This window comes from Curvibacter gracilis ATCC BAA-807 (genome assembly GCF_000518645.1).
Lineage (GTDB): Bacteria > Pseudomonadota > Gammaproteobacteria > Burkholderiales > Burkholderiaceae_C > Curvibacter > Curvibacter gracilis.
In genome coordinates this window covers 1-44,402 of sequence record NZ_JADZ01000040.1, presented here as the reverse complement: position 1 = coordinate 44,402, position 44,402 = coordinate 1, and the positions used below count along the sequence as shown (strand labels likewise).

Sequence of the window (44,402 nt, the reverse complement as noted above, 5' to 3'; positions counted from 1 at the left end):
AGCTCGTGCGAGCCCTTGAGGTAGGTGGTGAAGGGCTGGCCCTTCTTGTAGTTGAGGTCGCCCTGGTCGCCCAGGCCCGACACGGCGCTCAGGCCACCACCGGGTGATCCGGTGTTGCCCGCTGCGATCAGGCTCGGGCTGGGATCTTTGACGCGGATGCCGGTGCCCACCGACACGGTCGAGTCCAGGCTGCCGCGCAGGCCGTCTTCGGTCTCGAAGGTGAAGGCCTGGGCCGCGCCATGGGCCAGCAGCACGGCCGAGAAAATGAGGGAAAAGCGATGTCCGGACATGGTGTCACCTTGTCTTCAGAAAGGGGGTCGGGTGAGGGCCCGGGGCCGGCGCAGCGCAACCGGCCCGGGCTGCCTGGCAGGGATCAGCGTTCGCTGATGGCGCGCAGGTTGTCGGAGGTGTAGAAGCCGGCCTTGAGCTTGGCGTTGTTGCCGGCCTCGGTCAGCCAGTGCACGTCGGTGCCGGTGCCCACGGCGTGTTCGTCAAACACATAGCGCCCTTCGAGCACGTTGTGCTGCACAAAGGCCGACACATCGCACGAGCCGGTCTCGTACACCGGGATCACAAAGCCTTCGCGAACCTTCCAGAGCTTGCCCTGGGCGTCGTAGTCGTCGGCCACCAGCGGGGCCCAGCTGTCTTCGTCGAGGTAGAAAGTGCGCTTGGGCGCCAGGTGACGGGTGCCGGGCTTGACCGTGGCCTCAACCACCCACACGCGGTGCATCTCGTAGCGGCGGTGGCCGGGCTCGATGAAGTCGCGCTGGGCCACGTCCTCGAACTTGGCCTTGAAGTCATAGGCACCGAACACGTTGTAGGGCACCAGCATCTCCTTCTTGCCCACCAGCCTCCAGTCGAAGCGGTCCATCAGGCCGTTGAAGACGTAGGGCTCGTCGAGGGTGTACTGGTTCTCGAAGCCGATCTGCGGGGCGTCGTAGGCATAGGTGGGCATGCGGCGCACGCGGCGCTGGCCGGGGAAGTAGTAGAAGGTTTCGGTGGCGGCCTCGCTGTAGTTGGTGATGGCCAGGGCCTGGCCCGCCAGCGCTGCCGGGCTGTTGTAGCCAAAGTAGGTGTAGTACTCGACCTGAGGCAGCTTGCTGAAGGCGACCGAACCCTTGGCCCCCCAGGGCACGAACACCACCTGCTCGGAGCCGGCCTTGATCCACTCCTCGCTGCCCTTGCGCGGCGAAGCGGCGGTGATCACCTTCTTGTAGTCCAGCGCCAGGCCGCGGTAGCGCATCTTGGCGTTCCACATGGCCTCGGCACCATTGCGCGGCATGGGGAAGGGGTAGCCCGGCAGCAGGGCCTCCTGCAGCGTCCAGCCGTTGTCCTTGAGCTTGCCGGCCTCGACGTTCTTGCGCGTGTTGTCGGCCACGAAATCGGGCACGCCACAGCTGCGGTGCGAGGGGTACACATCCATGCGGTAGCCCTTGGTCTGCTTGATCAGCTCGACCTGGCCTGGCGAGAGCTTGTCGGCGTATTTGTCGACGTTGCTGGCGTCGATGGAGTACAGCGGCTTTTCGCCCTTGTGCTTCCAGAATTCGCCGCGCAGCTTGCCCCAGGCCCAGCCAGCCTCGGGCGGCTCGGCGCCGGTGTAGGCCGGAATGCTGCCGTCCTTGCTGGCGGCTTGCTCACCGCCGGCGGGCGTCAGGTCTTTGCCCAGGCGGGCGGCATCGCGTGATTGCGCCAGGCTGCTGCCCACGGCGGCCATGGCCGCCAAGGCCAGCAGCAGATGGCGCCCGGTGTGTCTTGCATTCCCCATTTTTACGACTCCTGATTTGCGATCTGATAAGCACCACGAGGGTGGATGGGCTGGAGTTTGTGACGGGGTGCAACAACACCGTTATCGGTTTTGCGCAAGTCTCATCTAGGGTAACTACCAAGCAAAAATTTGGTGCAAGGTCACCAGGCTGGTGCGCTCTGGTTTCTACCGATGGCCGGCACGGCTGATGCTTAGCACACTCGGTCCCCACCCCACACGGGCGCAAAGACGCCCCGCACCGAGCCATGAGCCTTCAATCCGGCCACACGATGCCCCAATCCAGTGCCATGCCGCCACCCTCATGGCACGCCTGCGTGCGTTCCAGCGATGTGGACGTGCATGCCAGTGCCCAACCGCAGTGGAGCCTGAACTACGACCAGCTCTCGCCCGGCCGCTTCGATGGTCAGATCGAACTGGTGCAGCTGCCCGGCCTGCGCATGATTCGCGAAGGCGCCAACTGCAAGGTGCGCCAACGTGGCCAGATCGGCCGCGGCCACTACGGCCTGGCCATGGTGCTGGAGCAAGACAGCGAAGCCATCTTCAACGGCCAGCGGCTGAGCACCGAGTCGATCATGATCGGCCGCGGCGAAGAGCTGGACCTGCTGACCCCCGCCCACAGCGAGCTGATCGGCGTGGTGGTAGAGCACGAACTGCTGGCCGCGCTGTGGCAGAGCATGTACCAGAAGCCCTTGTCGGCCTGGATCGAAGAGCAGATCGTGGTGCAGGCCAGCACGGCCTCGGCGCGTCACCTCGACAAGATGCACCGCCGCATCCTCGGCCTGTTGAGCAGCTCGCCCGAGCTGCTCAACGACCCGGTGGCCCTGATCCAGCTGCGCGACGCCATCCTGATCGAATGGATCGAGGCCATCCCCTCGCAGGTGGACACCAGCGAGCTGCGCCGTGTGGAGGCGCGCAAGAAGGTGGTGGACCGCGCCTGCGAATGCATGCTGGCCCATTCCGACCAGCCCCTGTCCACCCTGGACGTGTGCCGCCGCATCGGCACCAGCCCGCGCAAGCTGGATTACTGCTTCAACGACGTGCTGGGCATCAGCCCCAAGCGCTACCTGCGCCTGGTGCGCCTGAACGGCGTGCGCCGCGACCTGAAAAGCCGAGCCCATGAAGCCCGTGTGAAGGTGCAGGACGTGGCGGCGCGCTGGGGCTTCTGGCACCTGAGCGAGTTCTCGCGCGACTACTCGGCCCAGTTCGGCGAGCTGCCTTCGCAGACGCTGCGCAACGCGCAGGGGTGAGGCCTGCGGGCCCGCAGCGCTGGAGCACGACCCGCCACCCGACTCAATTGGCCAGCCCCACGGCGGCCTGCCTCAGCACCTCGGCAAAGGCCTGTGCCGCAGGCTTTTGCTGGGTGCCACGGCGGAAGGCCAGGTACAGGTCGAGGTGAACCACGGGCTCGCGCAGCATGGTCACGCGCAGGCCTTGGCGCAGGCACTCCTGCAAGGCAAAGGCGGGCACGATGGCGCTGCCCCGGCCCGCCCGCACCATGCCGATCAAGGTGCCGATGAGGTTCACGCGGGGGCACTCCTGATGGGCCAGGCCCAGGCGCGCGAGCTGCTTTTCGATCACCACCTGGATGGGGTTGTCGATGGGCAGGCTGACCAGGGGCAGGCTCTTGAGCCGGCTCCAGGGCTGGCTTTCTGAGAGCTGGCCGCTGTCGGCCCCCTCGGGCGGGCTGATGCGCATGAGGCGGAACTTGCACAAGGGCTGACGCGACAGCCCCACGGCGGGCTTCACAAAAAAGCCAAAGCCGATGTCGGCATCACCGTCCAACACCTGCTGGCGCACCGTGCCGACTTCCACATCGCTGAGCTGCACCTGCACCTGGGGGTAGGCCAGGCCAAAACCGCGAATCACCTCGGGCATCAGGCTGGCCGAGATCATGGGCGTGGCCGCCACACGCAAACGCGAGCGCACAGCGGCCTCGCTGCCATCGAGCGCCGAGCCCAGCGCACGCAGCTCCACCACCAGGCGCTCGGCCACGGGTTGCAGGCGGCGGCCGGCGTCGGTCAGCGTGAGCGAACGGGTGGTGCGATCGAACAAGCGTGAGCCCACCTGCTCTTCCAGCTCCTTGACCAGCATGCTCATGCCCGAGGGCGACAGGTGCACCTGCTCGGCCGCCTTGGCAAAGCTCTGCAGGCGTGTGACCTCCAGAAAAGCGTGCAACTGCCGGGTGCTGACATTCATCAGCTTCGATGAAGAATTCATCAGAATTTTCCGTTTGATCGAAGTCAAGACTCTCGCTTTAATTGTCCCCCAACCCACACCTATAACGCCAGAGACAAGCCCCATGACCCCATCGCACGCGCTCGCACCGCCCCCTTGCCCCCACCGTCGAAGCCTGCTGCTGGGTACTTTGTCTGCCGCCGCCGCGCCCCTGGCCTGGGCGCAAAGTGCTGCTGATGCCCCGGTTCGGCTGGTGGTGCCCTTCACACCGGGCACGGGCATCGACCTGATTGCACGCCAGATTGCCCAGCCCCTGTCCGAGCGCCTGAAGCGGCCCTTTTTCGTCGACAACAAGGCCGGGGCGTCCGGGATCATCGGCACGCAGGAAGTGGTGCGCGCCACGCCCGACGGCACCACCTTGCTGGTGAGCGTCAACACGCTGGTGATGAACATGGCGCTTTACCCGAAGCAGGGCTTCAACCCGCTGACCGATCTGGCGCCCGTCGCCCAGACGAGCTGGGGCCAGCTACTGCTGGTGACCTCGGTGCCCTCGCGCATCGACACGCTCAAGGGCCTGATCGAGCGCGCCAAGGCCCGGCCCGGGGCGCTCAACTATGGCTCGCCCGGTGCCGGCACGCCGCACCACCTGGCCATGGAGCTGCTGAAGAACCGGGCCCGGATCTCACTCACCCACATCAGCTACCGCGGTACAGCCCCCGCCGTGACCGACCTGTTGGCCGGGCAGATCGACGCCATGTTCCTGCCCATCCACGTGGCCTTGCAGCATGTGAAGGCCGGCAAGCTGAAGGCCCTGGCCATCAGCTCGGACACCGCCCACCCGCTGCTGCCCGAGGTGCCGTCGCTCGGCAGCCTTCACCTGGGCAACCTGAATGTGGACATGTGGTACGGCGTGTTCGCCCCGGCTGGCACGCCCAGCGCATTCATTGAGCGGCTGAACACCGAGCTGCGTGAGGTGCTGGCTTCGCCGGCCGTGGCCCGGTCGTTTGAAACCCAGGGCATGACCCCGGCCCACAGCTCAGCCGACGCCTTCCAGAAACTGGTGGCCACAGACGCCAGGCGCTGGGCCGAGCTGATCAAGGCCCAAGGCATCACCGCGGAGTAAACATGACAACCAACACCCTGAAGCAGACGCAAGACAAGGCACCCGCACAAGACGCCGAAGTGCTCATCGTGGGCGGCGGCCCCGTGGGCATGGGGCTCGCCATCGAGCTGGGCCAGCGCGGCGTGAGCGTGATCGTGGTGGAGCGCTACCTGCAGCCCCAGCCCATCCCCAAGGGCCAGAACCTGACGCAACGGACGATGGAGCATTTCCACTTCTGGGGCGCCGAAAAACAGCTGCGCGCCGCACGCACCATTCCGGTGGAATACGGCATCGGCGGCCTGACGGCCCATGGCACCCTGCTGGGGCCCTACACCTATGACTGGTTGCAGCGCGATCTGGTCAAGCCCTACTACTTCACGGCCAACGAGCGCCTGCCCCAGTACGCCACCGAGGCCGTGCTGCGCCAGCGCGTGGCCGAGCTGCCTTCGGTGCAGACCCTGTATGGCTGGGACACCCAGTCCCTCGCCCAGGACGCGCAGGGCGTGTCGATCACGATCGCCCAGCGGGGCAGCACCGACACGCGCACGCTGCGTGGCGCCTATGCGGTGGGGGCCGACGGGGCCCGCTCGGTGGTGCGCGAGCAGGCGGGCATCACGCACACCCGCACGGACCACGACCGCATGATGGTGCTGCTGGTCTTCAAATCACACGGGCTGCACCAGTTGTTGGAGCGTTACCCCGGCAAGTCGTATTACAACGTGCTGCAGCCCGAGCTCAAGGGCTACTGGAAGTTTCTGGGTCGGGTCGACCTGGGCAGCACCTGGTTCTTTCATGCCCCGGTGCCGGCCGGCACGACCCAGGACAACTTCGATTTTGCGGCCTATCTGCATGAAGCCGTGGGGGCCGAGTTTGATGTGGCGTTTGAGCACATCGGCTTTTGGGACTTGCGCTTCATGCTGGCAGACCGCTACCGGCAGGGCCGGGTGTTCATCGCAGGCGATGCCGCCCACAGCCACCCACCCTATGGCGGCTATGGCGTGAACTCGGGGCTGGAAGATGCCCGCAACCTGGGCTGGAAGCTGGCGGCCACCTTGCAGGGCTGGGGCGGTGAAGGGCTGCTGGACTCGTATGACGCCGAGCGCCGCCCGGTGTTTGCCTCCACGATCAACGACTTCATCGCGCGCTCGATCGAGACCGACCGGGCCTTTCTGGAACAGCACGACCCGGCCCGCGACCAGGCCGCCTTTGAGGCCGCCTGGCAGGCACGGGCCCAGGGCGCCGTGGGCGAGGTGCATGCGTTCGAGCCACACTACGAAGGCTCGGGCATCGTCTGGGGCAGCGATGGCCGCAGCAGCGGGGCCAAGGGCTCGCACCGCTTCGAGGCCCGCCCCGGCCACCACCTGGCCCCCGCAGCGCTGCCCAGCGGCCGCAATGTGTTCGAGACCCTGGGCACGGGGTTCTCGCTGCTGGTGGTGCACAAGGCAGGTGAGGCAGGTGAGGCAGGCGCGGTGCAGGCTTTCCGTGACGAGGCCGCGAGCCTGGGGCTGCCGCTGACGGTGGTGGACTGCGGCCCGGGCGGCCAAGGCAGCGAACCCGAACGCTATGGCGCGGCGCTGATCCTGGTGCGGCCCGACCAGTTTGTGGCCTGGGTGGGCGCCGACGCCTCGGCATCGGGTGCCCGCCAAGCCCTTCAGCGCTCGGTGGGTGCACTCGCGGTCTCCCCCGCCCTGGCAGCAGGCTGAGGCCGGGCCCTGGCCTGAGCCCCGCCTGGGCCCGATGAAGAACCCTGTGCAACTTCACGCTGCGGTGCCTCCGACAGCCCTTCTCGGTGGGGTGGTCACCGAGCGGCTTGTGGTGAGGGGGAAGAGCGGTACGAAGACAACAATCCGCCACCTGCAAAGCCTCGCCCCACACCATTGACTCAGGCCGCCGGGGGATCGGCCGAAAGCCAGGCCAGCAGGGTTTCGTAGAGCAAGGGGGGATCCACGGGCTTGGCGATGAAGTCGTTCATGCCAGCGTCCAGGCAGCGGGCCTTGTCTTCGGCGAAGGCATTGGCGGTCATGGCAACGATGGGGATGTGCTGGTAGCCGGGAAGTTGCCGAATCTGGCGTGTGGCCTGCAGGCCGTCCAACACGGGCATCTGCATGTCCATCAGGATCAGGTCATAGACCTTGGCCTGGGCCATGCGCACGGCGACATCGCCGTTTTCGGCCTGGTCCGCCTGCAGCCCGACATCGCTGAGCAACATCTCGGCAATCTCGCGATTGATGGGCTCATCTTCGGCCAGCAGGACGCGCTTGCGGCCATGGTCGCGAAGGAGCGCGGCCTCCACCTCGTTGCTGGGCAAGGACAGGGATGGGGCCATCGCTTGCGCATCCTTGCGCAGGCGCGCCGTGAACCAGAAGGTGCTGCCCTGGCCGGGCACGCTGCTGACGCCGGCCGAGCCCCCCATCAGTTCAGCGATCTTCTTGCTGATGGCCAGCCCCAAGCCCGTGCCACCGTACTTGCGCGACATGGAGCTGTCGGCTTGCTCGAAGGCGCCGAACAGCTTGGGAATGACCTCAGGCGCGACGCCGATGCCCGAGTCCTCCACCTCGAAGCGCAGCAGCACGGTGGACGCATCCTCTTCCAATGAACGGACACGAAAGGTCACCTGGCCGTGCTCGGTGAATTTGATGGCGTTAGATGCGTAGTTGAGCAGGGCCTGCTGCAGCCGGGTGGCGTCACCGCGCAGCCGTTGCGACAGCCAGGTGTTGTCGATGCGCAGGTCCAGGCCCTTTTCCTTCGCTTTTTGCCCCAGCATCGAGGCCACATTGCTCAGCAGGCTCTGCACATGAACCGGGGCGTCTTCCAGGGTGAGCTTGCCGGCTTCGATCTTGGACAGGTCCAGCACATCGTTGATGACGTCCAGCAGGTGTTTGCTTGAGGCGTCAATGACCGCCAGTTTGGCATCCTGCTCGGCGCTCACGCCCATGCGACGCAACAGGTAGACCATGCCGCAAATGGCATTCATCGGGGTGCGGATCTCATGACTCATGTTGGCCAGGAAGGCACTCTTGGCCACGTTGGCCGTCTCAGCCGCGTCCTTGGCCAGCACCAGATCGGCGGTCTGCTGATCGACCAGCTTTTGCAGATGGCTGCGGTGCAGCTCCAGCTCGTTCTCGACCCGACGGCGGGCCGTGATGTCATGCCCAATGCCCAATACACCGATCAATCGACCACTGCCGTCGCGCATGGGGACCTTGGTGGTTTCCAACAGCTCTCGGTGGCCGTCCGAGGCAAACGTGACCTCCTCTTCATTGACTGAGGCGCTGTTCTTCTCCATCGCGTTCCTGTCGTGGGCGCGGAAGAATTCAGCCAACTCGGCAGACACGAAATCAAAGTCGGTCTTGCCCAGGATCGCCTCTTCGGTGGCCCCGAAAAAAGCCTCGAAACGGCGATTGCAGCGCAGGTAGACGCCAGCGACGTCCTTCAGCCAGATCATGTCGGGCAGGGTGTCGATCAAGGTGCGGTACATGGCCCGTTCACGCCCCAAGGCCGCCTCGATGCGCTTGCGTTGAGTGATGTCGCGGGCAATCTTGGAAATGCCGATCACCTGCCCTTCGCTGCCATGAATCGGTGAGATGGTGACCGACACATCGATCAGCGCCCCGCTCTTGTGAAGGCGCACCGTTTCAAAGTGATTGAAGGAGTGGCCCTGCGCCAGCCGGGCCAGGATGTCACGCTCTTCGTCGGATCGGTCGGCCGGAAAGATACGCCGCAGGGATTGGCCCATCATCTCGTCGGCGCTGTAGCCAAAGATGGCCTCTGCCCCCGGGTTCCAGCTGGTGACCAGGCCATCCAGCGTCTTGCTGATGATGGCGTCGTCGGATGACTGGATGATCTGGCCAAAATGCTGCAGCGCCAACTCCGACTTCTTGATCGCGGTGATGTCGACGAAGGTTTCCAGGAACAACGTCGAGGTGCTGGAGGGCAGGTGTGAGCCGGCCAACAACACGGTCAGCCTCTCGCCCGTTCGGGTCTGGACCTGGGCTTCTACGGGTTCAGATCGCCCCACTCCGGTTTGCAAAGCGGCCAGATGCGCCTGCCAGCGGGCCTGCATCAGCTGGCGGTATTCGGGGTCTGGAAAGGCCTTTTCCAACCACTGCTCGACCGTGGGGATGTCCGCGCGGTCATAGCCAAAGGTCTGGACAAAAGACCGATTCAGGTAGGTGACATGACGCTCGGCATCGATCAAGGCCATGGGAATGGGGGCTGCATCGATCACGCCCTGGAACTGGGCGGCCGACTCACGCAACTCATTTTGCAGTCGCACGTGTTCGGTGATGTCCTGAACGGTGCCGTGCAAGGCCACGGTGCGGCCCTGCCCGTCTGCATCGGCCTCCCCGCGCACCGTCACCCACAAGGGCTTGCCCTGTCCGTGCAGGATCTGGGCATCGCAGGCAAAGGCCTGGCCCTCGCGGCGGCAGGCTTCGATGGCCCGGGACAGTGAGGCCCAGTCGGCCGCTGCAAACAGGTTTTGGATCTCGGGATACGGGACGGGATCTGCGCCGGGTGGCAGGCCATAAAAGCGGTACACATCAGCCGACCACTCATGCGTGTCGTGCACCAGATCCCAGCGCCAGTGCCCCAGCTTGGCCAAGTGGCTGGCCGCCCGCAGCGCGGCCTCGCTGCTGCGCAAGCGGGCCTGGGCCGCTTGACGCTCGCTGATGTCGCGGCAGGCCATGTACAGCAGCTCCATCCCTTCGGACATCATGGGCCTGATGCTGACCTCGGCGCTGAACTCGCTGCCATCCTTGCGCCGGTAGCGCGCCTCGAACTGATCGGGCTGACGCGATGCCAAAGCCGCCTGCACCGCGCGCCGGATCGGACCGGACGCGGCCTCGGCCTCCCATTGGTCCAGGCCCCTGCCAAGCAGATCCTGGCGGGCGTAACCCAGCAGGGCAAAGAAGGCATCACTTGCTTCGATCAGCGTGCCATGGCAGTCCAGGATGTGCACCCCGTCACTGGCGTTCTTGAGCAGGGCCAGCGCGTGGTCGCCTTCGCGGCGCAGGCCAGCCAGCATTTTCAGAAGCACCCAGGTCAGGGCCAGCGTGGTGATCAGAAACACCCCATTGCCGATCACGGTCTGCTGCACCCGGCTTCGCCAGGGTTGCAGATAATCGTCGTGGGCCAAACCAACGATCAGGTGGAAAGGCATGGATTTCAAGCGCTGGTAGGTGATCAGGCGCGGATAGCCATCGGGCGTGGTCTGGGCATGGTACGAAAAGCTTGGCTCGCGGGCCTCGATACCGGCGATCAGCGTTTTGTTGTAGATGGGGGCGCCCAACTGGCCTTCAGCTTGTTGGAGCGCAGGGTGGCGGGTGATCAGCTTCAGTTCGGCGTCTCGCAAAATGACATTGCCATGGGCGCCATATTCGAGCTTGGCCAATTGCTCGTGCAGGTACGACACCGGCAGAGCAATCGAGACCACCCCGGCAAAGCGCCCCTCGGCATCGCGATAGCGTCGTGACACGGGGATGACAGGCACCTTGGAGATCTGCCCCAGCACGGGGTTGCTGATCACGGTGGCCGCATCGGTCTGGGCCTTCAGGACGGGAAAGAAACTGCGCTCGGCCCAGGACACCGTTCCCGGCACCACGCCATGGCCCAGCACCAACAGGCCCTGTGCGTCGGAGACCCGGATCCGCGCACCGGGCGTGATGCGACCCTCCTCACGCTCAAGAAACGAGGCCAGGCCGGCCATGTCCACCGTCCGGTGGCGTGCGGCCTCCTCTTCGAGTCGGTCCACCACGACAGCCAGCGTGATCTCCACCTTGCCCATGCTGACCGCCAGATTCTCGTCAAGGGCGCGCGCCAGGTTGCGGCCCTGCATCTCGGCTCGTTGGTGGTAGAGCTCTCGCTGATCATGCAGGGTGTAGGCATTGACCAGGATCGCAAGCGCATTGATCAACACGACCAGAGCCAGCAAGGTGCGGCGAAACACCTTGACCTGACCGACTGACAGCGGTTTGAAGGTTGCGCTCATGCCGTGAGTCCCGAGGTTGGCAGTGCATGAAATCATGCAATTCTTTGGACTGTATCGCAGAGCCCAGTCCTCGGGTAAGGCGTGACAATGGCCTGCAGCGTCCACTCATGGACGGCCTTGGCAGAAGAGCCCATGTGATGAGGCTGCCGTCAGGGAACAGCTTGTTTTCGGTGGCCCGAGAGCCGGCGCCCTCTTGCCTTTTGCCACCCGACTTCCGTCACTGGTTTACCCATTTTTATTGAATTGAGATAATTATCCGAATTCAATAAAAAAGGATAAGAATGACCTTCCATCGACCGACGCTCGCCGCGGACATGGCGGATCAGCTGCTGCGCCCCAAGGGCCTGATGAAGAAAGTGCGCTCCGGCCTCTTCCTGGGGGGCTTGCGCCGCATCGGCAAGACCACCTTTCTGCGCGGCGACCTGATCCCTACGCTGGAGGCGCAGGGGGCCATCGTGGTCTATGTGGATCTGTGGAGCAACACGGCCGCCAAGCCCAGCGACCTGCTGCTGGGCGCGGTGCGCAAGACGCTGACCGACCTGCAGCGGGCCGACTCGAAGGCGGTCGGGGTGCTGAAGCGCCTGAAGGGGCTGGACCTGGGGGCGGCCGGGTTCAAGTTCGGCTTCAGCCTGAGTGAGCTGGGCAAGACCGAGGGCAACACCCTGGCCGGGGCCTTCTCTGAGCTGGTGCAGCTGGCCCAAACCGATGTCGTGGTGATCATCGACGAAGTGCAGCACGCGATGGGCTCCGACGACGGCAACGACATGCTGCTGGCCCTGAAAGCGGCCCGCGATGAGATCAACCTGAGCCCCAGCACGCCTGGGTACTTTCTGTTTGTCGGCACCGGCTCGCACCGGGCACGGGTGCGCGAGCTCACGATCAAAGGCAAGCAGGCCTTCAACGGCGCGATGTCGGAAGACTTTCCGGTGCTGGAGATCGACTTTGTCGAGTGGCTGCTGAATGAGGCCGATCTGGGCGAACGATCCCCCAGTGCGGCCGTGGCCTTCGAGTGCTTTGTGCGCCTGGGGCGCCGGCCGGAAGAGCTCATGAAGGCGCTCGCAGCCCTTCAGCAGGCGCCCAATTTTGTGGCGGCAGATCAAGACCTGCGCGCCATCACCGAAGGCGTGCGGCAGTCCGCAGCCGCGGTGGACCTGGCGCGGCTCGATGAGCTGGGCCCCCTGGCGCTGGCGATCTTCGGCTACGTGTGCCGCCAAGGTGGGCAGAGCGTGAAGAAGGTCTTTTCAGGGGCCACGCTTGACGACTACAGCGCCGAGATCGGCCGCCCAGTGGGCGCAGAAGAAGTGCAGAAGATGGCCAACCAGCTGGTGGACTCGAACATCCTGGCCCGCGACGGCCACGGCATCTATGGCGTGAGCGACCCCTTTCTGGCCGAGGCCTACACCAGCCGCGCCAATGTGTTGCGGACACTGGACGGGCCGCGCGGGGCGGGCTGATGGGGGCGCGCTGAAGCCAGGGCCTCAGCCCATTCGACCCATCGGCACCCGCCCCCTGTTCATGAGCTCACCCGGCGGGTGAACCAGCCACGCAGGCCGATCATCAAGTCGTCCACATAGGTGAACACGGTCGGGATCACCAACAGGCTGAGGGCCGTCGACGCGATACCGCCACCAATCACCACGATGGCCATCGGCTGTCGGAAGCTGGGGTCAGCGCCCAGCCCCAAGGCGATCGGCAGCATGCCCGCCGTCAGCGCGATGGTGGTCATGACGATCGGCCGGGCCCGCTTGTGGCAGGCGTCCACCAGGGCGTCGTGGCGCGTCATACCGTGGTCGCGGCGGGCCATGATGGCGTACTCGACCAGCAAGATCGAGTTCTTGGTCACGATGCCCATCAACAGCACAAAGCCGATCACGGTGGGCATGGAGAAGCTGCTGCCCGTGATCAGCAAGGCCGCGACGGCGCCACTCAGCGACAGAGGCAAGGCGGCCAGGATGGTGGCGGGCTGCAGAAAGTCGTGGAACAGCAGCACCAGCACCCCATAGATGCAGAACACGCCGATGGCCATGGCCATGCCGAAGCTGCCGAACATCTCGGACATGCGCTGCAGGTCGCCCTGGGCCACGGTGTGCACGCCCGGGGGCAGCTTGCGCACCGAAGGCAGGTTCATCACGGCCCGGTTCACGTCGCCCAGGGTCTGGCCATTGAGCTCGATGGTCAGGGTCACGTTCCGTTCGCGGTCGATGCGGTTGATCTGCGCCGGGCTGGAACCCATCTGCACCTCGGCCACCGAGGCCAGGGCCACGCTGCCGTTGGTGGCCGGCAGGCGCATCTGGGCGAGGGTCGCCAGATCGCTGCGCACCGCCGGATCGAGCCGCACCCGCACCGCCACCTGGCGCTGGGGCAGGTTGAGCTTGGCCAGGCTGGTGCTGAAGTCGCCATTGGTGGCCACGCGGATCAGGTCGGCCAGGTCGGAGGTGGCCACCCCCAGGGCGGCGGCACGGGCAAAGTCGGGCAGCACCTGCACCTCGGGCTGCTGCAGCGCCGCGCTGGAGGTGACGTTGCCCAGCCCCTGCAGGCCCCGCAGGTCTTTTTCAACGGCATTGGCGGCCCGGCTCAGGGCACCGGGGTCGTCGCTGGCCAGTGTCAGGGTCAGGGTGGTGCCGCTCATGCCATTGCCCACGCTGACACGGGTGCCCGACAGGACACGCAGGCGTTGGCGCAGATCGCTTTCCACCTCGGATTGTTTGCGGTGGCGTTCGCCGTGGGGGGTGAGGTTGAGCGTCAGTACGGCGCTGGTCACGTCGGCGGTGCTGGAGGCCCCCATGCCGTCGCCTGAGCTGGCCGTGCCGGCCGAGATGAAGACATCGCTCACCTCGGGCAACTGACGGGCGATGTCGGCAGCCTGCAGGGCCACGGCCGAGGTGTTGTCCAGGGTGCTGCCGGGGGGCAGGGTCAGGGTGAGCTGCACCTGGCCGTCGTCTCCCGCCGGGAAGAACTCGGTGTGGATCAGCGGCATCAGGGCCAGCGACAGCGCAAAGATGGCGGCGGCCACGGCCACCGTGGTCTTGCGGTGGCTCAGGCACAGGTTCACCCACCCCAGGTAGCGGCGCATGATGGGGCCGTCGGGCGCCTCCTCGTGCGTCGGGGCCTTGAGAAAGTAGGCGGCCATCATGGGCGTGAGCAGGCGCGCCACCAGCAGCGACATCAGCACCGCTGTGGCCGCCGTGATGCCGAACTGGCGGAAGATCAGCCCCGGGATACCGCCCATGAAGGCCGTGGGCAGGAACACCGCGGCCAGTGTCAGGGTGGTGGCGATCACGGCCAGCCCGATCTCGCCAGCGGCCTCTTCGGCCGCCTGCTTGGGCGATTTGCCGGCCTTCAGGTGGCGCACGATGTTCTCGACCTCGACGATGGCATCGTCCACCAGAATGCCCACCACCAGGGCCAGGGCCAGCAGCGACACGGTGTTCAACGAGAAGCCGGCCCATTGCATGACCGCGAACGTCGGCACCATCGAGATGGGCAAGGCAGCGGCCGAGATCAGGGTGGCACGCTTGTCACGCAGAAACCACCACACCACCACCACAGCCAGTGCCGCGCCCTCGTACAGCAGCTGCATCGAGCCTTTGTAGTTCTCTTCCACCGGGGTGACGGTGTTGTAGGCCTCCTGGATCGTGACGTGGGGGTTGGCGGCGGCAAACTCGGCCACGGCGGCGCGCACGGAGCGGGCCACGCCCTCGTCCGAGAAGCCCTTGGAGCGCGTGATCTGAAAGCCGATCACCGGCTTGCCGTTGTAATAGGCACGGGTGCTGCGTTCGGCATGGGTGTCGCTGATCCGGGCCACCTGGTCCAGGCGCACCCGGCGGCCATCGGCCAGGGGCAAGGTCAGGGCCGCGATGTCCTGTGCCGAAGCCGCCGCGCCCAGGATGCGCATGGACTGGCGTGCGCCACCCACCTCGCCCCGGCCACCGGAGTAGTCCTTCTCGATCGATTTCAGCAGGCTCGACACATTGGCCGCATTCACCTGCAGGCCGGCCATGGCGGCCGGGTCCAGGTCGACCTGGATTTCGCGGTCCACCCCACCCACGCGCTGCACCTGGGCAACGCCCTTGACGGCGAGCATGGCCTTGGCGATGTTGTTGTCGACAAACCAGGAGGCTTCAAATTCATTGAGCCGGTCGCTCTGTACTGTGTAGGTCAGCAGGGCCGAGCCCGCCGTGCTCACCTTGGCCACGGTGGGCGCCGCCATGGCGGTGGGCAGCTCGGCCTTGACGCTGTCGACCGCATTGCGCACCTCATTGAGGGCCTCTTCGGCGTTCTTGGCGATGTCAAAGCTGACCGAGATGGCCACAGCGCCGTCCGAGATGGTGGTGGTGACGTGGTCCAGCCGGCTGATCGACGCCAGCTTGTTCTCGATCTTGCGCGCCACCTCGGTCTCGAGCTGCGCGGGGGCCGCCCCTTCGAGGGTGGCACTGATCTTGATGGTGGGCAGGTCCATGTCCGGGAACTTCTGGATGCCCAGCTGGTGCAGGCCCAGAAAGCCCAGCACCGTCAGCAGGATGAACAGCAGCAGGGTGGGCGTGGGCTTGTGGATGGCCCAGGCGGAGAAGTTCATCGCGGGGTCTCCTCACGGCGGCTGGCCGCCGCCGGGGTCTGGGGCTGGGCCTGGGCTTGGGTGGCCGTGGCCACCTTGTCGCCATCGGCCAGGAAAGCGCCCCCCGAGCTGACGATGCGGGCCTGGGCCCCCAGGCCGTCGAGAATTTCAACCCGGTCACCCACGCGCCGCCCCACGCGCACACCGCGCCGCGTGACGCGCTCATCGCTGCCGAGCTCAAACACATAGTTGTAGCCGTCGCCCAGCACCACGGCCGATTGCGGCACGGTGAGGGCCGGCGCGCTGCCCAGTTCGATGCTGCCACTGGCAAACATGCCGGCCTTGGCCTGCGAAGCCGGCAGGCTCACGTAGACGATGCCCCGGCCGGTAGAGGTGGACAGATGGGGGGCCACCGCCCGCACCTTGCCGTTGACGACCCCACCGGTGGGCAACTTGATGCTGGCACTGTGACCCGGCTGGATGCGCCCGAGCTGAGCGGCATCCAGCTCGGCCTGCCATTCGAGCCGGCCCTGGCGGATCATTCGGAACATCTCGTCGCCACTGGCCACCACCTTGCCCAGCACCGCCGTGCGCGAGGTGATCACCCCGTCGTCCACCGCCACGATGCGGGTGTGGTCCAGCACGATGCGCTGGGCATCCACCTGGGCCTGGCTGCTGTCGACGCTGGCCTGGGCGGCCAATTCGTTGTTCAGGTACTCGTTGTAGGCCTGGTCGGAAAGGGCCGCGCCCTGCCGGGCCACGCGAGCCCGGTCGGCATTGCCCTTGGCCTGGGCCAGGCTGGCCCGGGCCGAAGCCAGGTTGGCCTCCAGGCGGCGCAGCTCCACGCTGGCCGCATCGCTCACCAGTTCGGCCAGCACCTGGCCGGCACGCACCTGGTCGCCCACCTCGGCGCGCAACCTGGCCACCCTCAGGCCACCGGTCTGGGCGCCCACCACGGCCTCTTGCCAGGGCGTCACCGTGCCATTGGCGGTGGCCGTCAGCGGCCAGTTCTGGGTGCTGGGCCGGGTGGTCTGCACGGTCAGGGCCGTTCGCGCCGTGTCGGGCGTGGCGGCGCTGGCCGCTGCAGCGCTTTGCTGCGAATGCACCTGCAGGGCGGTGCCAACACAGACGAGCAGCAGGGTTGCCGAGGCCAGGGCCGTCCAGCGACGTCGGGGGGTCGTCATCCACTTCATGATTTTTCTCCGGGCGCCTGGGCGCTTTGCCAGCCGCCACCGATGGCTTTGTAAAGCGTGATCCACTGGGTCACGCGGGATTGCTGCAGCTCGATGCGGGTCAGCTCTGCCGACAGGTAAGAGCGCCGTGCGGTCTCCAGATCCTGCAGGCTGCCCAGGCCGGCGCGCCAACTGGTTTCCGAGGCCGCCACATAGTGGCGGTACTGCTCGGCACTGGTCTGCGCATCGCGCTCACGGTCGGCCGCGCTGTCCAGGTTGACCAATGCCTGTTCCACCTCAAGCACTGCGTTGCGCACGGTGCTTTTGTAGCTGGCCACTGCACTGTCGTAGTCGGCTCGGGCACTGTTCACCTTGGCCGTCAGGGCGCCTCCCTGAAAGATCGGTAGCGAGATCGCGGGCACCAAGGACCACGGCGTACTGGCCACCCCCGCCGTGCTGGCCGCGGCGATCGAGCCCGTGATGGTGAACGTGGGCCACCGATTGGCCTCGGCAACACCGATCTTGGCCAGCGTCGAGGCCACCTGCCGCTCTGCCGAGATCACATCCGGGCGTTGAGCGATCACGCTGGCAGGCAGGGCGTCCAAAGAAAAATCTGCGGGGCTGGGCAATGCGCCGGCCCCCTCGCCCAACAAGCTGCGCACCTGCGGCTCGGCAAGCCCGGTGGCGGCCACCAGGGTCTTGATCAACAGGTCGCAACTGGCCTGCTGCGCCCTGGCATTGGCTGAGGCGGATGCCGCGCCAGCCTGAGCCAGCATCAGATCCGAGGGCGCGCCCAAACCGGACTGAACCGAGACATGGGTCAACTTCAGTGTCTGCCGATAAGACAGGGCCTGGTCCTGGTACGCCGCCTGCTTGAGACGACACGCCCGGTAGTCCACGTAGTCGCCGGCCACTTCAGCCGCCAGGCTGATGCGGGCATCGTGCCAGTCGGCCTGCTTGGCCTGCAGCGAGGCCTGGCCCGATTCGACGTTGCGCCGAACGCTGCCAAACAGATCGATTTCCCAACTGGCGTCCAGGCCGGCGCTGTTCACCGTGCTGATGCCCGAAACGCCGGTTTGATCGGCCGACCGGGTTGACGAAGCATTGGCACTGACCGAAGGCAAGCCTGCAGACCGGTTCACGGTCACCGTGGCCCTGGCCGACTGGATGGCTGCGGCGGCCTTGGCCAGACTTGGGCTGTCTGCCTGAGCGGCCCGCTGCAACTCAGCGAGCACCGGATCCTTGAACTGGGCCCACCAGTCGGCCATCTGGGACAACTGCCCGCCATGGGGGCGCGGCGCCTGCCAGGCCTCGGGCAGGGCCACGGCCGGCTTCACGTAGTCCGGCCCGACGGCGGCGCAGCCGACCAACAGGGAAGCCCCCCAGGCCACGACCATCGACAGGCGCAGCGGCTTGAAAATTTGCATTGTGAACAGACCCAACCATAACTAAACTTATGGGTCTATTTTTAAGTACGCCTGAACCAGGCAAACAACCGCTGCGTAGACAAAAGTAAAGTTGGGTGAACCATGCGCGTCAAAACCGAGTCCCGTCGCCAGGCCATCGTCCAGGCCGCAGCCCATGTTTTTCTGGAGAAAGGCTATGCCGGCACCAAGATGTCCGACATTGCCCAGACCGTGGGCTACTCCAAAGCGACCCTGTACGGCTACTTTGAGTCGAAGGAAGACCTGTTCCTGGTGACGGTGCAAACCCTGGCCGACGCGCAGTTCGACACCCCCTTCGGCCAACTGGATCCGGCCGGGCCGGTTCGCGACACCTTGCAGGCCTTTGCCGAAGCCATGTTGAGCGTCACAACCTCAGACGACGCCTTGGCCTTGTTTCGACTGGTGGTGGCGGGCTCGGTCGACCAGCAGCTTGCCCAGCGCATGTTCGAGCAAGGCCCCAGGCTGGCGGACCATGCCGTGGTCGAGTTCTTGAACCTGGCCATCGACCGGGGCGAGCTCAAGCGCTGCGACACCACGATGGCGGCGGATCACCTTCGTGGATTGTTGGAGTCGCAGTTTTTTCACAAGCGCCTGTTCGGTGTGATCCAGGTGCCATCCCCGCAGGAGATCTCGGAGGCGGCCAAGCACGCACTCGGTGTTTTCTGGGCCGCCTATGGGGCACCTGCTCACGAAGGTTGAAAGAGGGCTGAAAGAGGGCATGACTCGCCCCGGGCACCCTGCCCCCGGCAGGCCTTCGACACACCGGCGCGACGCTGCTGGCGATTCGATGGGGCGCCACAGGGTGCTGTGCCCTGGCTGCGGGCACAGACCGCATCAACGCAATGCGCCCGTCGACTCAAGCCACTTGCCAGGGGTCGGCGTCGGGGTCGCCAAATTCGGATCTGAGGAAGGCCAGAAACGCCTGCACCTTGCGCGGCACATGCTTGCGACCCGTGAAGGCCAGCCACACCTGCCAGGATTCGCCCACCCAGTCGGGCAGCACACGCACCAGGGCCCCGCTTTGCAGATAGGGCTGGGCGTGGGCCGAGAGCATGCCGATGATCCCCATGCCCTGCAAAGCGGCCATGTACAGCGCCTCGGGGCTGTGAGAGTGAAACCTGGCCGGCCCGGGGCGCACATCCACACTGGGCTGAGCCCCAGCCGCCGTCGAGCGAAACCGCAGCACCTCGGCAAGGCCTTTGCCCTTGGGGAACAGGCATTCGTGCTGCTCCAGCTCTGAGGGGTGCACCGGGGCCGGGTGGGCCTCCAGATAGCGGGGCGATGCGCAGAGCAAGGCATGGGTGGTGCCCAGCTTGAAGGCCGTGTAGTCGCCATCGGCCAGCCCCTGCCGGCTGAAGAGCACTGTCACGTCCGACTTGAGATCGGGCGCCTCCAGCAGCTTGTCGCTGGTATTGACCTCGATCTCCAGCTGGGGGTAGACGCGCTGCAGACGCGGAACCCGGGGAATCAATTGGGCCGCCGCAAAATCGAGCGACGATTGCACCTTCAACAGGCCGCCCGGCATGCGCCCACTGCTGCTGGCCTCATCGTTGGCGGCATCCAGCCCTTCGATCAAGGGGCGGATGCGCGCCACATAGACCTCGCCCGCCTCCGTCAGCGACAGCGTGCGCGTGGTGCGTTGCAGCAGGCGGATGTTGAGCGCAGCCTCCAGCTCCTGGATCAGCCGGGTGATCTTGGCCCTTGAGGTGTTGAGTGCTTGCGCCGCAGGCGCAAATCCGCCCTGGTCGACAACACTCAGCAGGGCACGCATTGAATCGAGTTGGTTCATAAAAGAGGCGGTCGCATGGCCAAAGCGTGGCGCCACTTTCCGACAATGAGAAGATGGCAAAGCCGCGCGTCACGCAATGCCTTCCCAGAAAGCGCAAGCTCCTGCCGAACTTGCCCGTGGCATTCCAGATTGCATCATGGACTATATTCGCGCGGCACAGGTTCGTGCTGAACAGGGCTGTCAAAAATGGCCGTGCCGAAGAGGCGCGTATCACCGACCTTTGAAGGCAGGTCGTCTTCATGCCGGCAAGGATGGAATCAAGTAGCTTTGCAACCCGTGAAGCAGTGCGTCAAATGCGCTCTTGCAGCGTGCACTGGCGCGCAGGTCTTCGTGCATGGTGAGCCACGTCTCCAGCTTGAGCGATACCTGCCCAGGTAGCACGCGGACCAGTTCGGGATTGCGTCTGGCCAGCGCGGCCTGGCAGATGCCGATGCCCGCCCCGGCCCGAATCAGGGCCAGTTGGGCCAGGTCGCTGTCGCTGCGCAGGGCCAATGCCTCGCGGTGCCAGGAGGAAAAACTTTTTCGAGCCTTGCGCACGAACGCCGTCTCTTCGTCGAAGCCGATCAGGACATGCTCACCGAGTTGAGCAACGGTGGTTGGCGTGCCACGTTTTTCCAGGTAATCCGTGTGGGCATGCAAGCCGAGTTCCACATGGCCAAGGTGCCGAGCGATCAACTGGTCTTGGGTGGGCGCCGTCATGCGCACGGCGATGTCGGCCTCCCTGAGCAGCAAATCCTGCACTTTGTTGCTCAGCACCAATTCCACCTTCAGCAAGGGATGCCGGGCTTGCAATCGGGCCAGGATGGGCGGCAGCACTTCCACGCCGATGACCTCACTGGCACTGATTCGCACCGTGCCTCTGACGCCAGCGCCCTGGCTTTCGGCAGCGCGCTTGAGCGCCGCGGCGGCACTGCTCATGGCCTGGGCATGGGCCTTTAACTCCAGCGCGGCTTCGGTGGGCATCAGGCCAAGCTGGGAGCGCGTGAACAGCACAACGCCCAACGCCTTCTCGAGGGCGACCACATGACGCCCCACGGTCGGTTGGGCCACACCCAGTGCCCGCGCGGCACCTGACAGCGAGCCCTCCTGCAGCACGCTGAGAAAGGAGCGATAGAGCTCCCAGCCAATGTCTGTATCCATGCATAAATGTATAGCCGATAGCTCATCTTCGGCAATTCCATGCAAAAGCATCGCCGGTCAGACTTCTGCCATCGCAACTGGTTTTGGAGAATTCTGATGGTTGGCAACATAAACAAGGCCCTGGTCCTGGGGGCCACCGGCGGCATCGGCGGCGAGGTGGCGCGGCAGCTGCGAGACGCCGGCTGGCAGGTGCGCGCACTCAAACGTGGTGGCACCACAGCCCAGGAAGAGCACGATGGCATGACCTGGCTGCGCGGCGACGCCATGAACCGCAACGACGTGATGGCCGCAGCGGCAGGATGCACGGTGATCGTGCACGCTGTGAACCCACCCGGCTATCGACGCTGGAACGAGTTGGTATTGCCGATGCTGGACAACACCGTCGCCGCCGCGCTCGACCACGGCGCCACCATCGTACTGCCCGGTACGGTGTACAACTACGGCCCTGACGCATTCGCACAACTGCAAGAGGACTCGCCACAGCAGCCCGTGACCCGCAAAGGCGCGATTCGCGTCGAATTGGAGCGGCGCCTGCAGGTGGCAAGCACCCAGGGGTGCCGGGTCATCATTGTGCGGGCGGGTGATTTCTTTGGCCCGAAATCCGGCAACAACTGGTTCGGACAAGGCCTGATCAAGCCGGGTCAGCCAGTGACCCGCGTCAGCCTCCCCGGCAGGGCTGGCGTCGGACACCAATGGTCCTACCTGCCCGACGTGGCACGAGCCATGGTCGGGTTGCTGGCGCGTCGGGACACCCTGGAGCCTTTCGCACGATTTCACCTGGCTGGACATTGGGACGCCGATGGCCAACAGATGGCCAAGGCAATCCAGCGTGCGGTGGAGCGCCGCACGGGCATGACCCCGAAATTGCAGGCCTTTCCCTGGTGGCTGATCACGCTGGCTGCACCATTCAACCCCACTTTGCGGGAGCTGCGCGAAATGAGGTACTTGTGGAACGAAGCCGTGCGCATGGGCAACCTACGCTTGACTGAGGTGCTGGGACACGAGCCGCACACGCCTTTGGACCAGGCTGTGGAAGCCACGCTGGAAGGCATGGGCTGCCTCACGACGCGCTGAGCAGATTGCCAGATGGCCGGATCAACCGCGGCCACCCCGGCAAGAGCCTCCGCCACACGGAGGCACACCTGGCGCCGGCGGGCAGTTCGATGCAGGGACGGCAGAGGTGAGGCACAAGCCAGGGACATGGCACCTGGGTGATCAGGCAGGCCTCGCCGGAGCCACAGCCTCTGCCGTGGCGTTGGCCAGGGCGTGATGGCCTCGCGCCTCAAGGCAGCTCAAGACCGCAAATGGCGCCTTCGCGGTCTTGTGGTGTTGAGTGCCTACGCCGTAGGCACAGATTCGCATGTCTAGGCAAACTTCGACGCATTTTGTTGAGGCGATTGATTCCTACATCCGCTGGCACCACGAGATGCGGATCAAAATTTACTGCGGCTCTCTTTGCCCCATCGAATACCGGCTGAGCCTCGGACTTGCGGCATAGAGCCAGTACAAATGCCAACTGATTCTCCATCAGGTCAGTTTTGGGACGTTTGCGGCATGCAGGCGATCGGAAGGTGGACCGTGAACTTGGTCCCGGTTCCCGGACTGGATTCCACCTCAATCCGTCCGCAATGCTTTTGAACGATGGAATACGAGAGGGACAGACCCAGTCCAGTGCCTTGCCCGACCGGCTTGGTTGTGTAGAAGGGTTCAAAGATTCTCTTGCGGACCTCGTCGTTCATGCCGCATCCGGTGTCGGACACGGAAATGGCAATCCAATCGCCACGGACCTCCGTTTCCAGGGTGATCACACCTTTGTCCTTGATGGCTTGCGCAGCATTCACGATCAGGTTCATGAGGACCTGATTGATCTGGGCTGCCAGGCACTTCACTCGTGGAAGCTGGCCGTAGCGCTTGACCACCTCGGCCTTGTATTTGACTTCATTCCTCACCACATTCAGGGTGGAGTCCAAGCCTTGGTTGATGTCGGCCTCTGCCCATTCTTCATGGTCCACCCTGGAAAAGTCTTTGAGGTCCTGCACGATGCGTTTCACGCGCGAGAGTCCGTCCTCGGTTTCCGCCAGTAGATCGGGCAGGTCTTCAGCCAGAAATTCGAAATCGAATCCGGAAAAACATTGGGCCAGCCGGCCCCAAGGACTGTCGTCTTCGGAAGCCAATGCCTTGTCCTTGAGTTCACGATCCACGGCATGACCGAGTGCGAGCAAATTCGCTGAATAGCGACTCAAAGCACCAATGTTCGAGCTCACGAAGCCTAGCGGGTTGTTGATCTCGTGCGCCACACCGGCAGCCAACTGGCCGATGGAGGCCATCTTCTCGGATTGCAGCAACTGGTTCTGGGCCTCTTCGAGCTTGGCATTGATATCCGTGATGCGGTCGAAGTTCTTCTGCAGGTTCTCGTGTGCCGCCTTGATGTCGGTCCGGTCCAGTAACAGCCACCACGAACTTTCATCACCGGCGCCGGGGTTGGCAGGGTAGCCGATCAGCTGGATCCAGCGCTCGTTCCCAAGGTTGGTTCTCATCCGTGCCTCGTAGTTGAAAGCGGTACCGGCCTTCAACATGGGACCGGCCATCTTGCGTATGAATTCGTAGTCGTCACGGCTGGCGAAGATGTGATTGACCCTCAAGGTCTGGATTGGCGTTTCCTGGAGCTCGAACATCTCGACAAAGGTGTTGTTGACCCTCGAAATCAGGCCATCCTGAATCTGCACGATGCCAATGGGAGCGTTTTCCAGCAATGCCTCGATCTGACGATGCTGTGCGCGCACTTCGGCAGTCCTCTCAGCCACAGTCCATTCCAAGGCCAATTGCTGGCGGCGCAGCGCGTCTTCAGCATCCCTGCGGCTGGTGACGTCCTGCAAGGTTTCAATCGCCCCGACCAGTCTGCCCTTAGAGTCGTAAAGCGGAGCTGCCGAGAAGTAAAGCCAGGCACCGCTGTCGCCGATGTCGGGGAAGAAGTCCTCGGCTTCGACAGCGTTGGAGATCAGGGCCGACCGCCGGCCCCGCCCCTTATAGAGCGATGGCATCGCGGATTCGACGCTGCCTTCGATGATGAGGTCGGCCAGAATCGGCCGTGGGCTCGGATAAAACGGCCGCCAGGCTTCCCTGTTTCCGATCATCGCGCCTTTGGCTACCCCAGTCAGTTGTTCAGCGGCCGAGTTCCAGTGGGTGACGACATGCTCAGCGTTCATCACCAGGGTGGCCACCGGATCGTTCTCGATGATCTGATTCAAGCGCTGGCCCATCTCCATCAGGCTGTCCTGGACAATCTTGATATCGCTCAGGTCCTGGCAGGTACAGATCACCATGGATCGGTCAGCCACTCTGCGCTTGACGCCCGCGATCTCCATGTTCCGCTTCAGGCCGCTGGCTGACAGGATGTTGAGTTCGATGGAAGGCGAGAGTCCCTCCCCATCCAGGCATTCGCCCAGATACTGGGTGATCATCGCCCGATGTTCATCGGAGAAGATGGACAAGGGATCAAGGGCTTGCAAGTCGCTCAGGCTAAGACCGATCAAGCGCAGCATCTTCTGGTTGGCATGGACGATGGCTTGTCCGTCATAGGCAAACAGGGGTTGGCTAACAGCCTCCAGGATGTCGAGTTCTGCATATTCCATGGGCACCCCAGCGTGGGAGGTTTGGATGAAGGTTGCGCTCAGCTCTGGGGCTTCGCCGAAGTGGGCCGGAACTGCATCAGGCCGATGCTGGCCAACTCCCTCTGGTAGCGGTCATTGGCTGATTTCTCGAGTGCTGCGGCGACGTCTCGGCACAGTTCATCGGCAACCCAGGGCTTACTGAGGTACTTGAAGACATTGAGCTCGTTCACCGCGGTACGCATCACCTCAAATTCCGTTGAGGCGCTGAGCATCATGGCAACCACCTCGGGTTGCAAGGTCCTGGCGATCTGAATGAACTCGAGTCCGCTCATGTCGGGCATCAGATAGTCGGAGACCACGACATCGAATTCGATTTCACGGATCCAGGTCAAGGCGACGGCCAAGTCGCTGGTGAAGTAGAAATCGACCTGTTCGGAGAACACGGGTACCAGGACCCGTTTGAGCGCCGAGATGATGTTTGGCTCGTCATCGATGAGTAGAGTACGCTGCTTCATGGCTTGCCTTCAATCGTGCGTGACATACAAGTTGTAGAGGCTGTTATCCCTCGTCTCCCGCAGTTTCAGACGCCGGATCAAGTCAGCCTGGATCACATGGCCGGTAGACAGCAACACCAGACCCTCTGGAGAAACCAGGTCCCTGGCCAGTCTCATACCTGCTCTCAGTTCCTCTGTCCGCACCAGGCGTGGGGGCTTTTCTGGCACAGGTCGGGCTGCCAGCCGCATCTGCAGGAATACGTCGACGACCTCGGGATCGAACTGGCTTCCCCGCCCTCGAGCGATCACAGAACAGGTATCGGCTTCGCTGAGCTTGGCACTGGTGATGCGTCCATGACAGAGGTCGTCATATGTGTCAGTCACAGCAAGAATGCGCGCGCCCAACGGGATCATCGCTCCCACCAACCGATCGGGAAAGCCGGCGCCGTCATGACGTTCATGGTGCGAGCGGATGATGGCGGCCACCATTTGTTGGTCATCCTGTGACAGCAGGATCTGTTCGCCGAAGGCCGGGTGCTTCTCGTAGCGCTGGAGGTCCTCCCCCTGCAAAAGGGATACGGGCTTCTCGATCACCTTGTCGGGCAAGGAGATCAGGCCGATGTCGTGGATCAGGCCGGCAATGAAGACGTCCTGAATCTCTTGCTCAGAACAAGCCATGGCCTGTGCGAGCTTGCGTGCCATGTCAGCCACCCGGCGTGAATGCCCCGCCAACAAACCCTCTCTCCACTCCAGCAATGTGGAGAACGTCTTGATCGTGTTGACGTGACTTTTTCGGATCTGTCGGGCCATGCGCTCAACTTCCTCGGTGCGGGCGGCCACACGCTCCTCTAGAGATCCATTTAACTCATTTAACTCTGCGTTCTTGACTACCAGGGCTGCCTGCAGCCGGTGGTTTTCATGTTCGATGCGGCGCCGCTCGAGGGCCTGGTCCAGCACGCCCAGCACTTCGAGATCATTCCAGGGCTTGGAAACGTAGCGGTAGATTTCCCCCTTGTTGATGGCCTCGATGGTGGAGCTCACGTCGGAGTAGCCAGTCAGCATGACACGGATGACAGAGGGCCATCTTTCCCGCGCGATGCCGAGGAACTCTGCGCCCTGCATGCCCGGCATGCGCATATCAGAAATGATCAGATCGACTTTCTCGGTGCCCAGTAGCGCGATGCCCTCCTCGGCGCTGTTCGCACCGAGGAACCGGTAGCCATGGGGCTTCAGCAGCCGACGCAGAGAACTGAGGATATGAGGCTCGTCGTCAACGCACAGAATCGTCCAGGCTTCGCCGGGCACGTGGTTCGGAACAGTCATCGCTGCGCATCCTTTGCCTGGGTAGGTTGGCGGCTCTTCTCTCGGCCATCGTAGCGCGAATGGCATGGGTGGCAGAGCTCAATCTGAGGCCAGTCTAAATTTGCAGCGCCTTGTCGATATCGAGGGGTTCCCCTTGCTGCGTTGTCGCCCATTCTGTGATGACATTGGAGTACCGCCTCTTGGGGAGTTGGATTGGCTTTTGAGCTGGTATCAGGTCGCATCCAGCGCTGCTGTCGAGGCATGGCCATGGAGCGTCAATACGTTCCACGCCGATTTCATGCCGTCGAGGAGGGCCTTCATGGCTAAGAAGCACAGGCATTCGCAGCAACTCGCCGATTCAGCGAGAGCCTTTTCTGTCAAGCTCATGCAGTTCCTGGTGGTCCCGACGTTCGTTCTGGACCCTCATGGTCGAGTGCTGATCTGGAACCGCGCCTGTGAGTCCTTGACCGGCCTGGACGCCAAAGAGGTGGTTGGGACAAAAAACCATTGGCGAGGCTTCTACGAAACCCCAAGGGCCTGTCTGGCGGACCTGATCGTCGAAGGGCGTATCCACGAGCTGGACGCTTTGTACGTGACCCACGGCGACCCAGAAATCATGAGCACGTTCGGCGTTCACGCCGAAAACTGGTGCCACATGCCGAGGCGGGGCATCGACCTCTATCTCGCGATCGATGCGGGACCCATCTACGATGACAATGGGGCGCTGCTGGCAGTGGTCGAAACCCTGCGGGACATCTCGGTCCAGAAGCACAGCCAGACTGCCCTGGAGCGCCTGGCCTCAGTTGATGGGTTGACGGGTGTGCTGAACCGCCGTGGCTTCGACGATCAACTGACACTGGAGTGGAACCGAGCCCTGCGCGCCGGCCTGCCAATCACGTTGCTGATGATCGACGTTGATAACTTCAAGAGCTTCAACGATCACTACGGCCACCAATTGGGCGACGAATGCCTTCGCACGGTCGGTCGGGTTCTAGGGGAGTCTGTACTGCGCCCGAACGACATTGTGGCCCGCTATGGTGGCGAAGAGTTCGCCTTCATCTTGCCTGGCGCAGACAGCGCCGGCGCAGCGGTTGTCGCCTCGCGAATTCGGGATCACATGGCGGCCGCTGCCATCGCTCACCAGCCTGATGGTATAGACGGCCATGTCACGGTCAGCGTGGGCGGCGCAACACTGATACCGCTGGCCGATGCCCTGCCAGCGGACTTGATTCGTCATGCCGACGCTGCCCTGTATGCAGCGAAATCCAACGGTCGCAATCGCTTCGTTTCTTGGCAGAACGGTGATCACTCGCCGTCGCACGCCTTGAGCTGATTCTGGTTTCAGGTGAAACCGAATCTCAAATGGCGGGGTCGGTAAAAACGCCCATGAAGCATCGACCGCATCCACGCGACACCGCAAAAAAAAAGCAACGACTCTAGCTGGCGAAGTGCCGAATAATGCTTTACGGGAAATTGGCAGACAGCTTCTGCGATCGGCCCGTGCCTGATTCGCCGTCTCCTCGCCGAGACTATTTTCGGCCGAAACACGGGCTTGTTGAGGCTGAGGCGATGGCCCGAATTGCAAGACATTCGAGTGTCGCGAAAACGCCATGTCGTTCAAACATATCCAGCATGCCCTTGCTGGACAGGGTTGACCAATGAACGGTATCCTGAATTCCACAACACATCAGCACCTTACCCAGAGCAATGGTTTTGCTGAGTGTCTATCACTGAATTTCGCCGCCCCTTCAGGGCTGGCCAGAAAAACAATAAATGAGCGCGGCGTGTTGTCGATCGACATGCCATGACGTCAACTGATCAACCCTTGAGGGAGGGTGTATGCCAGGTCTCGCGGGGCTCAGTCCGTCATGCCCACATCTGTTGAATGCCACGCTGAATGTCGTGCCACATGGCATGGCCATTCTGGATTCGGATTTCCGTTATCTGGCCATCAATACATGCCTGGCGCAATCGAATGGCCTGTCGGTCTCGGCCCACCTGGGCCGGACGGTACGCGAGGTACTTCCTGGCGCAGCTGATCGAATCGAGGAGCTGTTGCAGCACGTGCTCAGCACGGGATTGCCGGTGATCGATGAAGTCGTCATGGACCCCGCCATCGATACCGCCCCGGGCACCCAGCCTGAGCCGGCCCGCTGCTGGCGGGCCAGCTACCACCCCTACCGCGACGAAGCAGGCAGGTTGCGGGGGATTCTTGCATTGGTGCAAGACGTGACCCTGCAGCGCCAGGCCGAATTGCAAAGTGAAACCCATGAGAGGCGCCTGCAGCGGCTGCTCAATACCTTGTTTGCCTTTGTAGGGGTACTGCTGCCTGATGGCACGCTGATAGAAACCAACCAAGCGCCGCTGGACGCAGCGGGCATCGGCATGGACGCCGTGCTCGGGCGCAAGTTCTGGGACTGCCACTGGTGGAGCTACGACCCCAATGTTCAACAGCAACTGAGAGAATCGGTCGGCCGGGCCGCCAAGGGCGAGGTGGTGCGCTTTGATGTGGTGATGCGCTCCCGTGAAGATGGGCGAATCACCACCGACCTCATGCTCGCGCCTTTGCGAGACAGCGCGGGGCTCATCACCCACCTGATCGCCTCATCAATCGACATCAGCAGTCGTCAGCTGAGCGAACAGGAACTGCGTCAAAGCGAGGAACGGTTCAGACAGGCCGTCGAATCATCACCGGACGGAATGGCGATGGTCGATGTCCATGGGCGCCTGCAAATGGTCAACGGAAAGATGGTCGCCTTGTTCGGCTATTCACGCGAAGAGTTTCTCGGCATGACGATCGAGATGCTGATGCCAGAGCGTTACCGGGAGCGCCATCCCAACCTGCGGCAGACCTTCTTTGCCCAGCCTTCCGCCCGCGAAATGGCCCAGAGGCGTGAACTGTATGCGCGCCGGCGCGACGGCAGCGAATTCCCGGTGGAGATCGGCCTCAACCCGATCACCACCAGCCACTCCCAGCGGGTGCTGGCCACCATCGTCGATGTGACGGCTCGCAAGGCGGCCCAACTGCAGATCGAACGGGCCTTGGGTGAGAAGACTGCCTTGCTGGGCGAAGTTCATCACCGCGTGAAAAACAATTTGCAGGTGGTCTCCAGCCTGCTGAGCCTGCAGGCGCGCCATGCACCGCCGCAAGCCCAGGCCTTGCTGGAAGAGAGCCAGCGCCGAGTCAAGGCCATGGCGCTGATTCACCAGTTGCTGTATGAGCGTCACGACTTCAACGAAATCGACCTGGGGACCTATCTGGAGCGACTGGCCAGCCTGCTGCGCGAATCGATGCTCCGCGGCAGGCCCCATGTGCAATTGCAGGTACATCACCAACACAAGGTGGCGCTCGACTTGCAACGTGCTGTGCCTTGCGGCCTGTTGGTGACAGAACTGGTGACCAATGCGCTCAAGCACGCTTTCCCTGACCAGCGAAGTGGCGAGGTTCAAATCATTCTTGACCGAGATGCACAAGGCCGGGGCCGCATTGTGGTCAGTGACAACGGGGTTGGCATGCCGGCAGGACCTGCGCTGGGCCAGGCCCGATCCCTGGGCTTTCAGTTGATCCCGCTGCTGGTGGACCAGTTGCAGGGGCAGTTGCAGATGAGCAGCCAACAGGGAACCCGCTTCGATGTGGTACTGCACCCGTCAGACGAATCCACCCAGGAATACCGGGACATGCCATGAAGAACATCCGTATCCAGATCGTCGAAGACGAGCGCATCGTCGCACTCGACCTGAAGCAAGCCCTGGAGGCTCTGGGGTGCGAGATCACCGGCATCGTGGCCACCGGCCCGGCGGCCATCGAGTTGGCCCGGCAAAGCCCCCCAGATCTGATTCTGATGGACATCCACCTGGAAGGGCCGATGGATGGCACCGAGGCAGCACGCATGATCCGGGCGGCGGCTTCGGTGCCCATCGTCTTCCTGACGGCCTACGCCGAAGACGACAACCTGCGCCGCGCGGCTGCGAGTGCCCCCTACGGGTATCTGGTCAAGCCCTATGAGATGCGTGAATTGCGCGCCACGTTGCAGATGGCCCTGAGTCGACGCACTGCCGAGCTGGACATCGAGAGCGCCGAAGAGCGACTCAGGCTGGCGGTCGACGCCGCAGAGTTGGGTGTCTGGGAGTGGGATACCGACAGCGGCCACCTGAAGGTCGGCGGCCATTTCTCTCGCATCGTCGGCGGCGCCCCCACCACCTTTCTGGAGGGGGAGAGCGCCTTGCTCAATCAGGTGCATGGGGACGATCGCGCCTTGCTGGTCGAGGCCTTGCAACAACCCGGCATGGCCTGCGCCACAGTGCGTCTGCAGCGCGATGCCGGCATGCATCTCTGGGCCGAGATCCATGCGAAACGCCACGGTGAACACCGAGTGGTCGGTGTGCTGCGGGACGTGACCGAACGCAAGGAGATGGAGGAAAAACTGCGTCAGGCGAGCGTCGTCTTTCGCACCACGGCCGAGGGCATCGCCATCATGGACAGCCAGCAACGCATCGTGTCGATCAACCCGGCCTTCACCTTGTTGACAGCGATGGAGGCTGAAGAGGTGATCGGACGCACACCGGACGAAGTCTTGCACGCCCGCCGACACAGCCCCGTCTTTTACGAAAGATTGGAGGCCTCGGAGCACGGCTACTGGAACGGAGAAACCGTGTGCCTGAGGCAGTCGGGCGAACGCTTCACCGCCTGGGAACATGTCTGCGCCGTGCGCGACGATCATGGGCAGGTTGTTCAGTATGTGCTGGCCTTCTCTGATCTGAGCGCCATCCGGGACGCTGAATTGCAGCTCAATCACCTGGCCTTTCACGATGCGCTCACAGGGCTCGGAAACCGCAACCTGCTGGCCGAATGCATGGAAAGCGAAATCGAACGCTCACGGCGTTCCGGTATACCGATCGCGTTGATCTTCATCGACCTCGATGGCTTCAAGACGATCAATGACACCTTGGGCCACGCAGTGGGTGACGACCTGCTCAAGCAGGTTGCGCAACGCCTGCGCAGCACGATCCGACGCGCAGACATCGCGTTTCGCCTTGGCGGGGACGAGTTCGTGGTGCTGGCCCCCGACATGCTTCGCGTCGAGGACGGTGCAGGCCTGGCAGACAAGTTGCTGCGGGCGATCCGAGAACCACTCGACCTGAGCAGTCATAAGCGCCTCGTGGTCTCGGCCAGCCTGGGCATCGCGGTCTTTCCCGCCAACGGTGAAGACGTGGATCACCTGATCCGAGCCGCCGACAGCGCCATGTATGACGCCAAGCGACGGGGCCGAAACCGCTACTGTTTCTATGCCCCAGAGATGGCAGAGCGTGTGCATGAACGCATGCGAATCGAGCAAGGCCTGCGCCATGCAATCGAGCACCATGAGCTGATCCTGCACTACCAACCGGTCGTGGCACTGCCTTCACGCAACATCATCGGCGTCGAGGCCCTTGTGCGCTGGCAACACCCGGAGAACGGACTCATATCACCGGCACGGTTCATCTCTGTCGCAGAGGAGTCCGGACTCATCGAGGCGGTCGGACGCTGGGTTCTGCAGGCTGCCTGCGAGCAAGGTGCATCCTGGCATCAGCAAGGGCACACGGAGCTCACTGTGGCCGTCAACGTCTCGGTACGTCAGATGGCTGCAGAGAACTTCATACAAGACGTGTCGGAGGCACTCTCATCCTCCGGATTCGCACCCCAATTTCTCGAACTGGAGATCACAGAAAGCCTTCTTCAGGAACTGGAGCTGAGCAGGCGAGTGTTGTGGCAATTGCGGTCCATGGGGATACGCATCGCGGTGGACGACTTTGGAACCGGATTTTCCTCGCTGTCGTATCTGAAACATCTGCCATTGGATCGCATCAAGATCGACCAATCCTTTGTACGGGATCTACCCGGCAACGCCAACGACATGGCTATCGTGCGCGCCATCATCGGGCTGAGCGAGACATTGGATTTGGAGGTGACTGCCGAAGGCATCGAGACCGAGGCACAACTCACGTTTCTCACCGTTCAGGGGTGCCCCATGGGACAAGGCTATCTGTTCGCTCGTCCAATGCCAGCAGCGGAGCTGAATACACTGCTGGTCGCACCCAGGCCATGAAGCACGGTTCGCAAGGGCTGGCCCTCTCCCCTTTTTTCGTACCGTTTGGTAACAGAGCTGCCGGCACAAGGACGGAACACTGCAGATGAACACCAACAGTTGATGAAAGCGATCATGGGCAAGGATGCAGACCTGGCCTGCAAGATCCTTGAAAGCCATTTTTGGCAAACCGCCCACATCACTCTCGAGGCTGGTTTTTTGGCCAAAGGCACTTTTCCTGCGCCACCGGCGCTCGAAAAGCGACTGGATGATGTCTTCAAGCGTCTGAGCAAGCCCAGCCTTGCAACGGACGCCAAGTCCAACATGGAAGTTCTTGGGAGTCTATTCAGGCCTGACGAATCCAGAATCCGTCGAAAGCGTCGCTTGCATGTCCCATCGCCAAGCGAGCCTCTGGATGCGGCTGAATCTGAAATGAATCGGGGCAAAGTCTGGGGGCGAGCAGGGCTCCCTCACATCGCCTTGCACGGTCTTCGCCGATTTTTCGAGTCCTTAACTGAGTCGCTCGACATCCCGTCAGGGGTGGTCGCACAGACTATGGCTGTCGCGCCTACCTCGTAGCCGTCGTCAACTCGCAGTTCATCAGCAATGTGCTGACCACGATCTAGCTGGACCGCTATGTGCAAGACCTGCCCGCGTTGGCGGCGGGGGTTAGCGTGGGAGGCTTCGACTGCGTGCGGGGCTCACTGACCAACCTCATCGCACTGCGGCTGGCCAAGGTGCCACATGGGCTGCAGGAGTTCCACCGCATCAGCATTCCTTTCCTGATCGTGTGCGCGACTTCGGCGTTGTTGCTGCGGCTTGGTTGATGAGTTTTCTGGATCACAGACTCGCAGAAACAGGCCATCTGACACAACATACCGACGTCCTCATCGAGACGCTGGCTCGCAGCCGGTCCGACGGCTCCTTAACCTAGCAGGCTGTTTAAAACCTCGGCAAGCAGGTCATTGACAGTGAGCGCTTCGGTTGCTCCCGGCAGTTGGATACCCCCATGGATGACGAAAACCGGCTTTCCCCATTTCAGTCCCATGGCCATTTCGGACAGGGTGCCCAGATTGCTGCCGATGGCGACGAGGCAAACGGCGCTGCGCGCGATGATGGCGTTGCGCATCTCGCCCATGCCCGTGGGCACGGCAACACTGAGCCATTCGTTGGCATTGACGTCGTCGTCCTCGGGCAAGATGCCTACGACCATACCTCCAGCCTCCGTGGCGCCGCGCGACGCAGCGGCCATCACACCGCCGCGTCCGCCGCAGATCACCACCATGCCCGCGCCGGCAAGCGCATGGGCCACGGCATAGGCGGCCATGCATTCGGTCTCGCCCGCATCGCCGGGTCCGATCACCGCGACCGGTTGGCGGTGGCGGGTCGGGCTCTTCTGCTTCATGGCCAGGTGTTGCAGCGCCAGCGCGACCGGCGCAGACAGCGACTCAATGACCGGCGCCGGCCGCGCCACGTTCGCGTTTTCGCGTAAAGACATCACCCACTCCCATCACCACCACACATACGACCATCAGCACCAGCGACAAGGCCGCTGCCACCGCAAAATCCGACCCGCCATCGCTCACCTGTGCGAGCAGCATCAGCGGCAGGATGTTGAGCTGCGTACCCACCAGCGCCAACGCCGTGCCGTAGGTCCCCATGGCAATCGCGGCCACCATGCAGGCGTTCGACAGCACCGAGGGCAGCACCTCGGGCAGCACCGTGTCCCAAAATGCCCTGGCGCGCGACGCACCCAATGTGCGTGCCGCCTGCAACGGCCTCAGGTCCAGGTTGGCAAACACCGGGTACAGCGACAGCGCGACACGCGGGATCAGGTAGTAGGCATAGGCGACGCCCAGGCCCGAGACGCTGTAGATCCAACTGCCGATCACAGCCGGATCACCCCCCAGGCCCGCCAGCAAATGCGTGACGAAGCCCGCCCGCCCGAAGGCCAAGATGAAGCCATAGGCGATCACCAGGCCTGAGAAAGCCAGCGGCAGGCCCAGCAGGGTCATCATCCACTGGCGCCTTGATGGGCTCTGGCGTGCAAGCTCGATGGCAATGCAGGTCCCTATCAGGGCCGACACTGCGCCCGCGGCGAGCCCCAGGGCCAGCGTGTTGCGCAGCGCGCCAAGGAACAAGGGATTGCCGAACAGCCGTCCGAAGGCGCTGCCGCCGTCGCCAAAAGCCTCAGGCAGCAGGGCTGCCAGTGGGATTGCAAAAAAGAGCGCCATGAAGGCCCATGCGGGCCAGGCGCCGAAGCGTCGCATGGTGTCAGGCCTGCTCACTTGTTGCCGAGGGCCGCCAGGGCCCAGAGGCGGTCCACCTCGGTCTTGCGTTCCGAGGCCTTGACCACATCGAGCGGACGGATTTGCGGTGCAGCAGGCATCTTCGCGGCCACGTCGGCGGACAACGGCGTGCCCGGCACGGCAGGGCGCACAAAGCCTTGCGCGAAGAGCGACTGACCGGCCTCGCTCATGACGAAGTTGAGCCAAAGCTTGCCGGCATTCGGGTTGGGCCCGTTCTTCACCAGACTGATCGCATAGGGCGCGGCCACGCTGGCCTCCCTGGGAATCACCACCTCGACGGCATCGCCCATGCCGTCAACATGCTTGGCCTTGAGGCCGTCGTTCTCATAGCTGATCCAGACGGGAATCTCGCCCTTGAGGAACTTGGCATAGGGCGTGGTGCCTTCCACGCGCATCACGTTCCCGGCGGCATGCAGCTTGCCCAGGTAATCGGTGCCGGGCTGCACGTTGTCCACGCTTCCGCCGTTGGCGTAGGCCGCAGCAAAGGTCAGCACCTGGCCGATGCCGGTGGAGCGCGGGTCCAGGTAGACCACAGTGTTCCTGAACTCGGGCTTGAGCAGGTCGGCCCAGCCGGTGGGCACGTTCTTCACCAGCTTCCTATTGACCAGGAATGCGATGTTGAGCGTATGGATGGTGAACCAGCGGCCGTCGGCCTCGCGGAACACGGGGGGCAGCTTGTCGAAGTTGACGGGCTTGAAGGGCGCGACCACGTCCTTCTTTGTGGCATCCACGGCCGATGCCGCAAAGTAGTAGGCGGTGTCGGCTTGCGGGCGGCGCTTGGTCTTTTCAAGCGCGACCACGGTGGCGGCCGAACCGATGTCGTTGTAGGTCAGCTCGATCTCGGGATAGCGCTTCTTGAAATCGCGGAACAGCGACTTCCAGTTGGCCCACTCGGGGCCTGTGTCGAATGAGACACAAAGCCCTTCCTTCTGCGCCTCGGCATACAGGGTCTTCTCGCCCGCATAGAGCTCGGGGCCCTCGAAGGCGAAGGCGGTGCGGCCAGCCAGCGTTGCCAGGGGCAATGCGCCGGCGGCCTGGATCAGTTGTCTGCGTTGCATGGTGGCTCCTCGTGTTCAGTTGGAAGGGGAATAAGAAAAATCAGTGGTCGAGCAATCGGATGTGATCGGGCGCGATCGCAATCGCACGGGCTGCCGGAACGGCGGACTCGGCCAGGAATGGCTTGGGCGCCCCAGGAACCTCGAAGTCGTAGCGGGTGAGCGCACCCAGGTAGCGCTGGGCGCCGGGGTGGCCTTGCAGCCGGTTGACGCACGCGGGTGGCGGGTCGGCCTGAACATGCTCTGGCCGCACCATGGCATGCAGCCCGCTACCCACGGCACGAGCGCCCGTGTCGGCGAAGAGCTCGGCAAATCCCAGGTCGATCTTCCCGGGGGCTGACACCCGGGCTGGCAGGATGGTGGACAGGCCGACGAATTCGGCCACCGCAACACTGCTTGGCTGCTGGTAGATCTCACGCGGGGTGGCGATCTGCAACAGCCGGCCGTCTTTCAGCATGGCGACGCGGTCTGCCATGACCAGGGCTTCCTCCTGATCGTGCGTGACCAGCAGCGTGGTCGCGTTGAAGCGCTGCTGGATGGCCCGGATCTCGTCACGCAGGTGCCCGCGCACGCTGGCGTCGAGTGCCGACAGCGGCTCGTCGAGCAGCAGCGCGAGCGGGTCGATGGCCAGTGCCCGCGCCAATGCCACGCGCTGCTGCTGGCCGCCCGAGAGCTGGCCAATGTCCCGCTTCGCGTAACTCGCCAGGCCCACGATGCCAAGGAGTTCCTGCGCACGTCGGTGGCGCTCGGCCACGGGCACCTTGCGCAGCTTGAGGCCGTAGGCCACGTTGTCGATCACGCTGAGGTGCGGGAACAGCGCATAGCTCTGGAACACCATGCCCATGCGGCGCTGGTGCACGGGCGTGCTGGACATGTCCTGCCCGCCGAAGACGATGCGCCCTGTGTGACCTGTCTCCAGCCCGGACACCAGCTTGAGCAGCGTGGATTTGCCCGAGCCACTGGGCCCGATCACCGCCACCAACTCGCCAGCGCACACATTCAGGGACAGTTCGTGCAGCCCCTGCTTGCTGCCCGGGTAGTGGTAGCTGACGTTGTCGAGGGCAAGGTTCATGGGCGGGCTTTGATGAGGGAAGAAGACAACAGGGCTGATGCACCTGCCAGGATCAGCAGGATCACCGTGGCGGCGCAGGCAAAGCCCGTGGCCCCGTAGAAGGCCTGCAGCAGCAACACCGGGTAGGTGCGGTTCTGGAAGCTGGTGAGCAGATTTGACACACCGAACTCGCCCACGGAGATGGCTGCCACCATGACCAGGCCACTGAGCAGGCTTTGGTTCAGGCTGGGCAGTACGATGCCGGCAAACTGCTGCCAGCCCGAGGCGCCCAGCGTTGCCGCGGCCTGTTCGAGACGCCCCAGGTCCAGGTGGCGCAGGTCGGCCAGCAGCGTGTTGGTGAGGTAGGGCAGCGTGAGAGTGACGTGCGCTGCAATGAGCAGCGGCATGGTGCCGAGCCAGGGTGCGAGATCCGTGTTGAACACCACCATGTAGCCGAAGGCAAGGGTGATGGCCGGCACGGCCACGGGCATGGCGCTGACGATGCGCGCGGCCAGGGCGCCGCCGCGGCGTGCACCGTGGTAAAGCGAATAGGCCAGTGGCAACGCCAGCACGGTGTTGATGGCGCAGGCCGCCAGGGCCACCACCAGGCTGTTCCAGAATGCCTTGCGGAACGAGGTGTCCTGCCAGACGTCCAGGTACCACTGGCCAGTGACCCCGGTGGGCAGCAGCGTGTTGGTCCAGTTGCCGCCCAGACTGCCGATCATCAGCAGCACGATGGGCAGCAACAGATACACGCCATAGATGAGGGAGATACCGCGGATCACGTTGTGGTTTCCAATGTCCAAATTGCCGGCATACTTTCCGGATACGCTACTGTTGGCCACATGGCGTCTTGTTGCGAGATCCAAATTCTAGGTAGGGAACCCTTTCTTATGGGTGAAACCTGGATGACAACATTTGAGTGTTTGGAAAGTGTTTTTCACAAAGCCTTCATGAAATCCGGATATGAAACGTGACTGTCCCACCATCCAGGAGCTTCTGGCCTTTGACGCCGTCGCGCGCCACGAAAGCATCACCCTGGCCTCGGGTGCGCTGTGCATCACCGCCAGCGCGGTCAGCAAGCAGGTGGCTGGGCTGGAGGCGTTTCTGGGTCGCCAGTTGCTACAAAAAAGCGGTCGCGGGGTAGAGCTCACCCCGCAGGGTCGTGTGTATTGGCAGAAGATCTCTGGCGGGCTGCGTGCGATCGAGGCGGCCACGTTCGAGGCCCGCTCTGGCGATGCCGGCACGGGCCTACTGACGCTGGCCAGCGTGCCCACCTTCCTCACCAAATGGCTGATCCCGCGCCTGCCGGCATTCAGCCAGAAGAGCCGTCACGTCATGCTCAGCTTCAGCCGTCACCTGGAGCCCAGCGACGGCATACCGGCGGGCGTAGATGCTGCGATCCGATACGGTCCGGATGGGTGGCCAGGTGTCGTTTCGGAATACATCGCCGGTCGCGAGTTCGTGCTGATCGTCGCACGCAGCGTGGTAGAGGGACGCCACCGCATTACCCGACCGACAGATATCCTGGGGCACACCTTGCTGCATCACGAGGGCGCCTCCACCGCCTGGCGCCAGTGGGCCGCACAGCACGGCGTGCCTGAGGTGCAGACCCTTGCCGGCCCGCGCTTTGCCCAGTACTCAGCCCTCATCCAGGCGGCGCTCAACGGCCTGGGCATCGGCCTGGTGCCATCCCTTCTGGTACAGAAGGAGATTGCCGAGGGCTCCCTCCTCAGCCCATGTGGCAGCGCGGTCTATGTGAACCAAGGGCACTATCTGTGCTACAGAACAGATCGACTGGACCTGCCGGCCTTCTTGACGTTTCGCGAATGGTTGCTACAGGAAGGTGCCCTGTCACGGGGGGATGAAACGTAGTTGGGCCTCTGTACGGGTCATACGAATGCCCCTCATAGTTCTGGACGGCGAACTACGAACCGACTTTCGTGATGGCGGTGATCTGCAAGTACCTGGACGAGACCACGCCTGCGCGTCTGCACCCGGCCGACGCACTGAAACGGGCGCGGCACCGAGCCTGGATCGAGTTTGGGTCGGCACTGCTCAACCTGATCGGCGCCTTCTACACGGCGGCCGACGAGCAGGCCCTGGGCGCGCGGGCGGCAGAAATCCGCAGCCGCTTCGCGCAGATCGAGGCCGCCCTGGGCGATGGCCCTTTTTTCGCAGGTGATCGCTTCAGCATCGTCGACGCCGTGTTCGGGCCGGTGTTCCGGTACTTTGATGTCTTCGATGGGATCGGAGACTTCGGCCTCTGGGGCGACCTGACGAAAGTTCAGCGCTGGCGCCACCACCTGGCCGCCAGGCCATCAGTGGCCGGTGCGGTGAGCCCGGACTACCCGCAGCGCTTGCGCCGGTTCTTGCTGGCCCGGCAATCGGCGCTCTCACGGCGCATGGCATCGGTTGGCGCGGCGGCCTGAAGCATCAGCGCCATCCGCCGCAAGCGATGTGCGCAGACAATGCACCCCACGGAATCCGCGCAGGCTGCACTTGACCGGGTGGCGGTGCAGCGCCAGCTCAGAACCAGGCCCAGATGCGTCGCAGCAACGCAGGAACCGGTCGGGCGGGGCGGGCAGGTCGGAACACGTAACGGCAGGTTTGGTTCATGACTTTGGAGGTGTGAGTTTTCACAGTACTGTACAAAATATCAGTATCATGGACAAGGGCCCCCAGCCCTGCCCCTCAACAAGTTCTCCCAGTTCACCCACACCGTCAGAATTGGCACGCGCCAGCGCCCTCCGCTCTACCTGATGTCCTCAGCCCTCGCCCCCACCGAACTCCCGGGCTTCATCCTCACCCGCCACTGGCGCGATCTCGCCGAGGGCACCGAGATCGAGTACTGGGTCGCCACCGACGAGGGGCCGATCAAGGTCTTTCTGGCCCAGCAGACCTCGGTCGCCTTTGTGCCGGCCCGCCATCGGGCTGCGGTGCAGGCCCAGCTGGCGAATCTGCAGGGCTTGCAGGGCCTGGAGCTGAAAGAGCTTGGTTTGAAGACCTTCGAGCAAGAGCCCGTGCTCGGCGTCTATGCCCGCAGGTTCCGCGATCTCGGCAAGCTGGCGAGCGCCCTCCAGCCGCTGCAGATTCCGCTGTACGAGGCGGATGTGCGCCCGCACGACCGATACCTGATGGAGCGCTTCATCACCGCTGGTGTGCTGGTCGAAGGGGGGCTTCGCGAGGGGGCGACCCTCCTCAACGGCAGGTTGAAGCCTGCGCCCGATTGGCGCCCGGCGTTGAAGGTGGTGTCGCTGGACATCGAGACCAGCGCCACCGAAGAGCTGTACTCGATCGCACTCGACAGTGCGGGTCACAGTGCAGGTGTTAATGCGGGCGACAGGGTGGTGTTCATGCTGGGCGAGGCGCCAGCCCCGGCAACGCCAACGAAGGGTTTCAGGCTGGTCTACTGCCCCACTCGCCAGGACATGATCGAGCAGCTCAATGCCTGGTTTGCGGCCCACGACCCCGACGTCATCATCGGCTGGAACGTGATCCAGTTCGATCTGCGCGTGCTGCAGAAGGCCGCAGATGCCAACGCCGTGCCGCTGCTGCTGGGGCGCGAGCGCCGGCCCATCGCGTGGCGCACCCACCCGGGGCGCCAGGGCTACCTGTTTGCGCCCATGCCTGGGCGCGTGGTGGTCGATGGCATTGAAGCGCTGCGGGCGGGCATGTGGAGCTTTCCGTCGTTCAGCCTCGAAGCGGTCTCGCAGCAACTGCTGGGCGAGGGCAAGGAGATCGGCGACGCCTACGACAAGATGGCCGAGATCGAGCGACGCTACCAGCACGACAAGCCAGCGCTGGCCAGCTACAACATCCGCGACTGCGCGCTGGTGCTGCGCATCTTCGACAAACTGGAGCTGCTGCCCTTTGTGCTGGAGCGGGCGCAGACGACGGGTTTGCAGATCGACCATTTTGGGGGCTCCATCGCCGCCTTCAGCCACCACTACCTGCCGCGCATGCACCGCCTGGGCTACGTGGCCCCGAACGTGGGCGACATCGCGGCCAAGGCCTTCCCTGGCGGCTATGTGATGGACTCGACGCCGGGCTTCTACGACTCGGTCGTGGTGCTGGACTACAAGAGCTTGTACCCCTCCATCATCCGGACCTTTCTGGTGGACCCTGTGGGCCTGGCCGAGGGCACCAACGCGGAGACCGATACCGGGCTGGTGCAAGGGCCGCAAGGCACGCTGTTCTCGCGCGAGAAGCACTGCCTGCCCGGCATCGTGACCACCCTGTCGAACGCCCGGGACGAGGCCAAACGGGCCCGCAACCAGCCGCTGTCGCAGGCCCTGAAGCTGCTCATGAACTCGTTTGCCGGCGTGCTGGGCGCGTCAGAGTGCCGCTTTTTCAACCCCAAGCTGGTGTCGGCCGTGACCCTGCGCGGCCACGAGATGATGAAGCTCACCCGGGCATTTGTGGAGCAGCGCGGCTACCAGGTCATCTACGGCGACACCGACTCGATCTTCATCTGGCTCAAACGCCCCTACCCCAACGCCGAGGCGCACGCCCTGGCAGCCAGCCTGGTGCAGCAGATCAACGCCTGGTGGACCGACAAGCTGCGCGACGAGCAGCAACTGGAGAACTTTCTCGAAATCGAGTTCGACACCCACTACGCCAAGTTCTTCATGCCCACCATCCGAGGATCAGACGTCGGCAGCAAAAAGCGCTACGCCGGCTTGAGCGTCGATGAAGCCGGGCGCGAAGAGATGGTCTACCGCGGCCTGGAGATGGCCCGCAGCGACTGGACCCCGCTGGCACGCCAGTTCCAAGAGGGCCTGCTGACGCGCATCTTCCATGACCAGCCCTACCGGGCCTTCGTGGCCGACTATGCGCGCTCGATGCTGGAGGGCCAGATGGACGCCCTGCTCGTCTACCGCAAACGCCTGCGCCACCGGCTGGACGCCTACCAGGTCAACGTCCCTCCGCAGGTGCGCGCCGCACGCCTCGCCGACGCCCACAACGCCCGGCTGAACCGCCCCCAGCAGTACCAGCGCGGTGGCTGGATCCAGTACGTGATGACCCAAAACGGCCCCGAGCCCCTGGAGGCCCTGCATTCGCGCATTGACTATGAGCACTACCTGGTCAAGCAGCTGCAGCCTATTGCCGATGCGATTCTGCAGCCTTTGGGGGAGAGCTTTGTGGGGTTGACGAGTGCGCAGAAGGTGCTGTTTTAGGGGCTGCGGGGGGTAGCGGTCTAGCGCAATAGACAATTGAGCTGGATGAGCTGCGATGGTCCCCCCCAAAGCTGGCCATTGATACCGATAGCGTTTACCGCTTGATTTAAAGTGCTTCTCGAGCGCATCTATTCAGACCGAACACCGTTCCCATAAACGCGGGGAACAGGTATCAGGCAGCTCGTTGTTTCAACTGCAGAACCCGCTCAAGCCTGGAACGACTTGCCTCTCTAAGCCGTTGCATCCCAAGCTCTCTAGCCATGGCAACAAGTGCATCTTGCTCAGGCAGATTTCGCAGCAATATCTGGCGAGCAAGTGATAAAAGCTCAGCCTCACAGATCTCGTCTACGTCGCGATTGGTTTCGTCGTCAGATGGTCGCCTGAAAGGTATCTCATCACATGGATCGACCTCACGAGGCCAATAGAAGACTCCACCGCTTTCTTCTGTCGATTTGAAGATTTGCCGGGCAATATTATCAATGCGTGCCTGAATCCGGCTACCTGTCCTTTGAAATTCATGGGCTCGTGCGATACGCCTAGCCAGCACAGCACCCTGGACAGGACCCTCATGGGAGACAACCCAGTCGACCATCGCATGCAGGATCGAGTCGTAGGTATGTTCATAGAAATTGTCGACAGAAATTGCGTCAGCCGACACAGCTTCAATAGGATTGCTAGCCTTCCAGCGATTATCGAGTAGTGGCATCACCTTAACGTGCAACTCGTTCGACAATGGTGATTCTTCACGAGCGTAAACGCCCTCGCCTGACGAGGAAACTGCCAAAATTTCGGCACTTTCATCAGCTTGATTGACTGTATCCACAAGACTAGAAGCGGGGTCAACGCCAGAAAAATCCTTACTGGCAGTATCTGAATCCTCTTCACCAGGAACTGCTTTTTCAGAAGCGGCTTGAGCCCTTTCTTCCTCTGCCCGACGTACACGGTCCTTTTCTAGTAGCTCGTTAAGTGCGTGATTGACTCGGTCAAGAGTGCCCCCCGGATTTACCCACCAATCGGTCGACCAGATGCGCACGATCTCCCAACCAAGCCCCCTGAGGACCTGCTCGCGCAACTTGTCTCTATCCCGAGCCGTGGCCGAGCGATGGTAGGTCGCCCCGTCACATTCAACACCGGCCAAATAACGACCGGGAAAGTCTGGATGAACAACCCCTAAATCAATACGGAATGACGATGCGCCAATCTGAGTGTGGACCTGCCAACCTTTTCGCCCCAGAGCAGTCGCAACACTAGATTCAAATGGGCTATCAAAATCGCCCAGACTCCCACGGTGAGCCTCAGCCAATGCACGGGTACCGTACTCGGCAAACTCTAGGAAATGCTTCAGGTCACGCACACCGATTGCTTTGGTGCGGGACAAGTCCATTTGTTCCCCCCGCAAGCTCGAAAAAACCCTCAGCTCATGCCGCGCTCTCGTCACCGCCACGTTAAGACGCCGCTCACCTCCATCTCGGTTCAACGGTCCGAAATTCATAGAGACAGCCCCGCCCGGATCTGGCCCGTAGGTGATCGAGAAATACATGATGTCACGCTCATCACCCTGGACACTCTCGAGGTTCTTCACGAACAGTGGCTCAAGTTCCATTTCTGAGAAATGAGGCTCAAGGCTTGGATCCTTGCGGCGCTCGGCGTCAAGCAGATCCTCAATCAAGCCTTGCTGCTCTGAATTGAAGGTCACCACACCAATCGTCAAACCCGACTCCCTGAAACCGGGCTGTTTGAGTCGGCCAACCAAATCAGCTACCAGAGCCTGGGCTTCCGGTTGGTTGATACGGGCGCCTCCCTTCTCGTAGCGCCCCTTCACAAGATGAAAGCTCACAGCGCGATCATCGGTGACCGGAGAGGGAAATGTGAATCGCCCCGGATTTTGAGGAGGCTCAACACTCTGAGAGGATTGAGCCATGAGCAAGTCGAACAAGTTCTCACCCGAGGTGCGTGAGCGCGCGGTGAGGATGGTGCAGGAGCACCGTGGGGAGTACCCGTCGCTGTGGGCGGCTATCGAGTCCATCGCGCCGAAGATTGGATGTGTGCCGCAGACCTTGAACGAGTGGGGTCAAGCGTGCCGAGGTCGATGCTGGCGTGCGTGAAGGCGTCACGACCGGCGAGGCCCAGCGGATGAAGGAACTGGAGCGCGAGGTCAAGGAACTGCGCCGGGCCAACGAGATATTGAAGCTGGCCAGCGCGT

Annotated in this window: 31 protein-coding genes and 2 pseudogenes; 15 read left to right on the top strand and 18 right to left on the bottom strand. The window is 63.3% G+C overall.

Features of this window, described 5'->3' with window-relative positions:
- Positions 1-290 (bottom strand): DUF1302 family protein (locus L880_RS0123320; protein ID WP_027477713.1); only part of this gene is annotated, 290 nt, incomplete at its 3' end.
- 83 nt (positions 291-373) lie between these two features.
- Positions 374-1,765 carry a DUF1329 domain-containing protein gene (locus L880_RS0123315; RefSeq protein WP_027477712.1) on the bottom strand — a complete coding sequence of 464 codons (1,392 nt, stop codon included), beginning with the start codon at positions 1,763-1,765 and terminating at the stop codon, positions 374-376.
- A gap of 245 nt (positions 1,766-2,010) precedes the next feature.
- Between L880_RS0123315 and L880_RS33305 the strand changes: the two genes are divergently transcribed.
- The gene (locus L880_RS33305; RefSeq protein ID WP_084461585.1) at positions 2,011-3,012 is read left to right on the top strand and encodes a helix-turn-helix domain-containing protein; all 1,002 of its coding nucleotides are present in this window, start codon (positions 2,011-2,013) and stop codon (positions 3,010-3,012) included.
- A 43-nt stretch (positions 3,013-3,055) separates the two neighbouring features.
- Here L880_RS33305 and L880_RS0123305 read toward each other — a convergent pair whose 3' ends face one another.
- Positions 3,056-3,982 (bottom strand): LysR family transcriptional regulator, encoded by a 927-nt coding sequence (locus tag L880_RS0123305; protein ID WP_245615325.1) that lies wholly within the window; start codon positions 3,980-3,982, stop codon positions 3,056-3,058.
- An 82-nt stretch (positions 3,983-4,064) separates the two neighbouring features.
- Here L880_RS0123305 and L880_RS0123300 point away from each other — a divergent pair, with 82 nt between their 5' ends.
- Together L880_RS0123300 and L880_RS0123295 are read left to right on the top strand one after the other, a co-directional pair.
- The gene (locus L880_RS0123300; RefSeq protein ID WP_027477710.1) at positions 4,065-5,063 is read left to right on the top strand and encodes a tripartite tricarboxylate transporter substrate binding protein; all 999 of its coding nucleotides are present in this window, start codon (positions 4,065-4,067) and stop codon (positions 5,061-5,063) included.
- A 2-nt stretch (positions 5,064-5,065) separates the two neighbouring features.
- Positions 5,066-6,745: an FAD-dependent monooxygenase gene (locus L880_RS0123295; protein ID WP_043330366.1), complete on the top strand. Its 1,680-nt coding sequence runs from the start codon at positions 5,066-5,068 to the stop codon at positions 6,743-6,745.
- Between the two features lie 179 nt (positions 6,746-6,924).
- Here the strand turns inward: L880_RS0123295 and L880_RS34535 are convergent, their stop codons facing one another.
- On the bottom strand, positions 6,925-11,031 hold the full coding sequence (locus L880_RS34535) for a PAS domain S-box protein (RefSeq protein ID WP_051443540.1): 4,107 nt from the start codon (positions 11,029-11,031) through the stop codon (positions 6,925-6,927).
- Positions 11,032-11,312: 281 nt separating this feature from the next.
- On the opposite strand from L880_RS34535, the gene L880_RS0123285 reads away from it, so the two are divergent.
- On the top strand, positions 11,313-12,485 hold the full coding sequence (locus L880_RS0123285) for an ATP-binding protein (protein ID WP_027477708.1): 1,173 nt from the start codon (positions 11,313-11,315) through the stop codon (positions 12,483-12,485).
- A gap of 59 nt (positions 12,486-12,544) precedes the next feature.
- On the opposite strand, the gene L880_RS33295 is transcribed toward L880_RS0123285, so the two are convergent.
- From L880_RS33295 to L880_RS0123270, 3 genes are read right to left on the bottom strand one after another with little or no spacing between them, the layout of a single operon-like run.
- Entirely contained in the window at positions 12,545-15,607 is a 3,063-nt protein-coding gene (locus L880_RS33295; protein ID WP_043330364.1) for an efflux RND transporter permease subunit, read from the bottom strand.
- A complete protein-coding gene (locus tag L880_RS0123275) occupies positions 15,604-16,779 on the bottom strand; it encodes an efflux RND transporter periplasmic adaptor subunit (RefSeq protein ID WP_245615323.1) in 1,176 nt (391 codons plus the stop codon). Before L880_RS0123275 ends, L880_RS33295 begins: the two co-directional genes overlap by 4 nt.
- Positions 16,776-18,185: an efflux transporter outer membrane subunit gene (locus L880_RS0123270; protein WP_027477706.1), complete on the bottom strand. Its 1,410-nt coding sequence runs from the start codon at positions 18,183-18,185 to the stop codon at positions 16,776-16,778. Before L880_RS0123270 ends, L880_RS0123275 begins: the two co-directional genes overlap by 4 nt.
- 102 nt (positions 18,186-18,287) lie before the next feature.
- Between L880_RS0123270 and L880_RS0123265 the strand changes: the two genes are divergently transcribed.
- The gene (locus L880_RS0123265; protein ID WP_027477705.1) at positions 18,288-18,902 is read left to right on the top strand and encodes a TetR/AcrR family transcriptional regulator; all 615 of its coding nucleotides are present in this window, start codon (positions 18,288-18,290) and stop codon (positions 18,900-18,902) included.
- 157 nt (positions 18,903-19,059) lie between these two features.
- On the opposite strand, the gene L880_RS0123260 is transcribed toward L880_RS0123265, so the two are convergent.
- Both L880_RS0123260 and L880_RS0123255 read right to left on the bottom strand, forming a co-directional pair.
- Entirely contained in the window at positions 19,060-19,992 is a 933-nt protein-coding gene (locus tag L880_RS0123260; RefSeq protein WP_084461579.1) for a LysR family transcriptional regulator, read from the bottom strand.
- Between the two features lie 237 nt (positions 19,993-20,229).
- Positions 20,230-21,132: a LysR family transcriptional regulator gene (locus L880_RS0123255; RefSeq protein WP_019578147.1), complete on the bottom strand. Its 903-nt coding sequence runs from the start codon at positions 21,130-21,132 to the stop codon at positions 20,230-20,232.
- 96 nt (positions 21,133-21,228) lie between these two features.
- On the opposite strand from L880_RS0123255, the gene L880_RS0123250 reads away from it, so the two are divergent.
- Positions 21,229-22,206: an NAD-dependent epimerase/dehydratase family protein gene (locus L880_RS0123250; protein WP_027477703.1), complete on the top strand. Its 978-nt coding sequence runs from the start codon at positions 21,229-21,231 to the stop codon at positions 22,204-22,206.
- A 458-nt stretch (positions 22,207-22,664) separates the two neighbouring features.
- Here L880_RS0123250 and L880_RS34530 read toward each other — a convergent pair whose 3' ends face one another.
- Genes L880_RS34530 through nosR form a run of 3 tightly spaced genes read right to left on the bottom strand, consistent with a single transcriptional unit; the run spans position 22,665 to position 26,560 of the window.
- Entirely contained in the window at positions 22,665-24,764 is a 2,100-nt protein-coding gene (locus L880_RS34530; protein ID WP_051443539.1) for an ATP-binding protein, read from the bottom strand.
- A gap of 38 nt (positions 24,765-24,802) precedes the next feature.
- Complete coding sequence (locus L880_RS33285) at positions 24,803-25,258, bottom strand: response regulator (protein WP_051443538.1); 456 nt, start codon at positions 25,256-25,258, stop codon at positions 24,803-24,805.
- Between the two features lie 9 nt (positions 25,259-25,267).
- Positions 25,268-26,560, bottom strand: coding sequence for a response regulator c-di-GMP phosphodiesterase, NosR family (gene nosR, locus L880_RS33280; protein WP_043330362.1), 1,293 nt, complete (start codon positions 26,558-26,560; stop codon positions 25,268-25,270).
- A gap of 298 nt (positions 26,561-26,858) precedes the next feature.
- On the opposite strand from nosR, the gene L880_RS33275 reads away from it, so the two are divergent.
- The 5 genes from L880_RS33275 to L880_RS36505 all read left to right on the top strand — a co-directional run bounded on the left by L880_RS33275 (position 26,859) and on the right by L880_RS36505 (position 33,431).
- Entirely contained in the window at positions 26,859-27,872 is a 1,014-nt protein-coding gene (locus L880_RS33275; RefSeq protein WP_043330372.1) for a diguanylate cyclase, read from the top strand.
- A 506-nt stretch (positions 27,873-28,378) separates the two neighbouring features.
- Positions 28,379-30,226, top strand: a complete 1,848-nt coding sequence (locus L880_RS34525; RefSeq protein WP_084461577.1) for a PAS domain S-box protein — start codon at positions 28,379-28,381, stop codon at positions 30,224-30,226.
- Positions 30,223-32,625 (top strand): two-component system response regulator, encoded by a 2,403-nt coding sequence (locus L880_RS0123220; protein WP_027477701.1) that lies wholly within the window; start codon positions 30,223-30,225, stop codon positions 32,623-32,625. The genes L880_RS34525 and L880_RS0123220 overlap by 4 nt, the downstream gene beginning before the upstream one ends.
- A gap of 102 nt (positions 32,626-32,727) precedes the next feature.
- Positions 32,728-33,183, top strand: a complete 456-nt coding sequence (locus tag L880_RS0123215) for a hypothetical protein (RefSeq protein ID WP_027477700.1) — start codon at positions 32,728-32,730, stop codon at positions 33,181-33,183.
- A gap of 59 nt (positions 33,184-33,242) precedes the next feature.
- Complete coding sequence (locus L880_RS36505) at positions 33,243-33,431, top strand: hypothetical protein (protein WP_027477699.1); 189 nt, start codon at positions 33,243-33,245, stop codon at positions 33,429-33,431.
- Between the two features lie 98 nt (positions 33,432-33,529).
- Here the strand turns inward: L880_RS36505 and L880_RS0123205 are convergent, their stop codons facing one another.
- Genes L880_RS0123205 through L880_RS0123185 form a run of 5 tightly spaced genes read right to left on the bottom strand, consistent with a single transcriptional unit; the run spans position 33,530 to position 37,804 of the window.
- Entirely contained in the window at positions 33,530-34,102 is a 573-nt protein-coding gene (locus tag L880_RS0123205; RefSeq protein WP_027477698.1) for a TIGR00725 family protein, read from the bottom strand.
- Complete coding sequence (locus tag L880_RS0123200) at positions 34,053-34,874, bottom strand: ABC transporter permease (RefSeq protein WP_027477697.1); 822 nt, start codon at positions 34,872-34,874, stop codon at positions 34,053-34,055. Before L880_RS0123200 ends, L880_RS0123205 begins: the two co-directional genes overlap by 50 nt.
- A gap of 14 nt (positions 34,875-34,888) precedes the next feature.
- Positions 34,889-35,971, bottom strand: coding sequence for an extracellular solute-binding protein (locus L880_RS0123195; RefSeq protein WP_027477696.1), 1,083 nt, complete (start codon positions 35,969-35,971; stop codon positions 34,889-34,891).
- A gap of 40 nt (positions 35,972-36,011) precedes the next feature.
- Positions 36,012-37,040: an ABC transporter ATP-binding protein gene (locus L880_RS0123190; RefSeq protein WP_027477695.1), complete on the bottom strand. Its 1,029-nt coding sequence runs from the start codon at positions 37,038-37,040 to the stop codon at positions 36,012-36,014.
- The gene (locus tag L880_RS0123185; protein WP_027477694.1) at positions 37,037-37,804 is read right to left on the bottom strand and encodes an ABC transporter permease; all 768 of its coding nucleotides are present in this window, start codon (positions 37,802-37,804) and stop codon (positions 37,037-37,039) included. The genes L880_RS0123190 and L880_RS0123185 overlap by 4 nt, the downstream gene beginning before the upstream one ends.
- Positions 37,805-37,985: 181 nt before the next feature.
- On the opposite strand from L880_RS0123185, the gene L880_RS0123180 reads away from it, so the two are divergent.
- The 3 genes from L880_RS0123180 (at position 37,986) to L880_RS0123170 (ending at position 42,199) form a co-directional block, all read left to right on the top strand.
- Positions 37,986-38,894 carry a LysR substrate-binding domain-containing protein gene (locus L880_RS0123180; protein ID WP_027477693.1) on the top strand — a complete coding sequence of 303 codons (909 nt, stop codon included), beginning with the start codon at positions 37,986-37,988 and terminating at the stop codon, positions 38,892-38,894.
- A gap of 71 nt (positions 38,895-38,965) precedes the next feature.
- Complete coding sequence (locus tag L880_RS33265; protein WP_051443537.1) at positions 38,966-39,451, top strand: glutathione S-transferase C-terminal domain-containing protein; 486 nt, start codon at positions 38,966-38,968, stop codon at positions 39,449-39,451.
- Positions 39,452-39,781: 330 nt separating this feature from the next.
- Positions 39,782-42,199, top strand: a complete 2,418-nt coding sequence (locus tag L880_RS0123170) for a DNA polymerase II (protein WP_027477692.1) — start codon at positions 39,782-39,784, stop codon at positions 42,197-42,199.
- Between the two features lie 172 nt (positions 42,200-42,371).
- On the opposite strand, the pseudogene L880_RS35180 reads toward L880_RS0123170, so the two are convergent.
- A pseudogene (locus L880_RS35180) lies at positions 42,372-44,078 on the bottom strand (DUF3320 domain-containing protein); the annotation flags it as partial.
- 40 nt (positions 44,079-44,118) lie between these two features.
- On the opposite strand from L880_RS35180, the pseudogene L880_RS33260 reads away from it, so the two are divergent.
- Positions 44,119-44,402, top strand: a pseudogene (locus L880_RS33260) (transposase); the annotation flags it as partial.

Coding starts and splice junctions, on each gene's coding strand:
- L880_RS0123190 (WP_027477695.1), bottom strand. CDS start 37,040: ATGAACCTTGCCCTCGACAACGTCAGCTACCACTACCCGGGCAGCAAG.
- L880_RS0123250 (WP_027477703.1), top strand. CDS start 21,229: ATGGTTGGCAACATAAACAAGGCCCTGGTCCTGGGGGCCACCGGCGGC.
- L880_RS0123270 (WP_027477706.1), bottom strand. CDS start 18,185: ATGCAAATTTTCAAGCCGCTGCGCCTGTCGATGGTCGTGGCCTGGGGG.
- L880_RS34525 (WP_084461577.1), top strand. CDS start 28,379: ATGCCAGGTCTCGCGGGGCTCAGTCCGTCATGCCCACATCTGTTGAAT.
- L880_RS0123265 (WP_027477705.1), top strand. CDS start 18,288: ATGCGCGTCAAAACCGAGTCCCGTCGCCAGGCCATCGTCCAGGCCGCA.
- L880_RS0123260 (WP_084461579.1), bottom strand. CDS start 19,992: ATGAACCAACTCGATTCAATGCGTGCCCTGCTGAGTGTTGTCGACCAG.
- L880_RS0123295 (WP_043330366.1), top strand. CDS start 5,066: ATGACAACCAACACCCTGAAGCAGACGCAAGACAAGGCACCCGCACAA.
- L880_RS0123195 (WP_027477696.1), bottom strand. CDS start 35,971: ATGCAACGCAGACAACTGATCCAGGCCGCCGGCGCATTGCCCCTGGCA.
- L880_RS0123205 (WP_027477698.1), bottom strand. CDS start 34,102: ATGTCTTTACGCGAAAACGCGAACGTGGCGCGGCCGGCGCCGGTCATT.
- L880_RS33305 (WP_084461585.1), top strand. CDS start 2,011: ATGAGCCTTCAATCCGGCCACACGATGCCCCAATCCAGTGCCATGCCG.
- L880_RS33285 (WP_051443538.1), bottom strand. CDS start 25,258: ATGAAGCAGCGTACTCTACTCATCGATGACGAGCCAAACATCATCTCG.
- L880_RS33275 (WP_043330372.1), top strand. CDS start 26,859: ATGGCTAAGAAGCACAGGCATTCGCAGCAACTCGCCGATTCAGCGAGA.
- L880_RS0123220 (WP_027477701.1), top strand. CDS start 30,223: ATGAAGAACATCCGTATCCAGATCGTCGAAGACGAGCGCATCGTCGCA.
- L880_RS33265 (WP_051443537.1), top strand. CDS start 38,966: ATGGCGGTGATCTGCAAGTACCTGGACGAGACCACGCCTGCGCGTCTG.
- L880_RS0123275 (WP_245615323.1), bottom strand. CDS start 16,779: ATGAAGTGGATGACGACCCCCCGACGTCGCTGGACGGCCCTGGCCTCG.
- L880_RS0123285 (WP_027477708.1), top strand. CDS start 11,313: ATGACCTTCCATCGACCGACGCTCGCCGCGGACATGGCGGATCAGCTG.
- L880_RS0123255 (WP_019578147.1), bottom strand. CDS start 21,132: ATGGATACAGACATTGGCTGGGAGCTCTATCGCTCCTTTCTCAGCGTG.
- L880_RS0123215 (WP_027477700.1), top strand. CDS start 32,728: ATGAAAGCGATCATGGGCAAGGATGCAGACCTGGCCTGCAAGATCCTT.
- L880_RS33295 (WP_043330364.1), bottom strand. CDS start 15,607: ATGAACTTCTCCGCCTGGGCCATCCACAAGCCCACGCCCACCCTGCTG.
- L880_RS0123180 (WP_027477693.1), top strand. CDS start 37,986: ATGAAACGTGACTGTCCCACCATCCAGGAGCTTCTGGCCTTTGACGCC.
- L880_RS34535 (WP_051443540.1), bottom strand. CDS start 11,031: ATGAGCGCAACCTTCAAACCGCTGTCAGTCGGTCAGGTCAAGGTGTTT.
- L880_RS0123305 (WP_245615325.1), bottom strand. CDS start 3,982: ATGAATTCTTCATCGAAGCTGATGAATGTCAGCACCCGGCAGTTGCAC.
- L880_RS0123315 (WP_027477712.1), bottom strand. CDS start 1,765: ATGGGGAATGCAAGACACACCGGGCGCCATCTGCTGCTGGCCTTGGCG.
- L880_RS34530 (WP_051443539.1), bottom strand. CDS start 24,764: ATGGAATATGCAGAACTCGACATCCTGGAGGCTGTTAGCCAACCCCTG.
- nosR (WP_043330362.1), bottom strand. CDS start 26,560: ATGACTGTTCCGAACCACGTGCCCGGCGAAGCCTGGACGATTCTGTGC.
- L880_RS0123300 (WP_027477710.1), top strand. CDS start 4,065: ATGACCCCATCGCACGCGCTCGCACCGCCCCCTTGCCCCCACCGTCGA.
- L880_RS0123200 (WP_027477697.1), bottom strand. CDS start 34,874: ATGCGACGCTTCGGCGCCTGGCCCGCATGGGCCTTCATGGCGCTCTTT.
- L880_RS0123170 (WP_027477692.1), top strand. CDS start 39,782: ATGTCCTCAGCCCTCGCCCCCACCGAACTCCCGGGCTTCATCCTCACC.